At 34.0% G+C, this 57,671-nt stretch carries 55 protein-coding genes (2 of these 55 only partly in view); 20 read left to right on the forward strand and 35 right to left on the reverse strand.

Features of this window, described 5'->3' with window-relative positions; translation table 11 throughout:
* A protein-coding gene (locus BM289_RS25820) for a helix-turn-helix domain-containing protein (RefSeq protein ID WP_379786692.1) crosses the window boundary here: on the forward strand, window positions 1-63 show its 3' portion. The gene continues 294 nt to the left of window position 1, outside the view; the window shows 63 of its 357 coding nt (coding positions 295-357); the start codon falls outside the window, past its left edge; the stop codon is at window positions 61-63.
* 11 nt (window positions 64-74) lie between these two features.
* On the opposite strand, the gene BM289_RS25275 is transcribed toward BM289_RS25820, so the two are convergent.
* The 5 genes from BM289_RS25275 to BM289_RS02530 are packed head-to-tail and all read right to left on the reverse strand — an operon-like array spanning window position 75 to window position 1,001.
* Complete coding sequence (locus BM289_RS25275; protein WP_143102024.1) at window positions 75-221, reverse strand: rSAM-modified peptide; 147 nt, start codon at window positions 219-221, stop codon at window positions 75-77.
* Between the two features lie 46 nt (window positions 222-267).
* Window positions 268-414 carry a hypothetical protein gene (locus BM289_RS25375; protein ID WP_167365369.1) on the reverse strand — a complete coding sequence of 49 codons (147 nt, stop codon included), beginning with the start codon at window positions 412-414 and terminating at the stop codon, window positions 268-270.
* Window positions 415-464: 50 nt separating this feature from the next.
* Window positions 465-611 (reverse strand): hypothetical protein, encoded by a 147-nt coding sequence (locus BM289_RS25380; protein ID WP_167365370.1) that lies wholly within the window; start codon window positions 609-611, stop codon window positions 465-467.
* Between the two features lie 47 nt (window positions 612-658).
* A complete protein-coding gene (locus BM289_RS25385; protein WP_167365371.1) occupies window positions 659-805 on the reverse strand; it encodes a hypothetical protein in 147 nt (48 codons plus the stop codon).
* A gap of 46 nt (window positions 806-851) precedes the next feature.
* On the reverse strand, window positions 852-1,001 hold the full coding sequence (locus BM289_RS02530; protein WP_143102025.1) for an rSAM-modified peptide: 150 nt from the start codon (window positions 999-1,001) through the stop codon (window positions 852-854).
* A 586-nt stretch (window positions 1,002-1,587) separates the two neighbouring features.
* On the opposite strand from BM289_RS02530, the gene BM289_RS02535 reads away from it, so the two are divergent.
* The 5 genes from BM289_RS02535 to BM289_RS02555 all read left to right on the forward strand — a co-directional run bounded on the left by BM289_RS02535 (window position 1,588) and on the right by BM289_RS02555 (window position 7,628).
* Window positions 1,588-3,144, forward strand: a complete 1,557-nt coding sequence (locus BM289_RS02535; protein WP_091490608.1) for a vitamin K epoxide reductase family protein — start codon at window positions 1,588-1,590, stop codon at window positions 3,142-3,144.
* 38 nt (window positions 3,145-3,182) lie between these two features.
* Entirely contained in the window at window positions 3,183-3,365 is a 183-nt protein-coding gene (locus BM289_RS02540; protein WP_091490610.1) for a hypothetical protein, read from the forward strand.
* Between the two features lie 68 nt (window positions 3,366-3,433).
* Window positions 3,434-3,565 (forward strand): hypothetical protein, encoded by a 132-nt coding sequence (locus tag BM289_RS25725; RefSeq protein WP_262489161.1) that lies wholly within the window; start codon window positions 3,434-3,436, stop codon window positions 3,563-3,565.
* Window positions 3,566-4,140: 575 nt separating this feature from the next.
* Window positions 4,141-6,333 (forward strand): peptidase domain-containing ABC transporter, encoded by a 2,193-nt coding sequence (locus BM289_RS02550; protein ID WP_091490613.1) that lies wholly within the window; start codon window positions 4,141-4,143, stop codon window positions 6,331-6,333.
* A gap of 2 nt (window positions 6,334-6,335) precedes the next feature.
* Entirely contained in the window at window positions 6,336-7,628 is a 1,293-nt protein-coding gene (locus BM289_RS02555) for an HlyD family secretion protein (protein WP_091490614.1), read from the forward strand.
* On the opposite strand, the gene BM289_RS02560 is transcribed toward BM289_RS02555, so the two are convergent.
* The 4 genes from BM289_RS02560 to BM289_RS02575 all read right to left on the reverse strand — a co-directional run bounded on the left by BM289_RS02560 (window position 7,625) and on the right by BM289_RS02575 (window position 10,091).
* The gene (locus BM289_RS02560) at window positions 7,625-8,332 is read right to left on the reverse strand and encodes a tRNA1(Val) (adenine(37)-N6)-methyltransferase (protein WP_091490616.1); all 708 of its coding nucleotides are present in this window, start codon (window positions 8,330-8,332) and stop codon (window positions 7,625-7,627) included. The two genes, BM289_RS02555 and BM289_RS02560, sit on opposite strands and share 4 nt — an antisense overlap.
* 122 nt (window positions 8,333-8,454) lie before the next feature.
* Window positions 8,455-8,811 carry a four helix bundle protein gene (locus BM289_RS02565; RefSeq protein ID WP_244165306.1) on the reverse strand — a complete coding sequence of 119 codons (357 nt, stop codon included), beginning with the start codon at window positions 8,809-8,811 and terminating at the stop codon, window positions 8,455-8,457.
* Between the two features lie 179 nt (window positions 8,812-8,990).
* On the reverse strand, window positions 8,991-9,515 hold the full coding sequence (gene rimM / locus BM289_RS02570; RefSeq protein ID WP_091490618.1) for a ribosome maturation factor RimM: 525 nt from the start codon (window positions 9,513-9,515) through the stop codon (window positions 8,991-8,993).
* Window positions 9,516-9,530: 15 nt separating this feature from the next.
* Window positions 9,531-10,091: a 30S ribosomal protein S16 gene (locus BM289_RS02575; RefSeq protein WP_091490620.1), complete on the reverse strand. Its 561-nt coding sequence runs from the start codon at window positions 10,089-10,091 to the stop codon at window positions 9,531-9,533.
* Window positions 10,092-10,292: 201 nt separating this feature from the next.
* On the opposite strand from BM289_RS02575, the gene BM289_RS02580 reads away from it, so the two are divergent.
* Window positions 10,293-10,787, forward strand: a complete 495-nt coding sequence (locus BM289_RS02580; RefSeq protein ID WP_091490622.1) for a DUF6252 domain-containing protein — start codon at window positions 10,293-10,295, stop codon at window positions 10,785-10,787.
* A gap of 110 nt (window positions 10,788-10,897) precedes the next feature.
* Window positions 10,898-11,245, forward strand: a complete 348-nt coding sequence (locus tag BM289_RS02585) for an RNA recognition motif domain-containing protein (RefSeq protein ID WP_091490623.1) — start codon at window positions 10,898-10,900, stop codon at window positions 11,243-11,245.
* 107 nt (window positions 11,246-11,352) lie between these two features.
* On the opposite strand, the gene leuB is transcribed toward BM289_RS02585, so the two are convergent.
* The 6 genes from leuB to BM289_RS02615 all read right to left on the reverse strand — a co-directional run bounded on the left by leuB (window position 11,353) and on the right by BM289_RS02615 (window position 18,896).
* Window positions 11,353-12,408: a 3-isopropylmalate dehydrogenase gene (leuB, locus tag BM289_RS02590; protein WP_091490625.1), complete on the reverse strand. Its 1,056-nt coding sequence runs from the start codon at window positions 12,406-12,408 to the stop codon at window positions 11,353-11,355.
* 113 nt (window positions 12,409-12,521) lie between these two features.
* The gene (locus tag BM289_RS02595) at window positions 12,522-14,042 is read right to left on the reverse strand and encodes an alpha-isopropylmalate synthase regulatory domain-containing protein (RefSeq protein ID WP_091490626.1); all 1,521 of its coding nucleotides are present in this window, start codon (window positions 14,040-14,042) and stop codon (window positions 12,522-12,524) included.
* A 220-nt stretch (window positions 14,043-14,262) separates the two neighbouring features.
* On the reverse strand, window positions 14,263-14,859 hold the full coding sequence (gene leuD / locus BM289_RS02600; RefSeq protein WP_091490627.1) for a 3-isopropylmalate dehydratase small subunit: 597 nt from the start codon (window positions 14,857-14,859) through the stop codon (window positions 14,263-14,265).
* 113 nt (window positions 14,860-14,972) lie between these two features.
* The gene (gene leuC / locus BM289_RS02605; protein WP_091490628.1) at window positions 14,973-16,367 is read right to left on the reverse strand and encodes a 3-isopropylmalate dehydratase large subunit; all 1,395 of its coding nucleotides are present in this window, start codon (window positions 16,365-16,367) and stop codon (window positions 14,973-14,975) included.
* A gap of 518 nt (window positions 16,368-16,885) precedes the next feature.
* A complete protein-coding gene (locus tag BM289_RS02610) occupies window positions 16,886-17,806 on the reverse strand; it encodes a helix-turn-helix domain-containing protein (protein ID WP_091490629.1) in 921 nt (306 codons plus the stop codon).
* 286 nt (window positions 17,807-18,092) lie between these two features.
* Window positions 18,093-18,896, reverse strand: coding sequence for an SDR family oxidoreductase (locus BM289_RS02615; protein WP_091490630.1), 804 nt, complete (start codon window positions 18,894-18,896; stop codon window positions 18,093-18,095).
* Between the two features lie 506 nt (window positions 18,897-19,402).
* Here BM289_RS02615 and dnaE point away from each other — a divergent pair.
* Together dnaE and BM289_RS02625 are read left to right on the forward strand one after the other, a co-directional pair.
* A complete protein-coding gene (gene dnaE / locus BM289_RS02620) occupies window positions 19,403-23,932 on the forward strand; it encodes a DNA polymerase III subunit alpha (RefSeq protein WP_091490711.1) in 4,530 nt (1,509 codons plus the stop codon).
* Between the two features lie 177 nt (window positions 23,933-24,109).
* Window positions 24,110-25,030: an outer membrane beta-barrel protein gene (locus BM289_RS02625; protein ID WP_091490631.1), complete on the forward strand. Its 921-nt coding sequence runs from the start codon at window positions 24,110-24,112 to the stop codon at window positions 25,028-25,030.
* 210 nt (window positions 25,031-25,240) lie between these two features.
* On the opposite strand, the gene BM289_RS02630 is transcribed toward BM289_RS02625, so the two are convergent.
* The 4 genes from BM289_RS02630 to BM289_RS02645 form a co-directional block, all read right to left on the reverse strand.
* Window positions 25,241-26,236 carry a Gfo/Idh/MocA family protein gene (locus tag BM289_RS02630; protein ID WP_091490632.1) on the reverse strand — a complete coding sequence of 332 codons (996 nt, stop codon included), beginning with the start codon at window positions 26,234-26,236 and terminating at the stop codon, window positions 25,241-25,243.
* A 284-nt stretch (window positions 26,237-26,520) separates the two neighbouring features.
* Window positions 26,521-28,629, reverse strand: coding sequence for a prolyl oligopeptidase family serine peptidase (locus BM289_RS02635; protein WP_091490633.1), 2,109 nt, complete (start codon window positions 28,627-28,629; stop codon window positions 26,521-26,523).
* Between the two features lie 224 nt (window positions 28,630-28,853).
* Window positions 28,854-31,061, reverse strand: coding sequence for a TonB-dependent receptor (locus BM289_RS02640; protein ID WP_091490634.1), 2,208 nt, complete (start codon window positions 31,059-31,061; stop codon window positions 28,854-28,856).
* A 160-nt stretch (window positions 31,062-31,221) separates the two neighbouring features.
* Window positions 31,222-31,575, reverse strand: coding sequence for a hypothetical protein (locus BM289_RS02645; RefSeq protein WP_167365372.1), 354 nt, complete (start codon window positions 31,573-31,575; stop codon window positions 31,222-31,224).
* Window positions 31,576-31,800: 225 nt separating this feature from the next.
* Here BM289_RS02645 and BM289_RS02650 point away from each other — a divergent pair, with 225 nt between their 5' ends.
* Window positions 31,801-32,505, forward strand: coding sequence for a porin family protein (locus BM289_RS02650; protein WP_091490636.1), 705 nt, complete (start codon window positions 31,801-31,803; stop codon window positions 32,503-32,505).
* Here the strand turns inward: BM289_RS02650 and BM289_RS02655 are convergent.
* Window positions 32,500-33,105, reverse strand: a complete 606-nt coding sequence (locus BM289_RS02655; protein ID WP_244165307.1) for a hypothetical protein — start codon at window positions 33,103-33,105, stop codon at window positions 32,500-32,502. The genes BM289_RS02650 and BM289_RS02655 overlap by 6 nt on opposite strands.
* Window positions 33,106-33,362: 257 nt before the next feature.
* On the opposite strand from BM289_RS02655, the gene BM289_RS02660 reads away from it, so the two are divergent.
* The 4 genes from BM289_RS02660 to BM289_RS02675 all read left to right on the forward strand — a co-directional run bounded on the left by BM289_RS02660 (window position 33,363) and on the right by BM289_RS02675 (window position 38,040).
* Window positions 33,363-35,834, forward strand: a complete 2,472-nt coding sequence (locus BM289_RS02660) for a bifunctional UDP-N-acetylmuramoyl-tripeptide:D-alanyl-D-alanine ligase/alanine racemase (RefSeq protein WP_091490637.1) — start codon at window positions 33,363-33,365, stop codon at window positions 35,832-35,834.
* A gap of 68 nt (window positions 35,835-35,902) precedes the next feature.
* Window positions 35,903-36,283: a large conductance mechanosensitive channel protein MscL gene (gene mscL, locus BM289_RS02665; RefSeq protein WP_091490638.1), complete on the forward strand. Its 381-nt coding sequence runs from the start codon at window positions 35,903-35,905 to the stop codon at window positions 36,281-36,283.
* Window positions 36,284-36,458: 175 nt separating this feature from the next.
* Window positions 36,459-37,448 carry an aspartate-semialdehyde dehydrogenase gene (locus BM289_RS02670; RefSeq protein WP_091490639.1) on the forward strand — a complete coding sequence of 330 codons (990 nt, stop codon included), beginning with the start codon at window positions 36,459-36,461 and terminating at the stop codon, window positions 37,446-37,448.
* 190 nt (window positions 37,449-37,638) lie between these two features.
* Entirely contained in the window at window positions 37,639-38,040 is a 402-nt protein-coding gene (locus BM289_RS02675; RefSeq protein ID WP_091490640.1) for an SMI1/KNR4 family protein, read from the forward strand.
* Window positions 38,041-38,148: 108 nt separating this feature from the next.
* Here BM289_RS02675 and BM289_RS02680 read toward each other — a convergent pair whose 3' ends face one another.
* The 3 genes from BM289_RS02680 to BM289_RS02690 all read right to left on the reverse strand — a co-directional run bounded on the left by BM289_RS02680 (window position 38,149) and on the right by BM289_RS02690 (window position 40,107).
* Entirely contained in the window at window positions 38,149-38,466 is a 318-nt protein-coding gene (locus BM289_RS02680; protein ID WP_091490641.1) for a 2Fe-2S iron-sulfur cluster-binding family protein, read from the reverse strand.
* Window positions 38,467-38,661: 195 nt separating this feature from the next.
* Window positions 38,662-38,901, reverse strand: coding sequence for a NifU family protein (locus tag BM289_RS02685; protein ID WP_057116000.1), 240 nt, complete (start codon window positions 38,899-38,901; stop codon window positions 38,662-38,664).
* A gap of 75 nt (window positions 38,902-38,976) precedes the next feature.
* Window positions 38,977-40,107, reverse strand: a complete 1,131-nt coding sequence (locus BM289_RS02690; protein WP_091490642.1) for an Mrp/NBP35 family ATP-binding protein — start codon at window positions 40,105-40,107, stop codon at window positions 38,977-38,979.
* Window positions 40,108-40,524: 417 nt separating this feature from the next.
* On the opposite strand from BM289_RS02690, the gene BM289_RS02695 reads away from it, so the two are divergent.
* Complete coding sequence (locus BM289_RS02695; protein WP_091490643.1) at window positions 40,525-42,123, forward strand: L,D-transpeptidase family protein; 1,599 nt, start codon at window positions 40,525-40,527, stop codon at window positions 42,121-42,123.
* Between the two features lie 171 nt (window positions 42,124-42,294).
* Here the strand turns inward: BM289_RS02695 and BM289_RS02700 are convergent, their stop codons facing one another.
* The 3 genes from BM289_RS02700 to BM289_RS02710 form a co-directional block, all read right to left on the reverse strand.
* Entirely contained in the window at window positions 42,295-44,721 is a 2,427-nt protein-coding gene (locus BM289_RS02700) for an ABC transporter permease (protein ID WP_091490644.1), read from the reverse strand.
* A gap of 130 nt (window positions 44,722-44,851) precedes the next feature.
* Window positions 44,852-45,559 (reverse strand): ABC transporter ATP-binding protein, encoded by a 708-nt coding sequence (locus BM289_RS02705; RefSeq protein ID WP_091490645.1) that lies wholly within the window; start codon window positions 45,557-45,559, stop codon window positions 44,852-44,854.
* A gap of 105 nt (window positions 45,560-45,664) precedes the next feature.
* Window positions 45,665-46,909 carry an efflux RND transporter periplasmic adaptor subunit gene (locus tag BM289_RS02710; protein ID WP_091490646.1) on the reverse strand — a complete coding sequence of 415 codons (1,245 nt, stop codon included), beginning with the start codon at window positions 46,907-46,909 and terminating at the stop codon, window positions 45,665-45,667.
* Window positions 46,910-47,068: 159 nt separating this feature from the next.
* Between BM289_RS02710 and BM289_RS02715 the strand changes: the two genes are divergently transcribed.
* The gene (locus BM289_RS02715; protein WP_091490647.1) at window positions 47,069-48,421 is read left to right on the forward strand and encodes a sigma-54-dependent transcriptional regulator; all 1,353 of its coding nucleotides are present in this window, start codon (window positions 47,069-47,071) and stop codon (window positions 48,419-48,421) included.
* A 150-nt stretch (window positions 48,422-48,571) separates the two neighbouring features.
* Window positions 48,572-49,897, forward strand: a complete 1,326-nt coding sequence (locus BM289_RS02720) for a sensor histidine kinase (protein WP_091490648.1) — start codon at window positions 48,572-48,574, stop codon at window positions 49,895-49,897.
* A gap of 223 nt (window positions 49,898-50,120) precedes the next feature.
* Here the strand turns inward: BM289_RS02720 and BM289_RS02725 are convergent, their stop codons facing one another.
* The 5 genes from BM289_RS02725 to BM289_RS02745 all read right to left on the reverse strand — a co-directional run bounded on the left by BM289_RS02725 (window position 50,121) and on the right by BM289_RS02745 (window position 54,284).
* The gene (locus tag BM289_RS02725) at window positions 50,121-50,447 is read right to left on the reverse strand and encodes an MGMT family protein (protein WP_091490649.1); all 327 of its coding nucleotides are present in this window, start codon (window positions 50,445-50,447) and stop codon (window positions 50,121-50,123) included.
* A gap of 149 nt (window positions 50,448-50,596) precedes the next feature.
* Window positions 50,597-51,235 carry a LysE family transporter gene (locus BM289_RS02730; protein ID WP_091490650.1) on the reverse strand — a complete coding sequence of 213 codons (639 nt, stop codon included), beginning with the start codon at window positions 51,233-51,235 and terminating at the stop codon, window positions 50,597-50,599.
* A gap of 42 nt (window positions 51,236-51,277) precedes the next feature.
* Window positions 51,278-51,955, reverse strand: a complete 678-nt coding sequence (gene trmB, locus BM289_RS02735) for a tRNA (guanosine(46)-N7)-methyltransferase TrmB (protein ID WP_091490651.1) — start codon at window positions 51,953-51,955, stop codon at window positions 51,278-51,280.
* Window positions 51,956-52,149: 194 nt separating this feature from the next.
* Entirely contained in the window at window positions 52,150-53,532 is a 1,383-nt protein-coding gene (locus BM289_RS02740) for an ammonium transporter (RefSeq protein WP_091490652.1), read from the reverse strand.
* A 263-nt stretch (window positions 53,533-53,795) separates the two neighbouring features.
* Window positions 53,796-54,284: a nuclear transport factor 2 family protein gene (locus BM289_RS02745; protein ID WP_091490653.1), complete on the reverse strand. Its 489-nt coding sequence runs from the start codon at window positions 54,282-54,284 to the stop codon at window positions 53,796-53,798.
* Window positions 54,285-54,626: 342 nt separating this feature from the next.
* Here BM289_RS02745 and BM289_RS02750 point away from each other — a divergent pair, with 342 nt between their 5' ends.
* Entirely contained in the window at window positions 54,627-55,283 is a 657-nt protein-coding gene (locus tag BM289_RS02750; RefSeq protein ID WP_091490654.1) for a hypothetical protein, read from the forward strand.
* Window positions 55,284-55,370: 87 nt separating this feature from the next.
* Here BM289_RS02750 and BM289_RS02755 read toward each other — a convergent pair whose 3' ends face one another.
* Window positions 55,371-55,685, reverse strand: a complete 315-nt coding sequence (locus tag BM289_RS02755) for an HPF/RaiA family ribosome-associated protein (protein ID WP_091490655.1) — start codon at window positions 55,683-55,685, stop codon at window positions 55,371-55,373.
* Between the two features lie 330 nt (window positions 55,686-56,015).
* Between BM289_RS02755 and BM289_RS02760 the strand changes: the two genes are divergently transcribed.
* Window positions 56,016-56,249 (forward strand): hypothetical protein, encoded by a 234-nt coding sequence (locus tag BM289_RS02760; protein ID WP_091490656.1) that lies wholly within the window; start codon window positions 56,016-56,018, stop codon window positions 56,247-56,249.
* 35 nt (window positions 56,250-56,284) lie between these two features.
* On the opposite strand, the gene BM289_RS02765 is transcribed toward BM289_RS02760, so the two are convergent.
* The 3 genes from BM289_RS02765 to BM289_RS02775 form a co-directional block, all read right to left on the reverse strand.
* Window positions 56,285-56,701 (reverse strand): very short patch repair endonuclease, encoded by a 417-nt coding sequence (locus tag BM289_RS02765; protein WP_091490657.1) that lies wholly within the window; start codon window positions 56,699-56,701, stop codon window positions 56,285-56,287.
* Window positions 56,702-57,071: 370 nt separating this feature from the next.
* Entirely contained in the window at window positions 57,072-57,554 is a 483-nt protein-coding gene (locus tag BM289_RS02770; protein ID WP_091490658.1) for a hypothetical protein, read from the reverse strand.
* Window positions 57,551-57,671: the 3' portion of an HNH endonuclease gene (locus tag BM289_RS02775; protein ID WP_091490659.1), read on the reverse strand. It continues 644 nt past the right edge of the window; the window shows 121 of its 765 coding nt (coding positions 645-765); its start codon lies beyond the right edge, outside the window; the stop codon is at window positions 57,551-57,553. The genes BM289_RS02770 and BM289_RS02775 overlap by 4 nt, the downstream gene beginning before the upstream one ends.

Below are 57,671 nucleotides of genomic sequence, written 5' to 3' on the forward strand. Positions count from 1 at the left end.
TTTGCAAAATCATTTCGCAAAAGAACTGGAGTATCTCCAGCTCAATTTGCGAACAATATTTAGAGCTGAATTTTTTAACCATTTCCATTTCCCCCTCCATTGTTAAGCGGGTTTGGTTGTTCTGGTGGCGTTGTTGTGTCACCACCTTTTACTACTCTTTGTGCTTCCCTGCTTATTTTTTCTATTTGAAAATCTGTGATTTTCAGTGAAATATTTTTCATGATTTTTCTTTTTTTGGATTATTTTATAAACTTTTGTTTTGGTCAGTTAGCCGTTTCCGTTTCCGCCTCCATTATTAAGTGGGTTTGGTTCTTCAGGAGGTGTTGTTGTGTCACCACCTTTTACCATTCTTTGCGCTTCTCTGCTTATTGTTTCAAATTGAAAGTCTGCTATTTTCAGTGAATTATTTTTCATGTCTCTTTTTTTTGGATTGTTTTTATAGATTTTATGATTTCGGATGGTGATTAACCATTTCCGTTTCCGCCTCCATTATTAAGCGGGTTTGGTTCTTCAGGAGGTGTTGTTGTGTCACCACCTTTTACCGTTCTTTGCGCTTCTCTGCTTATTGTTTCAAATTGAAAGTCTGCTATTTTGAGTGTATTTTTTTTCATGTTTCTTTTTTTTTTTGGGATTGTTCTATTGTTTATGATTTATATGATTAACCGTTTCCGTTTCCGCCTCCATTATTAAGCGGGTTTGGTTCTTCAGGTGGTGTTGTTGTAACGCCTCCTTTTACTGTTTTTTGTGCTTCTCTGCTTATTGTTTCAAATTGAAAGTCTGCTATTTTGAATGTATTTTTTTTCATGTGTCTTTTTTTTTTGGGGATTGTTCTATGTTTATGATTTATATGATTAACCGTTTCCGTTTCCGCCTCCATTATTAAGTGGGTTTGGTTCTTCAGGTGGTGTCGTTGTAACACCTCCTTTTACTGTTTTTTGTGCTTCTCTGCTAATTTTTTCTACTTCGAAATCGCTTAGTGTGAATGTTCTTTTTTTCATCATTTTATTATTTTTTAAGTTTAGTTTTTGTACTATTAATCTTTCACATAAATTTTTAGGCAATGAAGTCAAATGCGCTAAAATTATGCGTCAAATTTTGGTTTATGTTTTGAAATTTTTGGGTTTATTTTTGGATTAAAAGCAGTAAAAACAAATCTCGTAATTGTAAGTTTAAGCTTTCAAAATAATGAGCTGCTTTTTATGTTTTTTGAGAGAATTTTTGTTTCAAATCAGACAATTTTTTGACTACTATTTTGTCATTTTTTGTCGTCATTTTTATGATCTTTTTACTTTAAAATCATTTAATTTTTAGGGCCTTTTTTTCATGTTTTTCGATGTTTAGATTATTGCTTTTCCAAAACTAGATAAAAAGCAGAGCCGTTAATCGAAAATTGGCTTTCGGAAGTTATAAATGAAAAAATATAATCTTAAATACTTGTTTTTCAGTATTTTGCATGAGATAGTATACTTGGTATAATTTATAAATTGTATGTGGTATAATTAATAAAATGTATACATACATGCGATTTTTATCAATAAAAACTCCAATCTTTGCAGTGTAATTATGATTTAAAATCGATAAAAAGTGATGTTAAAACTGGTCCAAAAATTTTTACAAATCAACAAATACTCAGACATAAAAAATGAGTTCAAGGATCTGTTTTTGTCTCATCCAAATTATCCAAGTTTATTTGCCATTACAGACTCGTTCGATTTGCTTTCTGTAGAGAATGCAGCAGTGAGAGTTTCGAAAGAACAAATCGTCGATTTGCCATCTAATTTTTTAGCCTATTTTAAAGAGGAATTAATCCTGGTTGAAAAGATTAAAAATGGTGTTCGAATTACAACATTGAAAAAAGGAAGTCACAAATTATCTTATGATAAATTTCTTTTAGATTGGAATGGAGTAATTGTTGCAATTGAACCAAATAATGTTGTTGCAAGAGAGAACCTAAAAGTAGAGTACAATTGGCTAAAATATTTTCTGCCTTTAGTACTTCTTTCAGGATTATCTTTTTTCTATAACGGATTTAATCTATTTAGCACAGTTTTCTTAGGAACCTCAATATTAGGCCTAATTGTAAGCATATTTATTGTACAGCAAAAATGGGGTGTCAAAAACACTGTAATTTCAAAATTTTGTAATCTAAGTTCTAATTCTTCTTGTCACTCTGTTATAAGTTTTAATGACGACATTGCAAATAGATGGTTAAGTTTTTCAGATTTACCATTGCTTTTCTTTAGTTCAAGCATCATTGCAATTTTGGTTGAACCTTTAAGTTCAGCCATATTTGTTGGATTTTTGAGTTTGCTGGCAATTCCAGTAGTGGTTTGTTCTATTTGGATTCAGAAATTTGAAATTCAAAAATGGTGTGTAATGTGTTTAGCGGTCTCACTATTAATTTTAGTCCAAAGTGTTATATGGTTTTCATCAGATCTTTTTACGTTGAGTTTTAGTTTTAAAGATGTTTTTCCATACACTTTCTCTTTATTGCTGTTAATTCCTATTTGGGCGGCTGTAAAAGTGATGATTAAAAAACTGCTTGATAATGAAAACTCATTGAAAGAACTTAAAAAGTTTAAAAGAAATTATTCCCTACTAAACTTCTTGTCTAAAAAAGTAAAATACACAAAAGGATTTGAAGATTTAAGAGGTCTAAATTTTGGTAATAGAAATGCAGCTGTAAAACTTTCTATTATAATTAGTCCTAGTTGTGGGCATTGTTATAAAACATTTCAGGAGGCTTTTGAGCTAGTAATGAAATATCCAGATAGAATTTTCTTAAACGTTCTTTTTAATATTAATCCAGAAAACAACGATAATCCATATAAAGCTGTTGTAGAAAGACTATTAACAATTAACAGAACAACTCCAGGAAAAACTGTTGAGGCAATTTCTGATTGGTATATTAAAAGAATGGCTTATAAAAAATGGCTTAAAAAATGGCATGTTGATTCAGTTAGTATGATGATCAGCCAGGAAATTCAAAAACAATATGATTGGTGCTCTATGAATAATTTTAACTATACACCAGTTAAAATTGTAAATGAAAGATTATTTCCAAATGAATATGAACTGAACGAATTAAAATATTTCTTAAATGATTTTATTGATGAAGTTCAAATTTTAGAAAGAACAGCATAAAAAGAATAAAATAATAGTAACCCCAAATACCTGCAGTTATGTTAAAAAATATCTTGAAATTAAAAGGTGCAGTAGAATTGACTGCTAACGAGCAAAAAACAATAAACGGAGGTAATGCTCCTATTTGTGAGGAAGGATTTAAAGCTAAGAGATGTACAGAGTTTGGAACTGTTCCAGCTTACTGGAGCTGCGTGCCAAATAACTATGTCGGAAGCTGTTAAGACTGAAGATTTAAAGCCTGAGATTTTCCCAAGTTTGAGGCTGGCCCAAAAAACGTAAATAACCAGTTATGTTAGAAAAAATTTTAAAAAGTAAAGAAACTAAAAAGCTTACAAAAAAAGAGCAGAAAAACATTTTAGGAGGCGAAAGCACTGAGCCTAATTGTTACAATGCTGTTGTTGAAAAAAACTATGCTTGCTAATTTTAATATTTCTATAGTAACAGAGTTTTAAAATACTCTGTTACTATTAAAAATTGTGTCATTAATATGTTGAAAAAAATTTTAAATCTTAATGGTGCTCAAAGTATATCTAGAAATGAGCAGAAAACTATGAGAGGAGGAATTCCGGAGTGCTGGGTTCATGCTATTGAAGCAGGATGCATATTAATACCATCAGGCGAAACTTGTCCGATAAATACAACATCAGGTATTTGTGATACAAGTCGTCTTTGTTGTTGATTTTTAACTTTTTTAAAAGTAATACGATATAGCCTTATTTAGAATTTAGTCATGTTTTTTTTGAATGTATAGGCGCTCGATCGTGGAACATTGAGCATTTTCTCAGTATTGATGATTGGTACTGAGATTCTTAGGAGTTGGCCGCTGGGTTTGATTTTATTTGGTTAGGGTAAAACCGCGGCCATGTCCTAAAGAAATTGTGTTGCTGGTAATTTGTTTATAAATACCCAAACAGAGAAGATTTATATCTTCTCTGTTTTTTTATAGATTAACAAGAATTTTTTTTCCTACATTAGTCTTGAATAAATCAAAAGAAATTGAAGAGATTCCCTCATTATAGACAAGCCGATAATAAAGATTGCGGTCCGACATGTTTAAAGATTATAGCTAAATATTACGGCAAAACAATCAATATTCAAGAGTTGAGAGATTTCAGCGAAACAACTCGTGAAGGAAGTAATTTGCTTTTTTTGAGCGATGCGGCTGAAAAAATTGGTTTTAGAACTTTAGGAGTAAAATTATCAGTTCAGAGAATAGAGGAAGCTCCTCTTCCATGTATTCTTCATTGGAATAAAGACCATTATGTTGTTCTTCATAAAATAAAAAAAGACAAATATTATATTTCTGATCCCGCTTTTGGACTTTTAGAATACAATAAAGAAGATTTTGTAAAATTCTGGATTGGTCATAATGCCGATGATACTACAAAAGAAGGTATTGCACTATTAATAGAGGCAACTCCTGTCTTTTTTGAATCAGATTTTGAGAAAGAAGAAAATAAAGGATTAGATTTTAGATTCCTATCCAAATACTTATTTCAATATAAATCCTTTTTAATTCAGCTTGCAATTGGGCTTTTGGCGAGCAGTTTACTCAATTTGATTTTTCCATTTTTAACCCAGAGTATTGTAGATGTTGGAATCCAGAATCAGAATATTAACTTCATCTATTTAATTCTGTTTGCCATGTTGTTTATTTTTGCAGGAAGAACAGGTCTAGAATTAATCAGGAGCTGGATTTTACTGCATTTATCTACGAGGGTAAATATTTCTCTTATTTCGGATTTCTTTATAAAATTGATGAATCTGCCAATTTCCTTTTTCGATGTTAGAATGACAGGAGACATTATGCAGCGAATAAACGATCACGGCCGTATAGAAAAAATCCTAACTACTTCTTCTTTAAATGTCCTTTTCTCGGTTATAAACATGTTTGTCATGGGAGCTGTGCTCGCGTATTTCAATATACAGATATTCTTGGTATTCTTTGTGGGCAGTGTTTTTTATTTCGGATGGATCACGCTGTTTTTAAAAAGAAGAGAAGCTTTAGATTATAAGCGTTTTGCAGAAGTTTCTAAAGAACAGAGTAAAGTTATGGAACTTATTAACGGCATGCAGGAAATAAAACTTCATAATGCCGAAAAGCAAAAAAGATGGGGTTGGGAGTATGTACAGGCAAGACTTTTCAGGGTTTCGATAAAAGGATTGATTTTAGAACAGACACAGACCATTGGTTCTTCTGTAATTAATGAATTGAAAAACATATTTATTATTCTGCTTTCTGCAAAATTGGTGATAGATGGTTCCATAACACTCGGTATGATGTTGGCCATTAGTGCCATTGTAGGAAGTTTAAACGGACCTATTACACAATTAATAGAATTTGTAAGAGAGTTTCAGGATGCTAAAATTTCGCTTGCAAGATTGTCCGAAATCCATCAAAAAGAAGACGAATTGCAGCAGGAAGCACATCAGACAAGTGAAGTGCCTTTTGATGCTGATATTGAGATTAAAAACCTTACTTATCGTTATCTAGGTTCAGATATTCCAGTATTGGATAATCTGAATTTAATAATTCCAGCCAAAAAGGTAACTGCAATTGTAGGTGTCAGTGGTAGCGGAAAAACAACTCTTATGAAACTGCTTTTGAAGTTTTATGATCCTGAAAAAGGAGAGGTAACTATTGGTAATACACAGTTAAAGAATATTTCACAGAAAGCTTGGAGATCAAATATTGGAGCGGTAATGCAGGAAGGCTATATTTTTAGTGATACCATCGCCAATAATATTGCTCTTGGTGTTGATCGGATAGATAAAGAAAGATTGCTTTATGCTTCAGATGTTGCTAATATTAAAGAATATATTGGTGGACTTCCTTTAGGATATAATACAAAAATTGGAGGAGATGGAGTTGGAATGAGTACAGGACAGAAACAGCGCCTTTTGATTGCCAGAGCAGTTTATAAAAATCCTGAAATTTTGTTTTTTGATGAGGCGACTTCGGCTTTGGATGCCAATAATGAAAAAGAAATTATGAGAAAACTGGATCTCTTTTTCGAGAATAAAACAGTAGTTGTAATTGCACATCGATTAAGTACGGTGATGAATGCAGATCAGATTGTGGTTTTGGATAAAGGAAAAATTATTGAAATAGGAAATCATTCTGCTTTAGTAGAACAAAAAGGCAATTATTTTGAATTAGTTAAAAACCAGCTGCAGTTAGGAAATTAATTATGGTGGAAGAAAAAGATACATTTGAATTAAGAAGTGAAGAAGTTCAGGACATTCTGACCAAAGTACCGCATTGGATGATACGATGGGGAACAGTTCTGATATTTGCTATTATTGTCATGCTGTTTTTTGTGTCATGGTTTGTTAAATATCCCGATGTTGTAACTTCTGAAATTGTTATTACAACTAATATTCCGCCAGAGAAGATTGTTTCAAAATCTTCTGGAAGAATCGAGGCTATTCTTGTAAAAGATAAAACAGAAGTTTCAAAGAATAATACATTGGCTGTTATTGAAAATACAGCCAGCTACAAAGATGTTTTTCTGCTGAAAAGCATTGTGGAAGGCTATGATATCAATTCAGGAAAAGAATTCCCTTTTCAGTTATTAAAAAACAAACAGTTGGGAGAAATCGAAAGTGCTTTTGCCGTTTTCCAGAAAGATTATCAAGCGCAGCAGTTAAATGAGAGCCTTCATCCTTTTGATGTGGAAAGCAGAGCCCAGAGTTCAGAAAAAATTCAGTTGAAGGAAAGACTGGATATTCTGCAACAACAGAAAGTAATCAATGAAAGTGAATTGGAACTGCAGAAAAATGAAATAGCCCGTTTTGAAGCCTTATTTAAAAAAGGAATTATTTCGGCTCAGGATATGGAAATAAAAAAACTGGGTTTTTTGCAGGCGCAGAAGAATTATAGAGGCCTTTTAACGTCAATTTCCCAGTTAAAATCATCTTTGATTGACAATACAAAATCAAGTCAGAATTCTCAGATAAATAGCACTAGAGAAGAGGTTAACTTAGGGCGAAGCATGGCACAGTCTTTTTATCAGTTAAAAAAAGTAATAAAAGACTGGGAGTTAGCTTATACTTTAAAATCGTCTGTGAGTGGTGTAGTTACTTTTCTTCAGGTTTGGAACGAAAATCAAACCATTAATGTGGGCGACAATGTTTTTTCTATAATCCCTGATGCTAAAAATGGATTTGTTGGAAAAGTAAAAGCACCAGCCTTAAATTCTGGAAAAATAAAAGTAGGGCAGAGGGTTAATATTCGTCTGGCAAATTATCCAGACCGCGAATTTGGTGTATTGAAAGGCGAAATCAAAAATATTTCCTTAGTTCCGGATAAAGACGGGAATTTACTAGTTGATGTTTCGCTTCCTAATGGATTAAAAACTTCTTATGATAAACAGATTGTTTTTCAGCAGGAAATGAAAGGAAACGCCGAAATTGTAACAGAAGATTTAAGGTTATTGCAAAGAATATTATATCAGTTTAAGAGTATTTTTGAACAGGTTTAGAATTTCAAATAAAAATCTTTAGTCAATTCAATATATTCCGGAGTATAAACGTGTCTTTCTATTTCGATAACAAGTTCGTCGATTTCAATTTCGGAAACTTCATTTCGGCTAAAAGCCAATAAACTGCGTTTGATTTCTGATTTTGGAGTTCCTTTTACTCTAGTGATCTTTATTGGATATAATGCAGCTTCTTTGGCTAAAGCAATAAATTTTTCTTCTTCTTTAAAAGGAAGAATTAGGGCAAGAATTCCGTTTTCAGAAAGTAATAAATCAGCAGCTTCAACAATTTCTTCAAAAGGCATTGCGTCTTGAAATCTTGCTAAATCGCGCTGTTCATTTTCAGTTTTGTAATCCTCAGCATAAAAAGGCGGATTTGATACAATCAAATCATATTTGTCTTCAGGTTCGTCAATAAATTCGTCTAAACCGGCATGAAAACAAAATGAACGATCTCCCCACGGAGAAGCTTCGAAATTTTCTACAGCTTGCTCATAAGCGTCTTCATCAATTTCCAGGGCATCAATTTGCTCAGCATGACTTCTCTGCGCCAGCATTAATGCAATAATTCCGGTTCCCGTGCCAATATCCAAAACACTAAACGGATTATGAAAAATAGGAGCCCATGCACCAAGTAAAACACCATCTGTGCCTACTTTCATTGCTGTTTTGTCTTGTTTTACAGAGAATTGCTTAAACTGAAACATAAATATAAAATACCAATTTTTTTAAATACCAAATTCCAATTATTGAGCAGAAATTTCAAAATGAAAATTTCAATTGAAGTGGATAATTTTGTTGAGTTGCAAAAGTAAGATTAAATATTAATTTACGGCTTAGAAGTTTTGGTAATTATGGCAGAAAGAATTTTTCGTAACTCCTCAATTTCAAATAATAAAGATTCAGACAATTCTTTTTGGTCCGGATTTAAATCGTTTAATAATTGAAGCCAAAATTTTGATTCTTTTGCTTCTTTTCGGGCAATTTTAAGACGAAATAACAAATCTTTATCTCCAAGATTTTCATTTGCTTCAATGTAATTTGCTCCAACAGAACCAGAGGAGAGCACTAATTGTTTGCCATCTTCAATATTCGATGTGTTTTTAGGTAGAGTACGAATATAGATTCTACATTCTTTTGCAAACAAAAAGGTTCTTTCTTCTAGATTGTATGGCTTACTCATCATGATTATAAAATTCCAATTTATTAAATAATAAATATAAACAAAAGAATTAAAAAGAAAGTTTTTTCTTTCAAATTAGTGTCGAAAAAATTGTATTCTTTTGGGGATTTGGAGTTTAAAAAAGCCCGAATTTAACGTTGCTATGGCTTGGAATTTGGAATTTAAGATTTGGAAATTTAAACCTAAAGATACATCTCCACAAGACCTTCAGGAAGATCCATGATAACTTTTTTGTTTTCGCGATCAATTTTTACAAGAAATTGATCAATCATTGGGACTAAAATCTCTACATCACCATTTAGAACTTCAAAAAGAGGCTGTGAAGAAGAGTCATTAATAGAAGTAATTTTTCCGAAAACACCTAAACGTTTGTCTTCGATTTCAAAACCAATAACTTCGTGATAGTAGAACTTGTTACCAGTAAGTTTTGGCAACATTGATAAAGGAAGATAAATACCATTTCCAACAAGAGCATCAGCATCTTCTTCGGTATTGACGTCTTCAAAACGAACTCTAAGAAAGTCGTTTTTGTGCATTGAGCTTGACTCAATAAAAAAAGGAACCAAGTGTTTGTTGTGTTCAACAAACACTGATTCCAAATTTTCGTATAACTCAGGTTCGTCTGTGTCTAAATAGATCAGAACTTCACCTTTGAAACTAAATTTTTTAGCGATTTTACCTAAATAAAAACATTCTTCTTTACGCATTATCGCTAAGTAAAATTATGCTTCAGTTGTTTCGTTATTCTCTTCAGCAGCAGGAGCTTCTTCAGTAGCTTCAGCAACTTCTTCTGTAGCCTCTTCAGCTTGTGCAGCGGCAGCAGCTTCAGCTTGTGCAGCGGCAGCATCAGCAACACGTTTAGCGTTAACTTCTTTTTCAGCTTTTAAAGCTTTAGCTTTAGCATCAGCTTGCGCTTTTGATAAACCATCTTTTTTAGCATCAACTTTTCCAGCTTTTGCTTCTAACCATGCAGTTAATTTAGCATCAGCTTGTTCTTGAGTTAAAGCTCCTTTACGAACTCCTCCGTCAAGGTGGTGTTTCAATAAAGCACCTTTGTAAGAAAGGATAGCTCTTGCAGTATCAGTTGGTTGAGCACCATTGTGTAACCATTTAACTGCGCTGTCAAGGTTTAACTCAACAGTTGCTGGGTTAGTGTTTGGATTGTAAGTACCGATTTTCTCTAAGTATCTACCATCTCTTTTTGAGCGTGCATCTGCAGCTACTACCCAGTAAAAAGGTTTTCCTTTTTTACCGTGTCTTTGTAATCTAATTTTTACTGACATAATCTAGTGATTAAATTTTGAGGTACTCGACCTCTGTTAATTAAGGGCGCAAAGATATAATTTTTTTGTCAATAATGCGTTTCTAAACGTATAAATTGTATATAAGATTGATTATTATTGTCTTTTGAATGTTTTTTTAGGTTTATTTTAGAATAAAATTTCAAGTTAAGCGGTACTTTTGCATCAAATTCATCTTGTTATATGAAGAAATACTTTTACTTTTTACTGATTTTATCTGTTTTTACTTCTTGTGAAGAAGATGTAAAATTTAATAATCCTGCTTTTCAAACCTTAAAAGATAATGTCTTCTGGCGAGCTCGATCTTATAAAGCCTATTTTGGAGAAAATGAAAATATAATTGTGGAAGGATCTTTAGGTTATGAGCAGATAAAATTTCAGCTTTCTGAACCAGCTGAGAAGACTTATACTTTAGGAGTAAATGATGATATAAAAGCTATTTTTAAAAATACATATAAAGGACAAGAAGCAGAATTTGATACTGGAACAGGTAAAGGAAATGGTGAAATTGTTGTTACAGAATATAATACAATTGATAATACTATTTCGGGAACATTTAAATTTACAGCAGTTAATGCAAATTCCGATGTTGAAAAACAAACAATGCATTTTTCGGAAGGCGTTTTTTATAAAATTCCAGTGGAACCGAGAGGAAACTTTGTACCTGTTAGCAATTAATCTGTTGCTTTGAGCTTCATCAAATCAGAATAAAAACTTAAATAAACTCATAATATAGTAGATTAGATATAAATAAGACTACATTTGCCTCTTATTATAAATAAATATCTATGAATATTTTTGTTGGAAGCCTTCCATTCAGTATTGAGGAAGCAGATTTAAGAGAATCTTTTGAGGTTTATGGAGCAGTAGATTCTGTTAAAATTATTACTGATAAATTTACTGGAAGAAGCAAAGGTTTTGGTTTTGTAGAAATGCCAAACGATGCGGAAGCGCAAAAAGCAATTGATGAATTGAACGGTGCAACTGTTCAAGGACGTGCAATTGTAGTAAATAAATCAGAGCCTAAACCAGAAGGCGAAAGAAGAAGTTTTAATAACAACCGCGGAGGAAGTAATCGTGGTGGTTATGGAAACAGTCGTGGTGGAAATGACCGCGGAAACAGAGGAGGATATTAATATTTTTTTTCTAAAATATAAAAGGGATCAACGAAAGTTAATCCCTTTTTTTTTTGGGTAATATTTTTGTAGAGGCGCACTTCGGTGCGCCTCTACGGTTTCTTTAATTATACATTCGCAGCTAACCAGTCTCCTACTTCTTTCGTGCCGTATGCTTTGCCTCCATTGGCTAAATCTTCAGTAACTACACCAGCTTCTAAAGCTTTATTTACAGCATCTCTAATTGCTTTTCCTTCCTCCATTAATCCGAAGTTTTCGAACATCATAGCAGCAGATAAAATAGTAGCCATTGGGTTAGCAATATTTAACCCTGTCGCTTGTGGATAAGAACCGTGAATAGGTTCGAATAATGATACTTCAGCTCCCATAGATGCAGAAGGCATTAATCCCATTGAACCAGAAATTACAGAAGCTTCGTCTGTTAAAATATCTCCAAATAAGTTCTCTGTAATTAATACGTCATAAGAGTTTGGCCATTGAACCAAACGCATCGCTACAGCATCAACAAATTCGTAGCTCACTTCAACCTCTGGATAATCTTTTTCCATTGCTTGAACTGTTTCTCTCCACAAACGAGAAGTTTCTAAAACGTTAGCTTTATCAACACAACATAATTTTTTAGAACGTGTCATGGCTAATTCGAAACCTTTTTTAGCTAAACGTTGTACTTCTGCTCTTGTGTAAACACAGTTATCGTAAGCTGTATCTCCGTTGTCTTTTCTTCCTTTTTCACCAAAGTAAATTCCACCGGTTAATTCTCTTAAGAAAACCAAATCAGTTCCTTCGATTCTTTCTCTTTTTAGCGGCGATTTATCTAATAAAGATGGGAATGTAAAAGTTGGTCTTACGTTAGCAAACAAACCTAACGCTTTACGCATTTTTAATAAACCTTGCTCTGGACGTACTGGCGCAGAAGGATCGTTGTCATATTTAGGGTGGCCGATTGCTCCAAAAAGAACGGCGTCAGCATTTTTACAGACTTCGTGTGTTGAATCTGGATAAGGTTCTCCTACTGCATCAATTGCAGCAGCTCCAGTTAAAGCTGGTTTCCAAGTGATTTCATGTCCGAATTTTTTTGCAATTGCATCTGATACTTTTACTGCTTGATCGATTACTTCTGGTCCGATTCCGTCTCCGGCTAAAAGGGCTATGTTTAATTTCATTTTTAAATATTTATTATTTTAAGGTTCAAAGTGACAAAGAGACAAAGGTTCAAAGTTTTAAAAGCAGACTAAAATCTTTGTCTCTTTGTCACTTTGAACCTTTGTAACTATAGTTAAGTTATAATGTTAAGCATTTTCTGTGTTGCAATAATGGCTGCAACAGTTTGATCCGAATCTAATCCGCGGGTTTTGAATTCTTTTCCGTTGTTGACCCATGTAATAATGGTTTCGCACAACGCATCAGAACTACTTCCAGGCGGGATTCTCACGGCATAATCGATTAATTTTGGAAGCGTTAGTTTTTTGCTTTTGTAGATCTTAGATAAAGCATTCATAAAAGCATCAAACTGACCGTCGCCTTGTGCGTTTTCTTCGATTATTTCTCCGTTTAAATTTAAAGATAAAGTCGTAGATGGGCGCATTCCTTTAGAATGGACCAGCATATAAGAGTTTATTGTAATTTTTTCCTCATAAGTATGACTGTCCAAAACATCTGAAATAATGTATGGAAGATCTTCTTTTGTAACGGTTTCTTTTTTGTCGCCCAGTTCGATAATTCTTTGCGTAACCAATTTCAAGTCTTCGTTGTTTAGTTTTAAACCTAATTCCTGAAGATTTTTTTCGATATTGGCCTTGCCTGAAGTTTTTCCGAGAGCGTATTTTCTTTTTCTTCCAAAACGTTCTGGAAGCAAATCATTAAAATATAGATTGTTTTTATTGTCTCCGTCAGCGTGAATTCCAGCTGTCTGCGTAAAAACGTTGTCTCCAACAATTGGTTTGTTGGCGGGGATTCTGTAGCCTGTAAAAGTTTCAACCAATTTGCTTACAGAATATAAAGACGTTTCTTTAATATTGATTTTTGCTTCTGGCAGATAATCATTAATTACGGCAACTGTGCTTTCGAGTGGCGCATTTCCGGCACGTTCTCCCATTCCGTTTACGGTTACGTGAAGCCCGTTTATTCCTGCTTTGATGGCTTCCATAACATTGGCGACACTTAAATCGTAATCGTTATGAGCGTGGAAATCAAAATGAATGTTTGGATATTTCGCTCTGATTTTTGAAATAAATTCAAAAGTTAGAGACGGAATTAAAACCCCCAAAGTATCTGGAAGTAAAACTCTTTTGATTGGCTGAGTGGATAAAAATTCCAAAAATTGAAAAACATATTCAGGAGAATTTCGCATTCCGTTGCTCCAGTCTTCCAAGTAAACATTGGTTTCAATATTGTTCTCTTTGGCTAAAGCAATGATTTGAGCGATTTCAGCAAAATGCTGTTCCGGAGTTTTTTTTAATTGATGTGTTAAGTGATTCATTGAACCTTTGGTCAATAAATTCTGCACTTTGGCACCGGCTTTTTTCATCCAGTCAATTGAAACACCTCCATCAACAAACGTAAGAACTTCAATTCTGTTAATGTAGCCGCGTTCTTCGGCCCATGAAGTAATTCCTTTTACAGCTTGAAATTCTCCTTCGCTCACACGTGCCGAAGCAATTTCGATTCTATCAATATTTAATTCCTCCAACAACAATTGTGCAATGGTCAGTTTTTCTGCAGCAGAAAATGATACTCCTGAGGTTTGTTCACCATCACGGAGCGTCGTATCCATTATTTCAATTTTTCTTTTTTCCATATTGATATTATAATTCTGATGTAATTTGACGCGGATTTTACGGATTTGCTATCGCAAAGACGCAGATTTACGCGGATTTTTTACTTTAACAAAAAAAAATAAAATCCGTTTTTTTTCCGCGTCTTCGCAAAGCGAATCAGTTTCATCCGCGTTCTATATTCTAGAAAGACCCGAGAGGTTTTGAAGCCTTTCGGGTCTAATAGACTGAATGATATTTCTATTAGTAAGGAAGTTTATCAGCAAAAGCTTTAATATCCTCTTTCATATCTTGTAAATAATCAATGTCGTCAAAACCATTAATTAAATTGTTCTTTTTGTAACCGTTAATTGCGAATGATTCTTGCTCGCCAGTTGACAACAAAGTAATCGTTTGGTTTGGTAGATTGATTTCTAATTCTGTTTTAGGATCGGCTTCGATAGCTTTGAAAATATTAGCTAAAAATTCTGGGCTGATTTGAACCGGTAAAACACCAATATTCAGGCAGTTTCCTTTGAAGATATCTGCAAAGAAACTAGAAACTACAGCACGGAATCCGTAATCGTAAACTGCCCAGGCCGCGTGTTCTCTAGAAGATCCAGAACCGAAGTTTTTTCCTCCAACCAAAATTTTCCCGCTATAAGTTGGGTTGTTTAAAACGAAATCTGCTTTTGGAGTATCGTCTCCATTATATCTCCAGTCTCTAAAAAGATTGTCTCCAAAACCTTCACGTTTTGTAGCTTTTAAGAAACGAGCTGGAATAATTTGATCTGTATCTACGTTCTCAATTGGCAACGGAACTCCGCTGCTAGTAAGTATATTAAATTTATCGTATGCCATTTTAATTTTAGATTTTGGATTTTAGATTTTAGATTTTCTGAATGTGAGAATCTATAATAAATCTAAAAGCAATTTTATTGAATTTTTGAAATTGTTATTGCAATTGTCATTGACTAGAACAGTTCTCTTGGATCTGTCAATTTTCCTGTAACAGCAGCTGCAGCAGCCATAATTGGACTAGCAAGAAGCGTTCTAGAACCAGGACCTTGACGACCTTCAAAGTTTCTGTTTGAAGTACTTACTGCATATTTCCCAGCAGGAACTTTATCATCGTTCATTGCTAAACAAGCAGAACAACCTGGCTGACGTAATACGAAACCAGCCTCTGTCAAAATATCTAAAATTCCTTCTTCCTTAATCTGCGCTTCCACAACGTGAGAACCCGGAACTAACCAAGCTGTAACATTATCTGCTTTTTTTCTTCCTTTTACAATTTCAGCAAAAGCTCTAAAATCTTCAATACGTCCGTTTGTACAGCTTCCTAAGAAAACATAATCGATTTGTTTTCCGATCATTACATCGTCTTCGTTGAAGCCCATGTAAGCTAAAGATTTTTTGTAAGTTTCCTCACCGCCTTCAACTTCTTTTGCACTTGGGATATGTTTTGTGATGCCAATTCCCATTCCAGGGTTTGTACCGTAAGTAATCATTGGTTCGATGTCCTCCGCTTTGATGTTTAATTCAGCGTCAAATACAGCGTCAGCATCTGTTTTTAACGTTTTCCAGTATTCAACAGCTTTTGTCCAAGCTTCTCCTTTTGGAGCATATAATCTTCCTTCTAAGAAATCGAAAGTAGTTTGGTCAGGAGCAATCATTCCTCCACGAGCACCCATTTCGATACTTAAATTACAAACAGTCATACGGCCTTCCATAGTCATGTTTTCAAAAACATCACCAGCATATTCAACAAAATATCCTGTACCTCCGGAAGTAGTTAATTTAGAGATGATATAAAGCGCAACGTCTTTTGGTCCAACACCTTTACTCAATTTGCCGTTTACGTTGATACGCATTTTCTTTGGTTTTGGCTGCATAATACATTGCGTAGAAAGCACCATTTCAACCTCAGATGTTCCGATACCAAAAGCAATAGCTCCAAAAGCACCGTGAGTAGACGTATGTGAATCTCCACATACAATAGTAGCACCTGGCAAAGTAATTCCGTTTTCAGGACCAACTACGTGTACAATTCCATTTTTTTGGTGACCTAATCCCCAGTGCGAAATTCCGTATTCAGCGGCATTGTCTTCAAGAGCTTTAAGCTGGTTTGCAGAAAGCGGATCCTGAACTGGTAAATGTTGGTTTATGGTTGGTGTATTGTGGTCGGCAGTTGCAAAAGTACGTTCTGGATATAATACATTAACGCCTCTTGATTTTAATCCTAAAAAAGCAACAGGACTCGTAACTTCATGAATGAAATGGCGGTCAATAAAAAACACATCTGGCCCATCTTCAATTTTACGCACAACATGTGAATCCCATACTTTGTCAAATAATGTCTTACTCATTTTTTATTTTTTTTAATTGTAATTTCTATAACCACAGCAATTTCCTGTTCATTATAATAGCAAAACAAAAGTAAAAAAAGATAAAAAAGCGTCAATTTCGATATTTCATTATATACGATACCCAAACTAAATTACAAATTGCCAAATGGCTTTTGCAGACTAAAATTTGAAGGAATAATGATTAAGAAATAGATTTGCTTTTTCTTTTTCGGCTTAAATTTTCCTTGTTTGTTTTTTGTTTTAATAGTTTGCAAATTTATCTCAAAATCAATATAAAATATAAAAATTTAATTGAAAAAATCTAACAAAATGTATAAAAATAGTAATAATTGTTAGTTTTGGAATATGTCTAAAAAGTGCGTTTTTTGAGTTTTTTAAAGCTTTGAAAGGTGTTTTTTGGACGTTATTTAGATTTAATAAAACATCAAAATACTACGACATCCAAGAGGTGTATTTTTATGAAATTTTATGTTTTTTTGAAGCAAAAACTGATTTTTTGTAGGCGGTATTTTTGAAGGTTAATTCAGAGAATTTTTAAATTCTAAAGGTGTCAGATTCGTTTTCTTTTTGAATAATTTACTGAATGACTGCGGATATTCAAAACCTAGTTGATAAGCAATTTCTGCTACAGAAAGATTAGTCGTAATCAGAAAATCTTTTGATTTTTCAATTAATTTCGAATGAATGTGCTGTTGTGCATTTAGTCCAGTTAAATTACGAAGCATGTCACTTAAATAGTGGCTCGAAACATTAACGTGAGAAGCCAGAAATTCTACTGTTGGCAATCCTCTTTTTAAGGTTTCTGAGTTGCTGATATAATTGTCTAGCGTTTCTTCAACTTTCAATAATAAATCGTGACTGATGGTTTTTCTGGTAATGAATTGGCGTTTGTAAAAACGATTGCTGTAATTCAGCAAAACATCAATATAAGAAACAATCACATCCTGAGTCATTTCGTCTATTGCGGTATTGAGTTCGTTGTCGATGCTTTGTAATAATCCGATAATAATTGTTTTTTCACTATCGGAAAGATGCAGTGCTTCATTGGTGTCATAAGAAAAGAAGCCATATTTTTTGATGCTTTTTCCTAAAGGATAATTTCGAATAAAATCAGGATGAAATAAAAGTGTATAACCGCCATATTCAACACCTTCTTCATTTTCAGTAAAAATTAACTGAGTTGGAGAAGCAAACATGAGACCGCCTTCGTTAAAATCATAATAGCCTTGACCGTAGCCCATTTTTCCTTTGGTAGAAAACTTATAAGAGATCTTATAAAAATCAAGCAAAAAGGCATGATTCGCTAAATCTTCATTAATGACCAACTGCGTATTGTCTACCAAACTCACCATTGGATGAAGTGGTTTTGGCAGTCGAAGTAAGTCATGAAACTGCGATATAGAAGAGATTTTTGCTGGATTATTGTTTTTCTTTTCCATGATATAAAAATATGAAAATTTGAGAGATTAAATTAGGCTTTTCAAAAAGCATTGAACAGTTTGTTTGATTTTGAAAGACCAGCTTCGAAGAAGCGAAATATTTATAGAAATTGCAGTTATTATTGAGGGTAGAGCTCCAGCGGAGCGACATATTCATTACAATAAACATGTCGCTCCGCTGGAGCTTTTTTTCCATCCGTATGATTGAATTTCTATACATATTTTGCTCCGCTGGAGCTTAATAAAAAACCGTTCAATGCTTTTTGGATAGCTTCATCAGAAATTATTATTCCCCAAAAAATTGTTTGCCAAATTCAGAACGAAAAACTTCGTCTCCAACTTCTAGTCTTTGTTTGTAAAGCGCTTTTGCATCTTCGCCGGCAACATATCTTAATTGGTTTTTTCCATCCGTAGCAGCTTCATAAACAACATCGGCAATTTGTTCTGGAGTTGATGCCATTTCAAACATTGTGTCAACGCTTGCAAACATGCTGTTGGTCATCGCTTCATATTCAGGTTTTGTTGCTGTATCAAGAGAACCATGTAAAAATTCGGTTTTAATACCGCCAGGAGAAACCGTTTTAATATGTATCCCAAACGGATTTAGTTCATAAGCCATACTCTCGCTCCAACCTTCTAATCCCCATTTTGTTGCGTGATATATCGAACCTAAAGGAAAAGCAATCAATCCGCCGATAGAAGTGGTTGAAATAAATAAACCGCTTTTTCTTTCTCTGAAATATGGAATAAAAGCATTCGTAACTCGAATTACTCCCAATAAATTTGTGTCCAATTGTTTGGTGATTTGAGAATCAGAAAGACTTTCCAAAGGGCCAATTAATCCATAGCCAGCATTATTAAAAACGATATCAATGTCACTGATTTCAAGCGCTTTTTTAACTGTGTTTTGAATTTGATCATAATTCGTAACGTCCAAAGGTAAAAGCGTTACATTTTTTAATTCAGAAAGTTCGGTTTCTTTTTCAGGAGTCCTCATGGTTGCGATTACGTTCCATCCTTTTTCGTGGAATAATTTTGCCGTTGCTTTTCCTAAACCTGATGATGCGCCTGTGATAAAAATTGTTTTCATGATTATTTGTTTTTTTAATTGTTATAATTTGATGAAGCAAAGTTCAGGATACACTGTAGTTTAAAAGTGTTCATTTTGGAGTAATGAGTATCCAAAATGAATATTGAAGTTTTTTGGATTAAAAAACTTTGAGTGTAATTGTTTTTAAACACATAGAAACATAGTTTTCTTTGTCTACAAAGGCGTTTCACTCATTTTAAATACACATAGCTATGTGTGAAAATCTAGATTTTCTAAAATCTCTTTTTTACAGAACTAAAATCTATGTTTCTATGTGTTTAATTTTTTTACGAATGGCAATCAACGAGTTTTAATTAACGTTTTTGTTAACAACTTTAGCTTCTTTATTTCCCTAAAAAAAGTGTAAATTTGAATTCCTTCCATTTTTCATTACGCATTTTGCTATGTTTCATGTTGTCAGTAATTTACAATGTGAAAGATATGAAATTTTGGACACGAGCGAAGCGAACTGGCGAAGCAATTTAAAATTTGATTTTTACAACTCTATGTATTTAATATTCGATACCGAAACAACCGGATTACCAAAACGCTGGGATGCCCCAATAACCGATTCTGATAACTGGCCTCGCTGTATACAAATTGCTTGGCAGTTGCATGACGAAATGGGACAGCTTATTGAGCATCAGGATTATTTGGTAAAACCAGAAGGATTTAACATTCCGTATGATGCTGAACGTATTCACGGAATCTCGACTGAATTGGCTGAAGCCGATGGAATCACTTTGGCCGAAGTTTTAGAGAAATTCAATATTGCTTTAAGCAAAACAAAATATATCGTTGGACAGAATTTAGGTTTCGACGTTAATATTATGGGAGCTGAATTCCATAGAATGGGAGTGGAGTCTCAAATGAGTTCAATGCCAGTTTTGGATACTTGTACCGAAGTTACTGCTTCGTTATTACAACTTCCGGGAGGTCGTGGAGGAAAATTCAAATTGCCAACTTTGACCGAGCTTCACGAATATTTATTCAGTGTACCTTTCGCGGAAGCGCACAACGCAACTGCTGACGTTGAGGCAACTACGCGTTGTTTCTTAGAATTGGTTAGAAGAGAGGTTTTTACGAAAGAAGAGCTTGACGTTCCTAAAGAATACTTCAAAGATTTTCAGGAAAGAAACCCAGAGCCATTTAAACTGATTGGTTTAAAACATATCAACTTAAAAGCGGCTTCTGATAAAATCAGAGAACAACTTAAAGCTTTAGCGGGAGAAGGCACACAAAATGTCGTTTCAGAAGAAGATAAAGCCGATTTTAAAGCGGCGAAATTTGCACATTTACACAATCATACACAGTTTTCGGTACTTCAATCTACTATCGGAATTGGAAATATTGTTGCGGCTGCAGCCAAAAACGGAATGCCGGCCGTTGCTATGACCGATACTGGAAACATGATGGGGGCTTTCCATTTCGTGAGCGCCGTTATGAACCACAATAAAGCTGCTTCTGGAAAAAACAAAGCTTTGGTCGAAGCTGGAGAAGAACCAACAGAAACCGAAGTAAAACCAATCGTAGGGTGCGAATTTAATATCTGTGAAAATCACTTAGATAAAAGCAAAAAAGACAATGGTTATCAGGTTGTTTTAATGGCTAAAAACAAAGCTGGATATCACAATTTGGCCAAAATGGCTTCGATTGCCTATACAGACGGATTTTATTATGTTCCAAGGATTGACAGAAATATCGTTGAGCAATACAAAGGCGATATCATGGTTTTGTCTGGGAATTTATATGGAGAAATTCCGAGTAAAATCTTGAATATTGGTGAAAATCAAGCCGAAGAAGCCTTAATTTGGTGGAAAGAACAATTTGGCGAAGATTTCTATCTGGAAGTAATGCGCCACAATCAGGAAGATGAAAATCGTGTCAACAAAACCCTGATTGAGTTTTCGAAAAAACACGATGTAAAGTTAATCGCTACTAACAATACCTATTATTTAAATAAAGAAGATGCCAATGCACACGACATTTTATTGTGTGTAAAAGACGGTGAAAAACAAGCAACACCTATTGGACGTGGACGCGGATACCGTTACGGACTTCCAAATCAGGAATACTACTTCAAGTCGCAAGACGAGATGAAAAAGCTTTTTGCTGATTTGCCTGAAGCCATTATCAATATTCAGGAAATTATTGATAAGGTCGAAGGATATTCGCTTTATCGTGATGTATTGCTTCCGAAATTCGAAATTCCGGACGAATTTGTTGATCCTGAAGATGAAAAAGACAATGGTGTTCGCGGTGAAAATGCTTATTTGCGACACCTTACTATGGAAGGTGCCAAAAGAAGATATGGGGAAATCACAGAATCGATTCAAGAACGTTTGGACTTTGAGTTAATGACGATTTCGAACTCGGGTTATCCTGGTTATTTCTTGATTGTACAGGATTTCATCGCCGAGGCGAGAAAAATGGACGTATCGGTAGGGCCTGGTCGTGGATCTGCAGCGGGTTCAGCCGTTGCATACTGTCTCGGAATTACCAATATTGACCCGATTAAATACGACTTGCTTTTTGAGCGTTTCCTAAATCCTGACCGTGTATCGATGCCCGATATTGATATTGACTTTGATGACGAGGGTCGTGGACGTGTAATGGAATATGTAATCAACAAATACGGTCAAAAACAGGTGGCGCAGATTATCACTTATGGTAAAATGGCGACCAAATCGGCGATTCGTGATACGGCACGTGTACTAGATTTGCCGTTATTTGAAGCCGATAGAATTGCAAAACTGATTCCGGGAATGATGCCGTCAAAATGGAATTTGGCGCGTTTTATTTCTGAAAGTGAAGAGGAAGTCAAAAAAGCACTTCGCTCGGATGAATTTGACAATGTAAAAGAATTAATCGCGATTGCCAATGAAGATGATTTGGCAGGGGAAACCATTCAGCAGGCAAAAATTCTGGAAGGATCGATGCGTAACACGGGAATTCACGCCTGCGGGGTAATCATTACGCCATCGGATATTACGAATTATGTTCCCGTAACAACAGCAAAAGATTCCGATTTATATGTAACACAGTTCGACAACTCGGTTGCAGAAAGTGCCGGATTGCTGAAAATGGACTTCTTGGGTCTAAAGACCCTTACGCTGATAAAAGATACCGTAAAACTGGTAAAATACAGAACCGGAATTGAACTGAATCCAGATACTTTCCCAATCGATGATGAAGAAACGTATGCTCTTTTCCAAAGAGGTGAAACCGTTGGAATCTTCCAATACGAGTCACCGGGGATGCAGAAATACATGAAAGATTTGAAACCAACGGTTTTTGGAGATTTAATTGCGATGAACGCCTTGTATCGTCCTGGACCTTTGGAGTATATTCCGTCTTTCGTTCGAAGAAAAAATGGTGACGAGGAAATCAAATACGATTTAGATGCATGTGCGGAATATTTATCAGAAACCTACGGAATTACGGTTTACCAAGAGCAGGTAATGCTTTTGTCTCAGTCTTTGGCAGGATTTACAAAGGGTGAGGCCGACGTCTTGCGTAAAGCGATGGGTAAGAAACAAAAAGACGTACTAGATAAAATGAAGCCGAAGTTCGTTGAGCAAGCGGCCGCAAAAGGTCACGATGCCAAGATTCTGGAGAAAATCTGGAAAGACTGGGAAGCCTTCGCGAGTTACGCCTTCAACAAATCGCACTCGACTTGTTATGCTTGGATTGCGTATCAAACAGCATATTTGAAAGCGCATTATCCTGCCGAATATATGGCAGCGGTACTTTCGAATAACATGAACGATATCAAACAGGTTTCTTTTTTCATGGAAGAATGTAAACGTATGGGATTACAGGTTTTGGGGCCTTGTGTAAATGAGTCGTACTATAAATTTACAGTAAACGATGATTACGCGGTTCGTTTCGGAATGGGAGCGATCAAAGGTGTGGGTTCTGGAGCTGTAGAAACCATTGTAGAAAACAGAAAAGACGGAAGATATAAATCGATTTTTGATTTAGCTAAGCGAATTGACCTTCGCGCAGCAAACAAAAAAGCGATCGAGAATTTAGCACTTGCAGGAGGTTTTGATTCTTTTGAAGGAACAACCAGAGCACAATATTTCCACGATGATGGTGACGGAATCACTTTCTACGAAAAAGCAATGCGTTACGGATCTAAGTTTCAGGAAAATGAAAATTCATCTCAGGTAAGTTTGTTTGGAGAAACCAGTGAAGTACAAATTGCAGAGCCAGTTGTGCCACCATGTGAAGACTGGAGTACAATGGAGAAATTGGCCAAAGAAAAAGAGGTTGTCGGAATTTATATTTCTGGACATCCTCTTGACGATTTTAGGTTTGAAATGAAATACTTCTGTAATTCTCGTTTGGAAGCGCTGAAAAGCATGAACGAGTATGTTGGAAAAAACCTAATGTTTGCCGGAATTATCAATAACGTACAGCATCGCGTTGCTAAAAATGGAAAAGGTTGGGCGGCTTTCAACTTAGAAGGGTATGATGAAAGTTATGAGTTTAAGATTTTTGGAGAAGAATATTTAAAGTTCCGTCATTTCTTGATTCAGAACAATTTCGCCTTTCTGAAAATTATGATAAAAGACGGATGGGTCAATCATGATACGGGTAAAAAATCGGATCCTAGAATGCAGTTTGTTGAGATTCGTCAACTGCAGGATATTTTAGAAGCTTTCGCTAAAAAACTGATCCTTCTTTTAAATATAAAAGATCTTCATCCTGAATTTATTCATAAACTAAGCCATTTATTTAATGAAAATAAAGGAGATAATTCGGTGACTTTTGAAATCATGGAATTAGAAAAGATCAAAAAATTGGTTGAGGTAGAAACTCCAGCTGATTTTGAAGCCGAAGATGCTGTTTTTGAAGCTGAAAATGAAGATAGTGCGATAGAGGACACTAAGATTCAAGAAGTAAATGAAGTAGAAGAAATAAAAGTAGTCACTAAATTAACGATGCCGAGTCGTCGTTTGAAGGTCAAAATTTCAACTGAATTATTGCAAGAATTGGAGAAAATGCAGATTAATTTTAAATTGAACTAAAAAATTAACAGTTAAATTTTAAACACATGTTAATTTTTTGTGTTAAAAATATGCATGCATAATAGTTTTTTAGTAATATTGCCCGAAATTACAACGATTTCGTTCCAAGTCTAACTTTACAAATTGTAAGAATGTGTTTAATGTTCTAAGTTTGTATAAATCAATTAATTCAAAATTATGAAAAAGAACCTATTTTTATTAGGATTATTAGTTTGCTCAATGACCATGATGGCGCAAACAGAAAAAGCAGACAAACCAGAAAGCTGGTATTTTAAATTGGGTGGATCTTATTTCAACCAAACAGCTTCCACTGAATTTCCAACAGTTGGAGGAAATCCAGCTTTAGATAGAACTTACGTAGGAGGAAAATTAGTTTCTGAAAAAAGTGTCACAGGTTCATTTGGACAAGGTTTTAGAACTGGCGTAACTGCTGGATATCGCTTCTCTACACGTTTAGGAGTTGAGTTAGGGGTAAATTACTATACAAGTAATGATAAGAAAATGGCGCAAACAACTACAGATGCAATTTTTGTTTCAGGTGGAAAGCCTGTTTACAATTTTAAATCGGTTGGTCAAATTACAGCATTTGATCTTGCTCCAGCACTTGTAATGTTTTTAGGTGAAGCACATGGTTTTGAACCATATACTAAAGTTGGGGTTTTAGTTCCAGTTCATGGAGATTTAGAAATTACCACTGATGCAATCGTACCGACAGGTGTTGCGAATCCTGCAACTGCTGCTGTTCATAGCGTGGATAAAGTTAAGCCAAATCCAACTATTGGTTTTTCAGCTGCTTTAGGTACTTCTTATAAATTAGGAAAACATATTTCTGCTTTTGCTGAATTAGAGTATCGTAACTTTACTGTTCACGGGAAAACTAAAGAAACTACTGAGTTTAAAATGAATGGTCAAGATGCCTTAGGAACTAGAACTACTGCTCAAATCCATACAAATTATAGAGACAGATTAGATGTGAATTCGAATAATGCAGCAACAAATCCAAATGGTGTTGATTCATCAAAACCAACAGATGAATTAAGCTCTTACGTTGGAATTTCTGGTTTAGGATTAACATTAGGTATCAAATACAGTCTATAATTTTATTCCGTTATTATAGTTTTATAAAAAGAGGATATTTGAAAGAATATCCTCTTTTTGTGTATTTTGTCATTTCGACCGCAGGGAGAAATCACACGCGAGATTCGACAAAGATTGGCGAAGTTCTTTACGGAGTTGCTAGTGTGATTTACTTCGTATGTTAGCTATCGCTCGAGTCTTCCTGTGGTCGAAATGACAAAACGGAAAATACTATTTAGAAGCCTCTCTAAACTCCTTCAAAACCTGATCAATTACCCAAGTTGTTCTTGAACCCGAAACACCTTTTGATGGAGATGCATTTTCTTTTCCTAATAATTCAGCCATAACAGTTTCGATAAACGGCTGTTGAATGTGTAACGGATTTTCTATAGTAATGGTTTCTTTTTCTCCATTTGCATATTGAATATGAATTGGATCATTTCCGAAAGTAGAGAATGATATTTTTCCTTTGTCACCTACAATTTCGGTATTATCATAACGCTCAAAACTCGCAAAATTCCAGATACCAGATCCATGAATTCCGTTTTCAAATAAGAATGACATCGAAACAGCATCTTCTGCTGGATAAGCCATTAATTGAGAAGTCGCATGTCCGCGAACTGATTTTATCGGACCTAAAACAAAATCAAGAAAATCTAGAGTGTGACAAGCCAAATCAACAAAGATTCCTCCGCCTGAAATATGTGGTAAAACAGTCCATGGAAGATTGATTTCGTCATCATAACGAGCTTCAAAAGGATGATACAAAACACAGTTTACATGTCGTATAGTTCCAATTTTGCCTTTGTCAATTAATTCCTTTATTTTTAGAAAACGAGGTAAGGCTCTTCTGTAATAAGCAACAAACAAAGGGACATTATGTTCTTTACAAGCATTAATCATTTCGTTGCATTCTTCAAAAGTTAAAGCCATTGGTTTTTCAACATACACAGGTTTTCCAGCTTTGGCACATAAAATCGTATATTCTTTATGAGAAGATGGAGGAGTGGCAATATAAACCGCATCAACTTCTGGATCATTTATTAAATCTACAGCATTCGAATACCATTTCGGAACGTTATGACGTTTGGCGTAATCTTCGGCAAGTGCAGCATCTCTTCGCATTACAGCAACTAAAGCAGAGTTTGGCGCTTTCTGAAAAGCAGGTCCGCTTTTCACTTCTGTTACATTACCGCAGCCAATAATTCCCCATTTTATAATTTTCATGGTTTAAGTTTTAAGTTTCTCAAATTTAGTGTAAATGGTTTATTTAAAAAAGTTAGCCACGAATTCACGAATTTATTTTAATCTACATGTTTAAAAAAATCTATATTGAATTAGTACGAATTAATTTCACGCAGATTTTGCAGATTTAAACAGATGCGTGCAGATTTTTAAATTAAATCAGCTTAGATCTGCCAAAAATCTGCGGAATCTGCGTGAAACAAAAAAGCCACGATATTCACAAAAATAATTCGTGAATTCGTGGCTAAAAAAATTAGTTTAAAGTCTTATTTTGAAGGCAAAGCTTTAAAACCCATATTGTAAAGCGTAAAAGCTTGAATGTCTACATTTTCTTGAATAGTAGCCGCAACAGATTTTCCTGCTCCGTGACCAGCTTTGACATCAATTCTAATTAAAACTGGATTCTCTCCTGCTTGTTTTTCCTGCAATTCAGAAGCAAATTTAAAACTATGAGCTGGAACTACACGATCATCATGATCTCCTGTAGTTACCATTGTTGCAGGATAATTTGTTCCTTTTTTAACATTATGAACTGGCGAATATCCTTTTAAGTACTCAAACATTTCTTTATTATCCTGAGCCGTTCCGTAGTCAAAAGCCCATCCAGCACCAGCTGTAAAAGCATTGTAACGAAGCATGTCCATAACTCCAACAGCAGGTAAAGCCACTTTCATCAAATCAGGACGTTGTGTCATTGTGGCGCCAACTAATAATCCTCCGTTAGATCCTCCACGGATAGCTAAATAATCTGAAGACGTATATTTTTGAGCAATTAGATATTCAGCAGCGGCGATAAAATCATCAAATACGTTCTGCTTTTGAAGTTTAGTTCCTGCATTGTGCCATTTTTTTCCGTATTCACCGCCACCTCTTAAATTAGCGACAGCATAAACGCCACCGTTTTCCATCCAAACTGCATTTGCAACGCTGAAACTTGGAGTCAAACTAACATTGAATCCGCCGTAACCATATAAGATTGTTGGGTTTTTACCATCTAATTTTGTTCCTTTTTTGTAAGTAATAATCATAGGGACTTTTGTGCCGTCTTTTGAAGTATAAAAAACTTGTTTTGACTCATAATCCTCACTTTTGAAATCTACTTTCGGTTTTTGATAGATTTCAGATTTTCCTGATTTTGGTTCAAACGAATAAATGCTTCCCGGAGTTGTATAATTGGCAAAACTGTAATATAAAATCTTTTCTTCTTTTTTTCCTCCAAAACCGCCAGCAGATCCAACAGCAGGAAGTTTGATTTCACGAATTAATTTACCAGTGTAATCATATTGCAGTACAAGTGAAACGGCATCTTTTGTATAATTTGCAAAAAAGTATCCAGCACCTGTTGAAGGAGATAAAACATTTTCTGTTTCTTTGATAAAATCTTTCCAGTTTTCTGCTTTCGGATTTGCTGCATCTACAGTAACAACACGGCCATTAGGAGCATTGTAATCAGTATGTATGAATAATTTTGTTCCTTCATTTTCAATGATTGAATTAGAACTGTTGAAATTATCTACAATAGTAACAATTGGACTGTTAGGTTTAGTCAAATCTTTAATATACAATTCATTTCCATAAGTTGAATTTGCTGCAGTGATAATCAAATAATGATCATCTTCTGTTATATAACCGCTAACATATCTTCTTTTTTGATCTGCACCAAAAATTACTTTATCGTCTTTTTGAGAAGTTCCTAGCTTATGAAAGTACAATTTATGCTGATCTGTTTTTGCAGACAATTCGCTTCCTTTTGGCTTGTCATAGCTAGAGTAATAAAAACCTTCATTTTTGTACCAAGACACGCCGCTGAATTTTATGTCTACCAAAGTATCTTCTAAAACCTTTTTAGACAAGGCATCAATGATAATCACTTTTCTCCAGTCACTTCCTCCTTCAGAAATTGAATAAGCCGCTTTAGTACCGTCTTTCGAAAAATCTAGACCTCCAAGTGAAGTTGTGCCATCTTTAGAAAAAGTATTGGGATCTAAGAAAACTTCATCCTTTCCATCTTTCCCTTTTCTGTATACAACAGATTGATTTTGTAATCCATTGTTTTTAGAAAAATAGGTAAATTTTCCCTCTGTAAACGGAGCTCCTATTTTCTCGTAGTTCCAAAGTGTTTCCATTCGTTTTTTAAGTGCTGAACGAAATGGAATTTTATCTAAATAAGCGTAAGTTACTTCGTTTTCAGCTTTTACCCAGGCTCCAGTTTCGGCAGATTTATCATCTTCAAGCCAACGATAAGGATCGCTTACTTTGGTGTCAAAATAAACATCAACAGTTTCTCCTTTTTTGGTTTCGGGATATTTGATTTTGTTTTGTGCAAATGAAATTCCTGCAGTTGTTAGTGCCATTAATAAAAAAGTTTTTTTCATAGTTAGTTTTTATCTGTTGTAACAAAAATAATACTTTTTGTGAGATTGTTGTGTTATTAACCGCAAAGTACGCAAAGAGTTTACGCAAAGCACGCAAAATTAATTTCGCAAAGTCGCAGAGGCGCAAAGTTTTAAAATTTCTTTGCGCCTCTGCAACTTTGCGAGATTCTTTTAAGCGTTACTAATTAGAATAAAACTTAGCGTGCCTTGCGGTTAAATAAAGATTATAAATTAAAATTAACTCCCAAAACGATGTTTCTTCCAATATTCGGAATACCGTCTGTTTTCAGTCTTGAAAGGTGTGCAATATATTTTTTATCAAATAAATTGTTTCCGTTTAAGTTAATGTCAAAAGCAGTTTTTCCTAGTTTTACAGTTCCTCCAAAACCTAAATTAACCAAAGTATATCCTTTTGAAGCTGTTTCAAAACCACTAACATTATCCTGACTAAAAGTAGAAGAAACATTTAAAGATGCAAAACCTTCGCTTAACCAGTTTTTGATATTGAATTCAGTTCTAAGTGTGTTATTCCAGTTGTTGGCAGGAATTAAAGGCAGATAATCATTATTGTCTTTTTTTCCAGTAACCGTTTCAAAACTTGTTTCAAAATGCAACCAGTCTAAAGGGTGTGGATGAAAGTGTAAACCAACTTCACCACCATACAATTGAGCATTATCCTGAACATAAGCAAAAACATCATTATCTTCCAGAACTTCTCCAGTTGGTGAAGTGTAGATATAATTGTTTACGTGATTGTAAAATCCGTTTACGAAGAATTCAAAGTGTGAATTCTTGTATTCTAAATTCAAATCGGTTTGAACGTTTTGCTCCGTTTTCAGATTTGCATTTCCTATTTCGTATCTATTTGTTCCTTCGTGAACACCATTTGAAGTCAATTCAGCTAAGTTTGGCGCTCTAAATCCTGTTGCAACGTTTAAACGAAGCGTTAATGGCTCAGCCAATTTTGTTTTATAACCTAAAGAAGCATTAAAGCTGTCGAAAGATCTGTCAAGAGGTAAAAAATAGCCTTCTTCACCTTCAATTCCGTGTTCGATTGATGTAATGTTTCTGTTGTCAAAACGCAATCCGGCTTGTAACACGCTGTTGTTCCACTCGTAATTAGCAGTTCCAAAAACACCAAAATCGTTTGTTGTTGCATCCGGAATTAAATATTCTTCACCAGAATTTTTATTCGTTTGGTGCATTCCCTGAACACCTACAATCGTTTCAATTTTTCCGAATTTAGGAAAATGATATTTTGCATTGTAGTTGAAAGTGTTTAGTTTCATATGAAGAGAAGCTTCGTTGCTGTCTTCAAATTCGCTTCTGTCATTGGCAATATATCCTAAATCAACATCCAATTTTGAGTTTTCAAAAAAGATAACATTATTCAAACTCAATAAATGATTGAAAATTCCTTGTCTTGGAAATTGAGTGTCTTTGCTTGAAGATTGTGCTGCAATTCCGTCTTCTGGAATTCCAATGTCGAGTTTGTTGTAGTTGTATCTTAAAACACTTGAAAAAGTAGAGTTGCTGTATCCAATTCCAGTTTTAAAATCGGTTTCATTGTAGCGAGAATTCGTTACGCGGTCGCCATCGGCAATTTTGTAATCAGAATGAGTGTTGTAACTTCCACGAGCTAAAAATTTCCAATTATCAGTAGAAGTTTTTAATCCGATAGAAGAATTACTTCCTTGTGTATTGGTAAAATATTTTTGACTGAAATTAGCTTTAAAATCGCCTGCATCAGCAAATTTTTCAGGATTAAAGTATAAAACTCCACCTAAAGCATCAGAACCATATAATAAAGAAGCTGGTCCTTTTATAACTTCAACACTTTCGATTCCGGCATCGTTTAAACCTAAACCATGTTCGTCTCCAAACTGTTGGTTTTCGATACGGACACCCTGAGAATACACTAAAACACGGTTCCCGCTCAATCCACGAATTACCGGTTTTCCGATAGAAGTTCCGGTTGAAATCTGAGAAACTCCGGGAATTGTAGCCAGACCTTCAATTAAAGTTGAGGTTCCTTTTTGCTGTAAAGTTTTGATGCTTTCATGCTCAATTTTCATTACGTTCTGAGATTGTAATTTATTAAATGGAGTAGAAACCACCACTTCATCCATTTCTAAGATAGACTCTTCAAGTGTAATGTCTAAAGTGTTTTGTTTCAATAATTTTACAATAGTTTTATTTTGGTTGGCATATCCAACATAAGTAAAAGCAAGTCTAAGACTTCCGTTTGGAAGATTATTTAATTCGTACTTTCCGTTTGCATCTGTAGTAGTTCCTTTGTGAATTTCAGGTGCATAAACAGAAACGCCGGGTAATGGATTATTTTGATTATCAGTCACAATACCCGAAACTGAATTTTGAGCGGAAACAATGCCCGAGAACCCTAAAATAAGGGCAATTATAAATTTTTTCATTTGAAAATGATGCTATAGTTAAATTGATTTTTTTCTTTTGAATAAAAACCAAAACCAACAATAAAGCATTCTGATCCCGATTACAGAAACAGGATTAGAAAACTCAATGCTTTTTGAATTTAGATTAAAAGAAATGTGATTTTTTTCGAAAAACGAAAACTTAAGAAACTATAACAGTAGGAGGGCCTCGTAAGTAATAAGAGGTAATTGAAACTGAAAATATCTTCTCTGAAAAAGGGAAGAAATACGGGGTTTCCTTATCAAAAGAATGAAATTGAAAAGAGAAATCCTGCGGAATAACAAATGATTCAAAAGCAAAATGGCAAACAAAACAAACGTCATAATCGTGATGCTGATGCGTTATTTCGCCATTAGGATCATTGTAATTATGATGACACTGTTTTTCTGAAAGCTGTTTTACGATATGCTCATAACTGTGTATGGACTGAAACAATATTGAAAACAATATCGTGACAGCAAACGAAAGACTTAATATGAGCTGCTTTTTCTTCATTTCCTGCAAAGGTATAAAACATAAGAAGAAAATTCATTTATTTTTTACTGTTCCCAGCTGATTTATTGAAAAATATGCAGCAATTATTTTTATTAGCAAGTAAAATAAGAATATTTGTATTTCTTAGCATTGCTAAAAAAAGCATTATAGTATATTTGTATATGAAATAAATAAGCGCAGAAAAGCGTTTATTTTAAAATCCTCTTTTAAAACCAAATTTACGATATGCGAATTATTTTTACTTGCCTGTTTTTACTCACTTTTTTCAGCTCTTTTGCACAAGAAGAGGTTAAGCCTGAAGTAAAACCAGTCGTAAAAATAGATTCTTTGTATCGAGAAGATCAGTTTTATTTTTCGGTGACTTATAATATGTTTACCGATATTCCGATTAAGTTCAAACAAAATAAATTTTCTTTAGGACTTTCTGGAGGTTTTCTTCGTGATATGCCTGTTAATAAATCCAGAACGATTGCAATTGCTGCAGGATTAGGATTGAGTTATCAAAACTATTATCAAAACTTAACCATTTCTCAAGACGGAGCAGGTAATATTATTTATGGTGTAAACGATTCAGGACAATTTGTTTCCAACCGTTACAGACAATATTCTGTAGATCTTCCGATAGAGTTTAGATGGCGTAATTCAACTTATGAAAGCACTAAGTTCTGGCGTATTTATGGTGGAGTTAAATTGAGTTATGTTTTCTCCGATTCTTCTATTTTAGATGACGGAGAAAAAACGTATCGAATCAATAATAATGCATCTATCAATAAGTTTCAATACGGCCCATATTTGGCGGCAGGATATAATACATGGAATGTGTATTTGTATTATGGATTAAGTCCGTTGTTTGATTCTGCAACCACATTATCTGGAGAAAAAATCAACATGAAAACCTTAAATGCAGGATTGATTTTTTATATTTTATAACCACAAGTATAAAAATAAAAGCTGCGGCATTATCCCAATAAATAAACCAATTAATATTTCTCTAGATGTATGTGCCTTCATTTCTAAGCGGGATGATGCGACAACTCCTGACAATAAAATCAGTAGAGCCGGCCAATATGGATTGTGCATTTGAAGATGAATGTTTAAGCCTATTACAAAAATGGCAAAACCGCAGATGGCAACCATGTGCAGACTTGCTTTTATTTTAAAAAGGGCAAAAACCAAAGCCAGAATCGCACTGAATAACGCTCCTAGAAAAAAGAAATGAAGTTCAGGATAACGTACAATTACGATACTTCTTTTTACCAATAAAATATACAAAAAACACTGTAGAATTAACGGAATAGTGCGTTCTGAAGTTTGACTGAGCATGATCGTTTTTACATGGCCAGTTGATTTAAGTAACAGATAAAACAAGATGGGCACAATTACATTAATGACCAAAATCTGTAATAAAACAAAGTATTTTTCTTGTGTGCTAAAAAGGTCTCCTTTACAGAACAAATAAAACAAAGTGGCATACAACGATATAAAAATCGGGTGTAATATATAAGAGAAAAGTGGAAGTATTTTTTTCAAAATGCGGAAATTTATGGTGTAAAAACAAATATACTCAATAAATGTTTTCTGCCACGAATTACACCAATTTTCACGAACTCATTTGTAATTATTTTAACTAAAAATCAGTTTAATCCTTTATCCCACTAGCTATCAGTAGTGGCTAAGCTTCAAAAAATAATTCGTGAAAATTGGTGTAATTTGTGGCAACATTTTTAAGAAAATCACAACTCTTTTCTGTCTTTAATATCTTAATTTTGAAAAAAAGATATTTCTAAATGAGCCTAAATTTAAAAAGCCTGATTTCAGTTCTGAACGCCAAATGGGAAGGTTTGGAAACTGATGTTTTCATTGATCATATTTCGATAGACAGCCGTTCTCTTCAAAACGGATCGCAAACCTTGTTTTTTGCTTTGGCTGGCGTTAACAACAATGCTCATTTGTTTATTCCTGATTTAATAGAAAAAGGAGTTCAGAATTTTGTGGTGCAATACATTCCGGAAGGTCTGTCCGATAAAGCTAATTTTCTAGTTGTAGAAAATACACTGGATGCATTGCAGGAATTTGCAGCTTATTATAGAAATCTATTTCATTTTCCAGTTATTGGACTAACAGGAAGTAACGGAAAAACTATTGTAAAAGAATGGCTTAATTTTTTATTGAGTCCTGACTATAATATTATAAGAAGTCCTAAAAGTTACAATTCTCAGGTTGGGGTGCCACTTTCGGTAATTGCCATTAACGAAAAACATAATTTAGGGATTTTTGAAGCGGGAATTTCGACAGTTAATGAAATGATTAAACTGGAGAAAATCATCAAACCTAATATTGGAGTTCTCACAAGCATAGGCTCTGCACACGATGAAGGATTTTTAAATTTAGTGCAGAAGATCGATGAAAAATTGCTTTTGTTTAAAGACTGTCCGATCATTATTTATCAAAAAAACGACGTTGTCGATTCTTGCTTGACGCAATTTGCCGCAGAATATATGATGCATCCGCGAAAGCTTTTTTCATGGAGTTTTACCGATAAAGCGGCAGACGTTTTTATTCTGAAAAAAGAAAGTAAAAATGACCACACGTTTATTCAATATCAATATCAGAATGAAGTTTTTGATTTAGAAATCCCGTTTAGCGATTCGGCTTCTATAGAAAACGCTATTTCGTGTTTGTTGGTTTTATTGTATTTTAATTACGATCAAGCCAATATTCAAAGCCGAATTGAGATGCTTTATCCGGTTCGAATGCGTCTAGAAGTGAAAAACGGAATTAACAATTGCAGTCTAATTGATGATAGTTACAGTTCTGATTTTCAATCTCTCAAAATTGCTTTGGATTTCTTGGAGAGTCAAACAAAAAAAGGCGCCTCAAAAACGGTTATTTTATCAGATATTTTCCAAAGTGGATTTTCAAACGAAGAATTGTATTCTAAAGTAGCGCAGTTAATTACCGATAATAAAATTAATCGTGTAATTGGTATCGGAGCAACCATTTCTTCATTTGCAGCTAAATTTCCGAACAGTACAATGTTTCAAAACACAGCTGATTTTATAGAATCAGTTGAAAGTTTGAATTTTCAGAATGAAACCATCTTAATAAAAGGAGCAAGATCTTTTGAGTTTGAAGAAATTGTGTCGCTTCTAGAGGAGAAAACACACGAAACGGTTCTTGAAATCAATCTGGACGCCATTAGTCACAACTTTAATTACTTTAAATCAAAACTGGCTCCAAATGTCAAAATGATGGTAATGGTTAAGGCGTTTGGTTATGGAAATGGTGGACTTGAAATTGCTAAATTATTAGAACATCATAAAGTTGATTATTTAGGTGTGGCTTTCGCCGATGAAGGAATATCATTGAAAAATGGCGGAATAAAACTGCCAATTATGGTTTTAAATCCAGAATCAACCAGTTTTCCTTCGATTATACAATATCAGTTAGAACCTGAAATTTACAGCATAAAAGGTTTAAATGCATTTTTGAAAATTGCCCGAGAAAAGAAATTAAAAGATTTCCCAATTCATATCAAAATTGATACTGGAATGCATCGTTTGGGTTTTGAAGAAAACACGATCGAAGAATTGATTGAAACTTTAAAAGGAAACTCAACCGTTCGAGTGCAAAGTATCTTATCTCATTTGGCGACCAGCGATGATCCAAAACATTATGACTTTGTAAACAAACAAATTGCGTTGTTCGAGAAACTGTCTTCGAGATTGATAAACGAATTAAACATAAATCCAATTCGACATATTCTAAATACTTCTGGAATTAGCAATTTCCCGAATTCACAATACAATATGGTGCGTTTAGGAATTGGTTTGTACGGAGTTTCCAATGATCCGGCAGAACAGAAATATTTAGAAAATGTAGGAACTTTAAAATCAATTATTTCTCAAGTTCGCGTTATTCCGGGCGGAGATAGCGTGGGTTACGGACGCCGTTTTATGGCGCAAAAAGAAACTAAAATCGCAACGATTCCAATTGGATACGCAGACGGAATCTCAAGATTATGGGGAAATGAAGTTGGATTTGTAACCATAAAGAATCAAAAAGCACCAATTGTAGGCAGTGTCTGTATGGATATGCTGATGGTAAACGTTTCTGAAATTGACTGCAAAGAAGGAGACCCAGTAATTATTTTCGGCGAAAGCCCAACCGTTATTGAGATGGCAGAAGCTTTAAAAACAATTCCATACGAGATTATGACTAGTATTTCGCAACGAGTAAAGCGCGTATTTTTTCGATAGAGCACGGAATTTTAAGGAAAATTGCGTATTTTCGATATTCATTTAATATTCAACTAAACAGATCAAATATGGGATTTTTTTCAGAATTTAAGGCATTTGCAATGAAAGGCAACGTGGTTGACCTTGCTGTTGCAGTAATCATTGGAGCGGCTTTTGGTAAAATTGTAAGTTCATTTATCGAAGATGTAATTACACCTTTAGTACTAAAACCAGCTTTAGATGCAGCTCATTTATCAAGAATAGAAGATTTAACTGCTTTTGGTGGAGTTAAATACGGAATGTTTCTTTCGGCAGTAATTAACTTTATCATCGTAGCGTTTGTTTTGTTCCTGATTATAAAAGCTTTAAACAGTCTTAAAAAGAAAGAAGAACCAGCACCAAACCAACCTGCAGCACCAACTCAGGAAGAATTGCTTACAGAGATTAGAGATTTATTGAAAAATAAATAAAAATATAATACCGCTACACTAAGTCTAACTTAACCGCCTTCTAAAGAGGCGGTTTTTTTACAAAATGTTTGTTTTGTAACATTTTGTTATTTTTTGTGAATCACCTTGCCAAGACTTTTATTATACTTATTTTTGCCCTACAAATTAGATTAATTGATTATTTAAAAATATAAAAATGAGAATTGCAGTTGTTGGTGCTACCGGAATGGTTGGCGAAGTAATGCTTAAAGTTTTAGCGGAAAGAAATTTTCCAGTTACAGAATTAATTCCTGTTGCTTCTGAAAGATCAGTAGGAAAAGAGATTGAATATAAAGGAACAAAATATAAAGTAGTTGGTTTACAGACAGCAGTAGATATGAAAGCAGATATTGCCGTTTTCTCTGCTGGAGGAGATACTTCTTTGGAATGGGCTCCAAAATTTGCTGCTGCAGGAACTACTGTAATTGATAATTCATCTGCATGGAGAATGGATCCTACTAAAAAATTGGTAGTTCCAGAAATCAATGCTGCTGTTTTAACTAAAGAAGATAAAATCATTGCAAATCCAAACTGTTCTACAATTCAGATGGTAATGGCTTTGGCGCCTTTGCATAAAAAATACAATATCAAAAGAATCATTGTTTCTACTTACCAATCAATCACTGGAACTGGTGTAAAAGCGGTAAAACAATTAGAAAATGAGTACGCAGGAGTTCAAGGTGATATGGCTTACAAATATCCAATTCACAGAAATGCAATTCCTCACTGCGACAGTTTTGAAGATAACGGATACACTAAAGAAGAAATGAAGTTAGTTCGTGAAACTCAAAAAATTCTTGCTGATAACACGATTAGAGTTACGGCTACAGCGGTTCGTGTTCCTGTTGTAGGTGGACATAGCGAAGCAGTAAATGTTGAGTTTACAAATGATTTTGATGTAAACGAAGTTCGCGAAATCTTACACCATACAGACGGTGTAACGGTACAAGATAATTTAGATACCTTTACTTATCCAATGCCATTATATGCTGAAGGTAAAAATGATGTTTTTGTTGGAAGAATCCGTCGTGACGAAAGCCAGCCAAATACTTTAAACATGTGGATTGTTGCTGATAACTTAAGAAAAGGTGCTGCTACAAACACGATTCAAATCGCTGAGTATTTAATTCAAGCTGGTTTGGTATAATCTGAGAGATTAAATAAAATTGTTATAAAGAGAAAACCGTAATTGCAGTAGTGTGATTACGGTTTTTTTGATTAATTATAGTTGTATAATTTTACAAGGAACCCGACAGGTTTTCAAAACCTGTTGGGTTTAACAATGTGGTTAATCAATTTAAGGTTACTTTTGTTAGATTAATATAAATTGAAAATTTATGCCGTTTCCAGTAGATGCCAAATACATAATTGAAACCGAAGAACAATTAGAGGTTCAATTTCCGCTTTTATTCAAAGAAAAAATGATAAAGGAGAATGGAGGAGAGGCTGCAACAGAATATGATGATTGGAATTTATATCCGTTTTTTGATCAAAGCGATAAAAAGAGAATCAGCAGAACCTGTAATCATATTGTTTTAGAAACCAAGCAAGCGAGAAAATGGAATAATTTTCCGTTAAATGCAATTGCTATTGCAAGTAATGGCTGTGGTGATCAATTAGTTCTTATCCCACTCGATAATGATAACGAAAAACTAAGTGAAGTAATTTACTTTTGGTATCATGAAACGGGAGCACTGGAGAAAGTAGCAGAAAATATCAACGAATTAATAGAGAAGTAAAGCGACTTTTCGTAAGAAACCCGACATGTAAAAATTAAAAAATTCCAAATCCCAATAACGTCAAGTCGTTTTGGGATTTGGAATTTTAATATATTGGAATTTTATATTTTAATATTCTGGAGCCAATTCTAGTTCCAATCCTTCTAAATCTTCAGTAATTGGAATCTGACATCCTAAACGACTATTAGATTTTACATAAAATGCCTCTGAAAGCATTGCTTCTTCATCGTCTCCCATTTCTGGTAATGCAACATCATTTAGAACATAACATTGGCAGGAAGCGCACATGGCCATTCCGCCACAAGTTCCTTCAACAGGAAGTTCGTATGCTTTGCATAACTCCATTATATTCATTGCCATATCAGTAGGAGCCTGTAATTCGTGTATAACTCCTTCTCGATCTTTAATCTTTATTAATACATCCATTTTTTAGTATTGGAATTTTATTTTTAGAATTTGAAAACGTGTTCAAATTCTTATAATTAATTTTAACTTTTCGATTTCTGTTTTTGGCTTATTATAATGCAATATCAATGAAAAAGACTTTCGGGAGCATTAATTCTAAATGCCAGAATTTTTATCTAAATGCGGAAAACATAAAGTCGAAAACAATTAAATTGTTTACATGATATTTACCACAGTTTCAATTTGTGGTGCATATTTTTTTATTGTTGTTTCAACTCCGGCTTTCAAAGTCATTTGATTAACGCTGCAGCTAATGCAAGCTCCTTCTAAGCGAACTTTTACATGTTTATCATCTTCGATAGAAATCAATGAAATATCTCCACCATCCGATTTTAAAAATGGTCTTATCTCGTCTAAGGCCAATAAAACATTATTTGTTAATTCTTCTGTTGTCATAATTAATGTGTCAATTGTGAAAATGTGTCAATAAGATAATTATCTCCTTGACGTATTATCTCATTATCTAATTATTTAATTTTTTTTAACTGCTGAACAACCCGCCATGGTTGTAATTTTAATGGCTTCAGTCGCTGGTAAACTTTCGTTTCTGTTTACGGTTTCCTGTACCACATTACGAGTAATTTCTTCAAATACTTTTTCTATTGGCGAAGCAGTCTGTAATGCAGCCGGACGGCCATAATCTCCAGCCTCACGAATAGATTGTACAATTGGAACTTCTCCTAAAAATGGAACTTCTAAATCTTGAGCAAGGTTTTTAGCACCTTCTTGTCCAAAGATATAATATTTATTTTCAGGTAATTCTTCTGGCGTAAAATAAGCCATGTTTTCAATAATTCCTAAAACAGGAACATTGATATTGTCTTGCATAAACATTGCCACTCCTTTTTTAGCATCTGCTAAAGCTACGGCTTGCGGCGTACTTACTACAACAGCTCCAGTAATAGGAAGAGACTGCATAATAGATAAGTGAATATCTCCAGTTCCAGGAGGTAAATCAAGAAGCATGAAATCTAATTCTCCCCAATCTGCATCAAAAATCATTTGGTTTAATGCTTTTGCTGCCATTGGTCCTCTCCAGATTACAGCCTGACTTGGAGCAGTAAAGAATCCGATAGAAAGCATTTTGATTTCGTAGCTTTCAATAGGTTTCATTTTTGATTTTCCGTCAACTGTAGTAGAAACGGGTTTTTCGTTTTCAACATCGAACATAATCGGCATTGAAGGACCGTAGATATCAGCATCTAAAACACCAACTTTGAAGCCCATTTTTGCAAGCGTTACCGCTAAATTTGCTGTTACAGTAGATTTTCCTACTCCACCTTTTCCAGAAGCAACAGCAATAATATTTTTGATTCCAGGAATTGCACGACCTTTGATTTCAGGTTTCTCTGGAGATTCTACTTTAATATTTACTTTAACTTTCGCATCAGGAGATATTAATTCGTGAATTGTTTTCTTAATATCGTCTTCTGCTCTTTTTTTGATGTGCATTGCAGGAGTATGCAATACAAGGTCAACAACAGCTTCATCGCCAAAAGTAATCACATTGGTTACAGCGCCGCTTTCAACCATATTTTTTCCTTCTCCAGCAATAGTAATGGTTTCTAATGCTTTCAGAATTTCTTTTCTATCTAGTTTCATTGTAATGGGCTATTTTTCTATTCTTGGAAACCAGTTTTTAAAGATTATACTTGTTTAAACCGAATTCAGGGTGCAAAGATAACAGATTAAGTTCGGAATTAAGCGATTTTGAATTGTAATTATTGATATAGAGATTATTCAAAATTATGTTAGAATGTTTTTTGAGGCATTTTTACCATACAATGGTTCTCTAAAAACTCAATTCTAACAAATTTAGATCTAAAAGTGTATTTATATTTTTGTCTAAATTTTCTTCTTTTTTAAAAGAGATTCTCAGAAAACTTCGCTATATTTGAGTACCCAAATCAATGATTTCCAGTTATTAAAAAAGTATATGAAAACTTATTTTTCAGGAATTTTTATTGGGTTTTCTGTATTTTTTCAAAAGTTATTTTCTATCATTTAAACTTTAAAAATATGCGAAATTTTACTTTTTCTACAATCATTATTGCAGTCAGCTTTTTTGCATTTTCATTTTATTCATTTCCAGCCAAGACAAAAAGCAAAGAGGCTTCAATAAACACTAAATATGTCGCTGCAATTACTATCGATGCAGCATCGATAAACGCTTTCTTTAAAAAATATCCCAAACTCAAAAAATACCAGAAAGACGTTGAGGATCTTTACAAAACCAAGCAGTATAAATCGATTTGGTATGATGATAAAAACATCACTGAATTTGGAGCATTATTGTATCAGAAAGTAAATGTGCTCAAAGATCAGGGAATCAACAGCGAAATGCCTTACAAAGAAGTAATTGATCAAGCATTTAATGAAAGTGATAACATTGAACCGCCTCAATTGGATACCGAATTACTCTTAACCAGCATGTATATTTTTTATGCAAGCAATGTATATTCTGGTGTAGATTCCGCTACTTTAAAGAAAATAGGATGGTATTTGCCTGCTAAAAGTATTTCGTATTCTAAAATTTTAGATTCTTTACTTGTCGATACCAATCGATTAAATGAAGATGATAATCTTATGTTTAGCCAATATTATAAACTGAAAGATGCCTTAAAGAAATTCCGTAAAATTGAAACCGATAATCTTTGGCAGAAAATTACGATTGACAGTCTTAACTATAAAGACTTAAGGCCAGATGATACTGCTGTTGCTATAAAACAAATTAGAAATCGTTTGTTTGTGGAGGGAGATCTTAAACGTGATTCTCAAAGCGATGTATATGATGAAGAATTAATGGCTGGAGTTTTAAATTATAAAAAAAGATACAATCTTAAAATAAACTATGCCATAACCAGAGATCATATCAATCAGATGAATGAGCCTATAAGCAAAAGAATTAAAACCATAATGCTGAATATGGAAAGATGCCGTTGGATTCCAACTAATTTAGCTAAAGCACAAGAATATGTAATGGTTAATATTCCGTCGTTTAGAATGTTTTATGTAAAAGATGGAAAGTATGCACTTGTTTCGGATATTTTTGTAGGGAACAGACTCAGTGAAACCGTAATATTTAGCGGTATGATGGATAGAATTGTTTTCAGTCCATATTGGTATGTGCCAAACAGTATTATTCAAAACGAATTGAAGCTTCAGATTGCAAGAGATAAAAATTATCTGGCAGATCATAATATGGAATGGAACGGGGGGAAAGTAAGACAGAAACCAGGTCCTAAAAACTCCTTAGGATTGGTGAAATTTATGTTCCCAAATCCAAATGATATTTACATGCACGATACCCCTGCAAAAAGTTTGTTCGAATTTGAAAACCGTACCTTTAGTCATGGTTGTATTAATGTAAAAGAAGCAAAAAATCTGGCATTGGCTATTTTAAAAGACGATCCAGACTGGCCCGTTGATAAAATTGATAAAGCGATGAGCGGCGAAAAAGAAACAACCTGTATGCTCAAACGTAAAATTCCGGTTTACATAGGATATTTTACAGCCTGGGTTCAGGATAATGGCGAAATAAACTTTTTCCCTGATGTGTACAGTCGTGATGAAAGTCTGGATAAACTGCTTTATTCTGATTCTGTAACCATGAAATAACACCTAGTAGGTAATTTTTTGTTCGAAAACATTTCGGTGTTATACCGATATAGCATGAAAATAGGCCAATTTTTTATTGGGCTATATTGAATGCATAATCGGTATAAAATAAAAAACCCGGCAGATTTAAAAATACAATCTGTCGGGTTCTAAAAAAAATGGTCTACAAGCTTATTCGTATTTTAAATATTTTAAAACGTCTATTTTGGTTACCTGAAAAGCTTTTGTTAAAACAATTATTAATGTTAAGAACAAAAGAGAGATCAGTGCAATACCAAAAGGAACGGACGATATTCCAATTCTAAAAGCAAAATCTTCAAGCCATTTTTGTAATAAGATGTAAGCAGGAACAATTCCAATTCCAAAGCCTATTAAACAAAAAACAATATATTGTTTTGATAATTCTTTTAATAAAACATCAGTTTCTGCTCCTAATGTTTTTCTAATGGCGATTTCTTTTAGTCTTCTCTCCATCGAAAATGATGCCAAAGCGAACAAACCAAAGATTGCAATTACAATTACGACCAAATTTAAGATAAAAAACAGGTTTTTCTGCTTTACTTGTTCCGCATAAGTTTTTGCAAATCCTTTGTTAACAAATTCGTAATCAAATGGATAGTCCGGGTTTACGTTTTTCTCCCAATATAATTTCAATTTTTCTAACGTTTCTGTTAAATTATTTGGAGAAACCTTTGCATAGACATTTTGAAAGTTATTCCATTTCAAGGCTTTCATGTTTAGGAAGACCATTTGAGGTACTTTATTTTGTAATCCGGTAATGTTAAAATCTTTGACGATTCCAACAATTTTAAACTTCATATTTCCTTTTTCATTACCCCAACCCGATGTTATAACAGTGTTGATAGGGTTTTTAAGACCTAATGTTTTAGCAAGAGTTTCATTGATCAGCCAATTATCTATTGTGTCTGAGGCAAATTTTGGAGACAAATCCCGTCCTTCCACAACTTTGATTTTCATCATGTCCAAAAAGCCAAAATCCATATCTACATTTCGTGGTTGCACGAAAACGCCATTATGCGTAAAACCGGAGCTTGAATTGGTACCGTTTCCAAATGTACCTGCAAAAGTAGAAACCTGCTGAACTCCTGGTATCTTAAGGATTTCCTGTTTTGTAGTTTCGTATTTTTGTCCTTTTGTTTTGTAATCCTGATAATTGAACGGAATACGAATTACCTGATCGCCATTAAACCCAAGATCTTTGTTCATCATATAATCTACCTGAGAATTGACAATCAAGGCTCCAATGATGAAAAAGGCTGCAATTCCAAATTGAAAAATAAGCATCGAATTTCGAATCCAGATTCCGCTTTTACTTCTGGAGAAATTACCTTTTAAAACTTTTAAAGTTTCAAAATTGGAGATATAAATAGCTGGAAAAATACCTGCAAGAATGATTACTAATCCAAAAATCAAAATGAGTTGCAGGTAAAATTCAGCACCATTAATAGTTAGATTCTTTTTCAGGAAAGCATTATAAAATGGTAACGACAGTTCAACAATTGCCAAAGCAAACAAAATAGCAAGCGTTACAATTATCGCTGTTTCAAATATGAATTGGGCAATAATTTGCTTTTTAGAAGCGCCTACAATCTTACGAACTCCTACTTCTTTAGCACGCTTTATAGCTGAAGCCGTTGCCAGATTGATATAATTAACCAAAGACAGAATCAAAATTAAAAGAGATAAACCTGCCATGATATAAAGAAGCTTTAAATTTCCTGTTCCTTCAGGAGATGCCGATCCGGAAGATTTTGTACCATATAAATAGCGTGTTTTTAACTGATCCAGAATAATTTGTATCTCTCCATTTTCTTTTACATACTGCTCAACAGTCTGCCCACTAGCTTTCGCATCTTTTAAAGTTCTGTTTACAAAATTGACATTATGCATTTTCTTTAAGACCGTGGCGATATCGGCGCCTTTTTTGGTTTTAATCATCAATCCATAATTGAAATTTCCCCATTGATTAGCATCATTTTCGCGAATAATACCACCAAAAACGTAATTTGGTTCGACAGAAGAAGGTCTTATAATATGATAAACTGCTTTTATAGTATAAGGCTTATCGTTGTAAGTAATAGATTTTCCTATTGGATCTTCCTCTCCAAAAAGTAATTTTGCTTGTTCTTCAGAAATTGCCGCACTGTTTTTTTCTTTAAGAATATCCTTTTTTGCACCTTTAATGATAGGGAAAGGATAAAAATCAAAAAAGTTGTTATCGGTTACGGTTATTTTTTTATCAATCAGTTTTTTGTTCTGATATTTTATAACCGATTCGTTATACCAGTCATTTACAAAGCAAATTTGCTCAATTTCTGGTATTGTTGCCGCACAGGTTTGCCCAAAAGGAATTGAACTTGTTGTCCACGTATCGCCCGTTATTCCTATTTTGTTAAGAACCTGATAGACATTTTCTTTTTCAGGATTCCATTGATTGTACGCGTGTTCGTTATTCCAGTATAAAATGGCGAAAATGACACCGGAAATTCCGATACTTAATCCTAAGACATTTAAAAACGAAAACAATTTGCTTTGTTTCAAATGATAAATAAATATTTTAAACCAGTTAAAAATCATTTTGTTGTATATTTTTATAGTTGATATGGTTGTTTTTGTAAATCTTTCGATTTAGATCATTGTAAATATTTTGCAAACTAATTCTACCAGAACTACGAGTGCTGTAACGATAATTTTGATCATCATTTTATTATTTAGCGTCCATAAAAACATCAACATTACGTTGATTTAACTTTTCAGAAAATATAACTCCGTCTTTCATATGAATGGTTCTTTGCGAAAAAGAAGCATCATAATCAGAGTGGGTAACCATCAATATTGTAGCGCCTTTAGCATGTAAATCGGTTAGGAGTTCCATTACCTCGTTACCATTTTTACTATCCAAATTTCCTGTTGGCTCATCGGCAAGGATAATTTTTGGGTCATTTACGAGAGCTCTCGCAACGGCAACTCTTTGCTGTTGTCCTCCTGAAAGCTGTTGCGGAAAATGTCTCAAACGATGAGAAATGTTTAGTTTTTCTGCAATGGCTTCGATTTTTTGTCTTCTTTCAGAAGCTTTTACATTGTTATAAAGCAGAGGTAATTCGATATTATCGTAAACCGAAAGCTCATCGATTAAGTTGAAGTTTTGAAAAATGAAACCGATGTTTTCTTTTCTCACTTTGGCTCTTCCTTTTTCTTTTAAACCAATCATTTCCTGATCTAGTAGTTTATAACTTCCGTCATTTGCACTGTCTAAAAGTCCGATAATATTTAATAAAGTCGATTTTCCACAGCCTGAAGGTCCCATGATAGTTAAAAAATCTCCCTTTTTTATTTCTAAATTAATACCGCTCAATGCAGCAGTTTCTATTTCTTCTGTTCTAAAAACTTTGGTTAAATTCTGAATTGTGATCATAATTTTTTAAGGTTTTGAATTGTTATTAAAATCGTTTTTTGATTGATGATTGATGCCGTTCCTGCAAGGTTTTTAAAATCTTGTAGGTATTTGTTTTTTTTTGTGTTATTGTTTCTGAAGCGAAAGCTCTTCAATGTCTTTATAATCCGAGTAAGAAGAAGTAATAACAGATTCGCCTTCTTTTAGACCTTCCAAAACTTCATAATAAGATGGGTTTTCGCGTCCTAGTTTGATGTTTCTTCTTTCGGCTTTGTCTCCTTTTACTACAAAAATCCATTTTCCTGCAGCTTCCTGATTAAAACTTCCTTTTGGGATTACTAATGTTTTATTCTTTTCGGATAAAATCAGTTTTACGCCAAAACTAAGTCCGTCCTGTAATACAATTTTTTCTTTTGAGGTAAATACCAATTCGACTGTAAAGTGTCCGTTTTTTACTTCCGGAATTACTTTGGTAACCAAAACTTCAAGATTTTGACCTTTAAATTCAACCTGACCTTTAAGGCCTTCTCTGATTTTTTCCAGATAAAATTCATCAACATCAGCAGAAAGTTTGTAACCTTTTTTAGAATCGATTTTCCCGATGCTTTGACCTGCCTGAAAGTTTTGACCTAGAACAGCTTCAAAAGAAGTAAGTCTTCCCGTTTCTGGTGCTGTAATCAAGAAATTCTTTTTGTTGTTTCTAAGGATTTCCAGACTTTTTTCCATGGTCTGAATGGAACGGTTGATTTGAGAAATCTGAACCTGATTACTTTGTTTTTCTTTTTGAATGCTTTGCTGAATGGTCTTTTTACGTTCTTCCTGAAAACGAAGACTTTCTTTAAAAGTATTCCAGTCGTTTTTCGAAATCACGTCTTTGGCAAACAATTTAGCGTTTACGTCGTATAATCTTTTAGCGTCGTTATAATCATGTTCGATTAGAACAAAATCTTTGGTTAAGTTTAATTCTTGGTTTCTGATATTTAGTTTTCCTGTATTTAAATTGTTGATTTGCTCAATAATAGCGGTTTCTTGAGTTAAGTAATTCAATTCTGTATTTGGATTATATAAACGGGCAAGAGATTGTCCTTTGGTCACCATTGCACCATTTTCTACAAAAATTTCTTTTACAGAACCGCCTTCGGTAACGTTTACCAGCATTACGTTTAATGGCTCAACTTTTGCCTGAAAAACAACGAAATCTTCAAAAAAGGCTTTTTCTGCTTTTTGGATAGTGATTTCCTCTGTTTTTACATTTAAAGTTCGTTTGGTATTAAATGCAAAAACGACGATAACCACCAAAACTAAAAAAACAGCAATTGCTATTGTGAGATATCTAAATTTTTTATTTTTACGAGGAATTATCTTGTCCATTTTTTTAATATTTTACTGATAATCAATAGGTAAATACTGTGCCATAAAATTTATTATTTGTAAAGTATTGATTTTAAAGAGACTTCCAGAATCCCTTCAAAAAAGTAGTGTTCGATAATGAACAGTTGACCGTTCGGAAGCGGACAGAAAAAAAATCTTATGCGTAAAAAACAAGCCCAAATATTAATTGTTGACGATCAGGAAGAAATTCTTTTTTCGGCAAAAATGATTCTCAAAAAGCATTTTGAAACGATTTTTACAGAAAACAATCCTAAAAAAATCATTTCCATTTTAGCCGAAAATGAAATAAATGTGGTTTTGCTGGATATGAATTACCGAATTGGTTTTGAAGACGGGCGCGAAGGAATTCATTGGCTGAAAGAAATTAAAACACTTTCGCCGAATACCGTGGTAATTTTAATGACGGCTTTTGGAAAAATTGAAACTGCAGTTGAAAGTATAAAAATTGGTGCTTTTGATTATGTTTTGAAGCCTTGGCATAACGAAAAATTACTGGAAACAATTGATAAAGCGGTTACAGAAGGCAGAAAAAACATTAAAAAAACAACTGCTGAAAAAGAAGATAAAACCGAAAAGAAATATTTTGTTGGTTCTTCAGCCAAAATAAAACAAGCCTATTCTATTGCCGAAAAAGTAGCTAGAACCGATGCAAATGTTTTGATTTTGGGCGAAAACGGAACAGGGAAATATGTTTTTGCAGAATTCATTCATCAGCATTCTGAAAGAAAAAATCAGCCGTTTGTACATGTAGATTTAGGTTCTTTGAGCGATAATTTATTCGAAAGTGAACTTTTTGGATATGCCAAAGGCGCTTTTACAGATGCCAAAATAGATACTCCAGGCCGCTTTGAAAATGCTTCAAACGGAACCATTTTTTTAGATGAAATAGGAAATATTCCGTTGCATTTGCAAGCCAAATTGCTTCATGTTTTACAGACCAAAACCGTGACACGTTTGGGAGAGAGCAAACCGAGACCTTTGAATGTTCGTGTTATTGCAGCTACAAACAGTGATATCAAAACCGAAGTAAAAAATAAGACTTTCCGTGAAGATTTGCTTTATAGAATCAATACAATGGAAATTAATCTGCCTTCTTTAAGAGAAAGAAAAGATGATATTGTACCAATGGCAAATTTTATTCTGGAGCAGATTGCAGAAAAATACAATCAGGAAAATTGGTCTTTTGAAGAGAATGTGGCATCTTATCTGGAACGATATCCATGGAAAGGTAATGTTCGTGAAATGGAAAACAAAATCGAGCGTGCTTTAATTTTGGCTGAAAACAATACGATTTCTGTATTGGATTTGGATATTTTGGATTTTGAAGAAATTCAAGAAAACGACGAAAACCCTTTGTCAGAAATGGAAAAAGGTGCTATCGAAAAAGCTTTGTTCAAGCACAACGGAAACATCAGCAAAACAGCTGAAGAATTAGGTTTGTCGAGAGCTGCTTTATACCGCAGAATTGAAAAATACGATTTGAAGAATTAAGGAGAAATGAATAGCGTCCAGCTTTAGCTGGATGTAAATAGTTAAGGTAATATTCGGGGCTTTAGCCAAAATATTTAAGTTTGGCTAAAGTCTTTTTATAGTGTTAATTTTATCTCTCCAGCTAAAGCTGGAAGCAATTCAAGTAAAATAATGAAAAACTGGAAATTTTATAACGCGCTATTTGTGAGAGTTTTGTTTGTCATGGCTCTTTTTTTGTGCAGTGCTTTGTTGTTGTACAAAGGCTTTCGTTTCAATGCGCTTTTGGTAGGATTCTTTGTTTTAGTTTTTTTGTTTGAAATGTATTTTTTTGTCAAAAATCAATTGTTGTTTTATGATAAAACAATCAATTCGATACTTCACGATGATTTTTCGGCACATTTTCCAGAACAGCATAAAAAGGATAATTTCAATAGTTTGTATCAGTTATATGATACGCTTAAAATCCAAAGACAAGAACAGATCTCCAAAGAGTTAATTTATCGGTCGATTTTAAATAGTATTGACACTGCCGCTTTAATTTTGGAAAAAGAGAATGATTCCTGGTCTATTTTTATAATGAATGACTGCTTTTCAAATCTCTTTAAAGTCCCTAAAGTTGGTCATTGGAAATACCTTAAAAATTATCTTCCTGCACTTTGCAGCGAAATAGAAAATGTAGATTTTGCCGAACTTAAAAAGGCTATTTCGATTAAAATAGAAGATCAGGATTTACAGACTTTTATGCTTCAGACTTCAAGAACGCAGACTTATAATAAAGAGTATTTTATCATTCTATTGGACAGTATTCAGCGTGTTATTGAGAAAAAAGAAAAAGAGGCGTGGATTAATTTAATGAAAATCATTTCGCATGAATTAATGAATTCGCTAACGCCGATTCGTGCGCTTTCGCAGAATCTCCTTCATATCGTGGACCAAGATAAATTAGAAGAAGACGATTTTGAAGACATTAAAAGCAGTATTTCGACCATTATAAATAGAAGCGATCATTTGCAGGTTTTTGTTGAAAATTACAGAAAACTGGCCATGCTGCCAACTCCAAATAAACAAATGACGCAGATCAACGCCTTGTTTGAAGATTGCCTCCGAATCATGAATCCGATTTTAAAAGCAGAAGGAATCGAATTGATTAATGAAATCAACAGCTCTCGTTCTATTATGATAGATAAAAATCAGATGGAACAGGTAATTATTAATTTGATTACCAATAGTATTCATGCTTTAAAAGAGAAGACAGAAAAGAAATTGATTCTTTCCAGTTATACCGAAAACAATCGTTTTTTTATTGTGATTTCAGATAATGGAAGAGGGGTCGATCCTGAAATTCGTGATAAAGTCTTTCTTCCATTTTTTACGACCAGAAAAGATGGTGCCGGAATCGGGCTCACGCTCTCTAAAAACATCATTGAAGCACACGGCGGTTATTTAAGTTACCAAACCGATGCCGAAAAAACCGATTTTGTAATTTGTTTGATTTAGTGGTTTTGCCACAAAGTCACGAAGTCGCAAAGATATTTATTGTAGAGACGCACTGCAGTGCGTCTACTCAAAGTAGGTTAAAACAATAGCGATTTGATTTTTGCCCCCTCCTGCAAGGTTTCCAAAACCTTGTAGGTATCATATTTTAAAAATTAGTTTGAGAAATAGAAGAGTATAGACCTACAAGGTTTTGGAAACCTTGCAGGAAGTCATACAGAATTTTTTACGATTCAACCTCAGGCTTCCAAAAGTGTTTTTCAAAATCCACAATCTGATTATTCACGACTTTTATGCCTTCATTTTCTAATAATTGCTGCATTAAATTGGTCCCGTCAAAATGATGTTTTCCAGTCAAAAGGCCTTTTTGATTTACTACTCGGTGTGCAGGAACATCATCCATATTATGACAGGCATTCATGGCCCAGCCCACCATTCTTGCAGATCGCGCAGTTCCTAAAGCTTTTGCAATTGCACCATAAGAAGTGACTTTCCCGTAAGGGATTTGTCTTGCAATTACATAAACTCTTTCGAAAAAATTTTCCTCAGCCATAATTTTTTTGCCACAGATTTCACAGATTAAAAGGATTCTGACTTTTGGCTATTGTAGATTATTATCAAATTTAAATCTCAAATTAATGAAAAATATTTACCACAAAGTAAAAAAATCATTTTAATCTGTGAAATCTGTGGCTTATAAAATTAACCGAAATAGTAGTTTAGAATATTAAAAAGTGTTACAAGGGCAATAACTCCAGTAATACTTCCAATAATGGTATTCATGTTGCGCATTAAATAATCGGTTTTCTTTTCGATTCTTCCAAAGAAGGCTATATAACTGTATAAAGCGACAAATGAACCAAGAACTGATCCCAATACAAAAGTGAAAATGATATTGTTTTCGAAAGCAAAAAGATGATATGAAGCCAAAGTAACGCTTACTACAACATAATACGGAATCGGAAAGAAATTTAATCCAGAGAGCAGCATTCCTAAAAAGAAACGACTTTTTTTACTGCTCTTTTTAATTTTCGATTTTTTCTTGGTTTTGGGCTCTTTGGCAATAAACAAAAAATAAATCGTTAAGATTGAAAAGATTACAAAACCAACTTCTCTCAATAATGTAACAACATCTGGACGATTGTCAATTACTCGTGCAAAAAGAACCGCAACATAAACCTGAAAAAAAATAACCAAAACAGCACCAACAGCAAACCACAAAGCATTCTTTTTTCCTTCTTTTATATTTATTTTGGCTGCTGTCATGTTGATTAATCCCGGAGGAATAATCCCAATTGCGGCTGCAATAAATCCAGAAATAAAAGGAGTAAATAAGGCCATTAAATTGATTTGTAAGTTGTAAATTCAGTTTTAAAATTAAGACTAATCTTTAATTTTGAAACGAATATACGTAATTGCCTTGTTAATTTCTAGATATTGTTTCTCATAAAATGTCTGAATCGAAGTGACAACTTCTGGACTTCCTTCATTTTTGTAAACATTATGGTTCGCATATAAAACCTCGTGTCCTTCTCCATGAAGTAAACCAAGCGTGTATCCGTGCATAAATTCACTGTCGGTTTTTAAGTTTACGACACCGTCTTTTTTAAGAATCTTTTTGTATAATTTCAAAAACTCAGAATTGGTCATTCTGTGTTTTGTTCTTTTGTATTTGATCTGTGGATCTGGGAAAGTAATCCAGATTTCGTCTACTTCGCCTTCAGCAAAAATATGATTGATCAATTCAATTTGAGTACGAACGAAAGCAACGTTATGCAGCCCGTTTTCCACAGCAGTTTTAGCTCCACGCCAGAAACGAGCGCCTTTAATGTCAATTCCGATAAAATTTTTATCTGGGTATTTTTCAGCTAATCCAACAGAATATTCTCCTTTTCCACATCCTAACTCTAATACTAAAGGATTATCATTTTTAAAGAAATCAGAATTCCATTTTCCTTTTAAAGGCATTAAATCGCCTACAACTTCTTCTCTAGTTGGTTGAAAAACGTTTTGAAATGTTTCGTTCTCTCTGAATCTTTTAAGTTTATTTTTGCTTCCCACTTTTAAAAATTTTTGGCAAAATTAAGGAATATAAACGAATGAAACGGCTTAAGCGGGTTTAAATGTTTTTCACCGCAAATTCTTGTGAAGTATGTTTTGTTTTTTGCCACGAATTACATGAATTCACACTAATTTTTTCTGCAATACAGTTATAAAAATTCGTGTGAATTCATGTAATTTGTGGCAACTTTATTTTAACCGTAATGTGGTTCTGTAATTGGCTGTGCTTTTGGATCAAGAGATTCATCGTGCTGTGATAAATCCAGTCCAATATGCTCTGATTCTTCCGAAACTCTCAATGGAATAATGAAGTTCGTTACTTTAAACAAGAAATAAGCTCCGAAGAAAGTAAAGACAGAAACTAAAACTAATGCCATCATATGGTGTCCAAAAACGCTCCATCCTCCGTGTAATAAACTTGCATTTTCGCCATGCGCAAAAATAGCCGTAAGAATCATTCCCATAATTCCACCAACACCATGGCAAGCAAAAACGTCGAGAGTATCATCGAATTTTTTAGAATATTTACAGTTTACAGCGGTGTTAGAAACCAAAGCCGTTACAAATCCGAAGAACATACTTTCTGGAACCGAAATAAATCCTGCAGCCGGTGTAATGGCAACAAGTCCCACGACAGCTCCAATACAAGCCCCTAAAGCAGAAACTTTTCTTCCGTTCATTCTATCGAAGAAAATCCAAGTTAACATAGCAGCGGCCGATGAAGTAGTGGTTGTCGCAAAAGCCATAGCAGCCGTTCCGTTGGCAGCAAGAGCAGATCCAGCGTTGAATCCGAACCATCCAAACCAAAGCATTCCAGTTCCTAATAATACAAACGGAATATTGGTTGGAATATGCTGGCTGTTTTTTCTTTTTCCTAAAACAATAACACCAGCCAAAGCTGCAAAACCAGAGCTCATGTGAACCACGGTTCCTCCTGCGAAATCCTTAACACCAAAATAACTTCCTAAAACTCCAGTTGGATACCAAACGGCGTGACATAAAGGAGCATATATAAAAATCGTAAATAAACTAATGAAAACTAAATAAGAAATAAAACGAACACGTTCTGCAAATGAACCTGTAATAATTGCAGGACAAATAATTGCAAATTTCATTTGAAACAATGCAAAAAGCATAAACGGAATCGTGTTTGCCAATTGTTTATGAGGCAGAACGCCCACATAATCCATAAAAGCAAAAGTAGTCGGATTTCCGAAAAAGCTGTAAAAATGATCTCCAGAACCAAAACCAATCGGTTCTCCAAATGCCAGACTAAAAGCAACCACAACCCATAAAAGTGTTACAACTCCCAAACAGATAAAACTCTGAAGCATAGTCGAAATAACGTTTTTCTTTCCTACCATTCCACCATAAAAGAAAGATAATCCAGGTGTCATGATTAAAACTAAACAGCTTGAAGTAAGCATCCAGGCAACATCGGCAGGAACAATATGATCTGTCGTTCCGAATTCTGATAAAACATAACTATTTTCTGTTACTGTTGGCCAAAATGCACCAATTGTGCAAACGACACTGATCATAATAAAGGAAATAATCCAGCGTTTTTCTATTTTCATTTTTAAAATACTTTGTTTAACCCTATTTTTTTTGGGGTCAAAGTTAAAAAAAAATAAAGATTCTTGTTTTGAAGGCTGTTAAAATAGAGGGCGACGTTTTATTTTGATTGATTTTATAAAATACACATCGTTTTTTTGACAGTATCTTATTTTAAAGTTACAAAAAAGCGCCGTTTTTGCCGAATTTATTAAAATTAATTTCTCAATACGTTTAGTAAAGTGCTAGAAAAGTTATGTTTATAATAAGAAAGTCTTAAAATGTTTTATTTCTTTTGAAGCTTCGCAATCAAAGCGTCTTCGATTGGTGCTTTGATTTTGGTTACCGCATCAACCTCATCGTTTGGAATCGTCATTGATAGAACATAATGCTGGATTTTCCATTCGTTACCTACTTTTACCAAAACTCCAGAACCACGGCAGATTTTCATTTGAGTGTCTAACAATTCGTCAAACCAAGCAATTTTTCCCGTTTTGTCAAAAAAGATATGACGTTCTAAAGCTTTAAAGTTCCAAGTTGTTCCTTTGTCGAAATAAGGTTTTGCCCAGATTGCAAATTCTTTTTTTGTCCAGTTTTCGGTTGCATCAGTTCCAATGTAGATGGCATCGTCTGCCAAAGTATTGAAGTACGCATCATATTTAACTTCGCCGGCCGCTTTATGCCACGCATCTAAAGTTTGATTGATTTTGTTTTTGTCTGTTTGTGCGTTTGCAAAAGAAGCAATGAATAAAAGAAGTAAAAGTGTTTTTTTCATGAGATATACTATTTGAGTTTAAAGGTATAAATTTTTTTAAATCATGTAAGTGATATAAGTAAATGGAAGTTTTTTTAATGTAGTATTAACTATAGTTAGCGCGTTTTTTGTCATCCTGAGGAACAAAGGATCATACTAGAAGCTCTACAAAGATTAGCGATTCTCTTTGAGGAATATTGGATGCGATCCTTCGTTCAGGATGACATAAAATATGTATAATCTATCTGGATTTCGAAATCAAAACAATTTTAAAATCTTGTCTTTAATTATCATTAACATTCCACATGTCATTTAATCGCTCAAAAACTATTATATTTGATTTTCAATAAAAATACCATCCCCATGAATCCAAAACTACTTATAACTTCACTCGCTATAACCTCTCTTTTATTTGTTTCGTGCAAAAAGGAATTAGAACCGCAACAAAGCACATCTACTTCTGAATTGGTCCGATTGGGACTTGCAAAAGACACCGCAAAGACTGTGGCACCCGTAACACAAACCCAAATGACAAACCCCAATACGGTTTTGGGAGACACAAAAGGAATCAATCCTGCACACGGACAACCGGGACATAGATGTGATATTGCAGTGGGAGCGCCTTTAAACTCTGCGCCAACGCAGCAAGTACAGACACAACAAGGTCAAACGGTTCAAGTAAATCCAGCACAGCAACAAGTAGTTACGACTACAACGCAAGTTAAAACACCAAAAGGAATGAATCCGCCGCACGGACAGCCAGGACATAGATGTGATATTCCAGTTGGAGCGCCATTGAATTCGCCAGTGGCAAAAACAACTGCAGCTGCAAGTACAGCACAAAGCGGATCGGTTTCTCAGAATTTTACAGTTACGCCTCCGCCGGCTGCAAATCCTGTTCCTGCTTTATTGAGTACAGAAGGTACGGAAGCTACAGTAGCAGACGGAATGAATCCGCCACACGGAAAACCAGGACACAGATGTGATATTGCGGTAGGAGCACCTCTGCCAAAATCTTAGATGAAAGTGACATAGAAATAAAGTAACAAAGTGACAAAGCTCCAAGAAAACTTAGAATCTTTGTCACTTTGCAACTTATTTATTATATTAATGTTCTTTTATTTTTTCGAAAGTTGTAGTCAACGATTTTTTGGCTTTAGCCAAAGCACCACTAAATGCTTTTTCAAGAGTTTCGGCATGTTCTGTCACAGTGATTGGCTGTAATTTTACAGGACGAACCTCGATTACGCATTTTTTGTCGTGCAAGCTGAATTTTTCTCCATTTTCGTCCCCAAAATGAATCTCTACACGAGTAATTTTATCTTGAAAACGATCTAAGCTTTTCTCTGTTTCTGCAGCAAAATAGCTTTCTAATCTTGCACTTCCTTCAATGTTTTTGTCGGTGTTGATTTGTACTTTCATAATGCATAATATTTAATGATTCATTCTCAAACTTATCCAATTTAAAGGTAAAAGGCAAGTGAGTTAAGGAAATATTATGAAATTTTAAAGCAATTGTTTTTCAATTTTGTAATTTCGAATATTGCTTATAATTTTTAAGTTAAAACAAAGAAAAAACTTACTTTTTATGTTTTGTTTTTGTATGTTTGGAGTCCTAAAACTTTCAGACTATGAAAACAAAAAAAGATTTGCCCGCGTGGTATGTTGGCGGTATTGGAAACAACCGCAACGCTCTGAAAGGCGTAGGACAGCTAACCCATGTGGGTTTTATATTTCCTAAATTTTCAGATTATGAGTACTGTAAACACCCTTACCAAAGAAACGGAGTTAAGGTTAAACGAATTTTTTAATCAGGCAACAGATCCTAAAAGTTTCGCAAAAGCCATTCGAAGAGTAAATTATCTTCTCGCCATGGCTCTAATGCGAGAATGTGAAACCTTAGTAATCGACCCAAAATCTGTTGAACAAGGTTATTTCTGGCTGAATGAACTGGCAGAGGTTTTAAATCCTTATTTGGAGGATTAATAGAAATTAGAAAAGCCACAGTAGAAGTGGCTTTTTTATTGTTGTCTTTCCGCAATTGCGTTTAAAATTTCAAAAATGCAAGAACCTAAGTTTTTCTTGATATCATTGCTCCAAAAACGTAAAACTTTCCAATTCTGAGATTCCAAATACGCATTGACTTCAAGATCTCTTTGCATATTTCGTTCAATCTTTTTTATCCAGAATTCTGTGTTGGTTTGTGGTTTTTTTCTAGTTTGCCAATCTTTTCCGTGAAAGAATTCGCCATCAACAAAAATGGCAATTTTTAAGCTTCTAAAAGTCAAATCTGGACAACCAAAAACCTTTCTATTGTTTTTACGATATCTCAATCCTATATGCCACAACGCCTTTGCCAAACGAACTTCGTCTTTGGTGTTTTTGCCACGAATTCTACTCATGACTTTGGAGCGTTGTTCTGGGGTGAAACAGTCCATGGAAATTTAATTATTAAACATTTGAAATTTAATAATTAGTGGTATTTAATGGGTTACAGATTATTTGGGTAAAGTTATATTATTATATTGGTTGTTTTGTTGAAAATTTTGTTTAAATGATATCTTTTCAAAAGAACCTAATTAAGGTAAACTGAATTCTTCAACAATTCAATTCATTCCAAAAGTGATTAGACAAGTAAGTCGTGTTCTTGCTTTAAACGTTATGCGAGATTTAGAAACTCTAAAAGGAGAAAATATTAATCTCGAGGATAATTTCTATTGGTTAAATAGATTTTAGGAGATATTGAATTCTTATTTGGAGGTTGAATAAGAAATTGAACAAAGCCACTTGAGAGTAGTGGCTTTTTTGTTATTCATTATCAATAACTTTCTCAGGATAAGTGGTATTGAAATAGTTTTCAAATGCGTCGCAAAGTAGTTGTTTATCTATCTCAAACAACTCTTTTTTAATATCCCAGTCTTTGATGTATTCTTCGTCTTCATCGGAAACCTCTTCTCCTTCAAGTTTTCGTGTTAAAACATCACTTAACAATACATTATCGCAACTAGAATAGTTTGGATAATATTTCTCAATAAATGACCAGTAATCAAATTTATCGTCTTCTTTTTCATTTAGATTTTTATGGTCATTTTCTTCAAATTCTTTTGCTACTTCAAATTCTAACCAACCAACTGCTTCAGCCATTCCTTTATAAAATGCATTTCTTTCTGCTTGTGTTTCAAAAGTGTATTTCTTTACATTAATTACTTTTTCAAAATCATCAAAAGATTGATTGTTATGATATTTTATTATCTGCTCTTTGCCAAAAATTATTTCTGTTATAAATTTCATTGTCTAAAAATTGTTGTTTGATGAAAATCTAAATATTCTTTGGAGGGAAGGAATCTATCTGGTAAAATGATTGTTTTGTTGTGATATTTTAAAAAGAAATCTTCTACGGCATCTTCA

Source organism: Flavobacterium phragmitis, assembly GCF_900112575.1.
GTDB lineage: Bacteria > Bacteroidota > Bacteroidia > Flavobacteriales > Flavobacteriaceae > Flavobacterium > Flavobacterium phragmitis.

Coding starts and splice junctions, on each gene's coding strand:
- BM289_RS25275 (WP_143102024.1), bottom strand. CDS start 221: ATGAAAAATATTTCACTGAAAATCACAGATTTTCAAATAGAAAAAATA.
- BM289_RS25375 (WP_167365369.1), bottom strand. CDS start 414: ATGAAAAATAATTCACTGAAAATAGCAGACTTTCAATTTGAAACAATA.
- BM289_RS25380 (WP_167365370.1), bottom strand. CDS start 611: ATGAAAAAAAATACACTCAAAATAGCAGACTTTCAATTTGAAACAATA.
- BM289_RS25385 (WP_167365371.1), bottom strand. CDS start 805: ATGAAAAAAAATACATTCAAAATAGCAGACTTTCAATTTGAAACAATA.
- BM289_RS02530 (WP_143102025.1), bottom strand. CDS start 1,001: ATGATGAAAAAAAGAACATTCACACTAAGCGATTTCGAAGTAGAAAAA.
- BM289_RS02535 (WP_091490608.1), top strand. CDS start 1,588: ATGTTAAAACTGGTCCAAAAATTTTTACAAATCAACAAATACTCAGAC.
- BM289_RS02540 (WP_091490610.1), top strand. CDS start 3,183: ATGTTAAAAAATATCTTGAAATTAAAAGGTGCAGTAGAATTGACTGCT.
- BM289_RS25725 (WP_262489161.1), top strand. CDS start 3,434: ATGTTAGAAAAAATTTTAAAAAGTAAAGAAACTAAAAAGCTTACAAAA.
- BM289_RS02555 (WP_091490614.1), top strand. CDS start 6,336: ATGGTGGAAGAAAAAGATACATTTGAATTAAGAAGTGAAGAAGTTCAG.
- BM289_RS02560 (WP_091490616.1), bottom strand. CDS start 8,332: ATGTTTCAGTTTAAGCAATTCTCTGTAAAACAAGACAAAACAGCAATG.
- BM289_RS02565 (WP_244165306.1), bottom strand. CDS start 8,811: ATGATGAGTAAGCCATACAATCTAGAAGAAAGAACCTTTTTGTTTGCA.
- rimM (WP_091490618.1), bottom strand. CDS start 9,515: ATGCGTAAAGAAGAATGTTTTTATTTAGGTAAAATCGCTAAAAAATTT.
- BM289_RS02575 (WP_091490620.1), bottom strand. CDS start 10,091: ATGTCAGTAAAAATTAGATTACAAAGACACGGTAAAAAAGGAAAACCT.
- BM289_RS02580 (WP_091490622.1), top strand. CDS start 10,293: ATGAAGAAATACTTTTACTTTTTACTGATTTTATCTGTTTTTACTTCT.
- BM289_RS02585 (WP_091490623.1), top strand. CDS start 10,898: ATGAATATTTTTGTTGGAAGCCTTCCATTCAGTATTGAGGAAGCAGAT.
- leuB (WP_091490625.1), bottom strand. CDS start 12,408: ATGAAATTAAACATAGCCCTTTTAGCCGGAGACGGAATCGGACCAGAA.
- BM289_RS02595 (WP_091490626.1), bottom strand. CDS start 14,042: ATGGAAAAAAGAAAAATTGAAATAATGGATACGACGCTCCGTGATGGT.
- leuD (WP_091490627.1), bottom strand. CDS start 14,859: ATGGCATACGATAAATTTAATATACTTACTAGCAGCGGAGTTCCGTTG.
- leuC (WP_091490628.1), bottom strand. CDS start 16,367: ATGAGTAAGACATTATTTGACAAAGTATGGGATTCACATGTTGTGCGT.
- BM289_RS02610 (WP_091490629.1), bottom strand. CDS start 17,806: ATGGAAAAGAAAAACAATAATCCAGCAAAAATCTCTTCTATATCGCAG.
- BM289_RS02615 (WP_091490630.1), bottom strand. CDS start 18,896: ATGAAAACAATTTTTATCACAGGCGCATCATCAGGTTTAGGAAAAGCA.
- dnaE (WP_091490711.1), top strand. CDS start 19,403: ATGTATTTAATATTCGATACCGAAACAACCGGATTACCAAAACGCTGG.
- BM289_RS02625 (WP_091490631.1), top strand. CDS start 24,110: ATGAAAAAGAACCTATTTTTATTAGGATTATTAGTTTGCTCAATGACC.
- BM289_RS02630 (WP_091490632.1), bottom strand. CDS start 26,236: ATGAAAATTATAAAATGGGGAATTATTGGCTGCGGTAATGTAACAGAA.
- BM289_RS02635 (WP_091490633.1), bottom strand. CDS start 28,629: ATGAAAAAAACTTTTTTATTAATGGCACTAACAACTGCAGGAATTTCA.
- BM289_RS02640 (WP_091490634.1), bottom strand. CDS start 31,061: ATGAAAAAATTTATAATTGCCCTTATTTTAGGGTTCTCGGGCATTGTT.
- BM289_RS02645 (WP_167365372.1), bottom strand. CDS start 31,575: ATGAAGAAAAAGCAGCTCATATTAAGTCTTTCGTTTGCTGTCACGATA.
- BM289_RS02650 (WP_091490636.1), top strand. CDS start 31,801: ATGCGAATTATTTTTACTTGCCTGTTTTTACTCACTTTTTTCAGCTCT.
- BM289_RS02660 (WP_091490637.1), top strand. CDS start 33,363: ATGAGCCTAAATTTAAAAAGCCTGATTTCAGTTCTGAACGCCAAATGG.
- mscL (WP_091490638.1), top strand. CDS start 35,903: ATGGGATTTTTTTCAGAATTTAAGGCATTTGCAATGAAAGGCAACGTG.
- BM289_RS02670 (WP_091490639.1), top strand. CDS start 36,459: ATGAGAATTGCAGTTGTTGGTGCTACCGGAATGGTTGGCGAAGTAATG.
- BM289_RS02675 (WP_091490640.1), top strand. CDS start 37,639: ATGCCGTTTCCAGTAGATGCCAAATACATAATTGAAACCGAAGAACAA.
- BM289_RS02680 (WP_091490641.1), bottom strand. CDS start 38,466: ATGGATGTATTAATAAAGATTAAAGATCGAGAAGGAGTTATACACGAA.
- BM289_RS02685 (WP_057116000.1), bottom strand. CDS start 38,901: ATGACAACAGAAGAATTAACAAATAATGTTTTATTGGCCTTAGACGAG.
- BM289_RS02690 (WP_091490642.1), bottom strand. CDS start 40,107: ATGAAACTAGATAGAAAAGAAATTCTGAAAGCATTAGAAACCATTACT.
- BM289_RS02695 (WP_091490643.1), top strand. CDS start 40,525: ATGCGAAATTTTACTTTTTCTACAATCATTATTGCAGTCAGCTTTTTT.
- BM289_RS02700 (WP_091490644.1), bottom strand. CDS start 44,721: ATGATTTTTAACTGGTTTAAAATATTTATTTATCATTTGAAACAAAGC.
- BM289_RS02705 (WP_091490645.1), bottom strand. CDS start 45,559: ATGATCACAATTCAGAATTTAACCAAAGTTTTTAGAACAGAAGAAATA.
- BM289_RS02710 (WP_091490646.1), bottom strand. CDS start 46,909: ATGGACAAGATAATTCCTCGTAAAAATAAAAAATTTAGATATCTCACA.
- BM289_RS02715 (WP_091490647.1), top strand. CDS start 47,069: ATGCGTAAAAAACAAGCCCAAATATTAATTGTTGACGATCAGGAAGAA.
- BM289_RS02720 (WP_091490648.1), top strand. CDS start 48,572: ATGAAAAACTGGAAATTTTATAACGCGCTATTTGTGAGAGTTTTGTTT.
- BM289_RS02725 (WP_091490649.1), bottom strand. CDS start 50,447: ATGGCTGAGGAAAATTTTTTCGAAAGAGTTTATGTAATTGCAAGACAA.
- BM289_RS02730 (WP_091490650.1), bottom strand. CDS start 51,235: ATGGCCTTATTTACTCCTTTTATTTCTGGATTTATTGCAGCCGCAATT.
- BM289_RS02740 (WP_091490652.1), bottom strand. CDS start 53,532: ATGAAAATAGAAAAACGCTGGATTATTTCCTTTATTATGATCAGTGTC.
- BM289_RS02745 (WP_091490653.1), bottom strand. CDS start 54,284: ATGAAAAAAACACTTTTACTTCTTTTATTCATTGCTTCTTTTGCAAAC.
- BM289_RS02750 (WP_091490654.1), top strand. CDS start 54,627: ATGAATCCAAAACTACTTATAACTTCACTCGCTATAACCTCTCTTTTA.
- BM289_RS02755 (WP_091490655.1), bottom strand. CDS start 55,685: ATGAAAGTACAAATCAACACCGACAAAAACATTGAAGGAAGTGCAAGA.
- BM289_RS02760 (WP_091490656.1), top strand. CDS start 56,016: ATGAGTACTGTAAACACCCTTACCAAAGAAACGGAGTTAAGGTTAAAC.
- BM289_RS02765 (WP_091490657.1), bottom strand. CDS start 56,701: ATGGACTGTTTCACCCCAGAACAACGCTCCAAAGTCATGAGTAGAATT.
- BM289_RS02770 (WP_091490658.1), bottom strand. CDS start 57,554: ATGAAATTTATAACAGAAATAATTTTTGGCAAAGAGCAGATAATAAAA.